Raw genomic sequence first — 57,671 nt, forward strand, 5'->3', positions numbered from 1 at the left:
GTTGTATGACCAATTACTGCGCATTTGGGCGTTGCGCGGGGTACAGGCTTGTGATTCTAGTACTCAATATGCAGACAAAATCAATGCAATTACCCACCAGGTACTTCATAATTTCACCCCCGGTACCGTAGGAGAGCATTACCACGAGCGGGCCTATCAAGAGTGGGAATGGCAAGGATATTTGCCCTGTACCTTAAATCCGGCGGGGTACAAAAACCGTTTTGATGCCTTTGCCCATGCTTTGTTTTTACTCTTGGATTTGGGTTCGCCTGATTTACAAAACGCCTTGGTGGGGTATATGAAAGAACAAGCCCACAAGTTACCGATGAAACTTTTACCTGCCTTTTGGCCCCCGGTAACCGAGGGAGAGTCCGATTGGCAATTACTGCGTAACAATTGCAAGTATGAATTTCGCAATTATCCATTTGAATTCCATAACGGCGGCAGTTGGCCTATGGTCAATGGGTTTTATGGAATGGTTTTGGCGCAACGGGGTGACCTTGGAGCAGCCGAAGCATTGCAATCGGCTCTGGATGCTGCCAATGCACGCGCGGATTTTGCCTTTTACGAAAATTTTAATTCCCAAACGGAAGCGCCCAATGGAGTGCCTAGGTGTACTTGGAGTGCAGCGGCTTCTGTTTTGGTTCACCACTATACTCATTCAACCACCCGTTTATTTGTTGCGGATTCCTTATGAAAACGACTACTTTAGATATTATTTGTGTTGGCGAATTACTGATTGATTTAATCGGTCATGAAGTCAATACGTCGATCAATCAAACCAAAGATTTCCACCGATTTTTAGGGGGTTCACCTACGAATGTAGCCGTCAATGCGGCGCGCTTGGGTTTACGGTCGGTATTGGTGGCTTCCTGTGGGCAAGATGGTTTTGGGGATTATGCCTTGCGAAAACTCAAAGCCAATCAAGTAGATACTTCATTTATACGGCGTTTGGAGCACACGCCCACCTCGGTGATTGTGGTTTCAAAATCGACCGATACCCCCGATTTTATTCCGTACCGTCAAGCCGATGGAGAAATTGAATTGGCGCAATTGCCCGATGCTTTGTTGGAGACGGCGCGTATTTTTCATACCACTTGTTTTGCTCTAAGTAAACAACCTGCTCGGGATACAATTTTGGACGGTGCCCAACGTGCGGCTGCCAAAGGGTTGCAATTGAGTATAGATTTGAATTTTTCTGAACGCATTTGGCCCAACCGCGAAGAAGCTATGATGGTCATTAAAGCCTATTTGTCGAATAATCCTTTGGTGAAAGTGAGCGAAGACGATTGCTATCGGTTGTTTGCGGCGTCTAAATCGGAGGATTACATTTTTGATTTTTTTCATGATTTTGGGGCGGAAACCGTGTGTTTGACCAAAGGAAAAAAAGGGGTAGTGCTTTCGGATTCGCAAGAAGGATTGATCACGCAAAAAGCCATGCCTTTAGAGGATATCAAAGATACCACTGGAGCGGGTGATGCCTTTTGGACCGGATTTTTGTATGCCGGATTGCAAGGTTTTGGATGGGAGCAACGTTTGACGGTAGCCCAGCGGTTGGCGGCGATCAAGTTGCAAAATGTGGGGCGCTTGCCCGAAGCGATTGACATCAAAGAATTGTTGGCGTAAGGTGGGTTCTTTTCCTTGAGAAACAAACAGAAAATGCTACTTTTGAAGCAGCGGTGTTTTTAATCACGCAAAATCAGTTTTTTATTAAAAAGAAAGGCGCATGAAACTTTGGACGGCATCAGCTTTGGCTTTGGAGGTCCCCACATGGACGTTTACAGATGAGGCAATCGAAAAAACATTTGAGTTTTCCGATTTCAAAAAAGCATTTAGTTTTATGACCGAAATCGCTTTTCACGCCGAAGTTCACGATCACCATCCCGAATGGACCAACTGTTACCATCGGGTACATATTAAATTATCAACCCATTCCCACTCAGGGGTTACAGAAAAAGATATTGCCTTGGCCAAGATTATTGATCGGGTTGCGGGTAAAGATTAGCGGAGAAACCGATATAATAACGGTTTAGCTTTTTCGAAAAAAGAATGTAGACAAAAAACATTGGCGGATAGATTAAATTAATAAAAAAAGCCCTCACATTGCTGTGAAGGCTTTTCTAAAGTTGCTCCCCCTGGGCTTCCCGATAGTGATCGGGATAAACTTCTCGCCATAAGGCTCGAACCAATCCCGATAGCTATCGGGGCTCTGATTCACAGTCAGACGTTGTATTTTGAAAGAAGTTTATGCTTTATTTCGGGATACTTAACAAGATTTTGAATATAGGTTTTGCTTTTCATTGCTTTAATATGCTTTTCAATTTCTATGGCTTGTTCTTTAGATTTGCACTCTAAAGTGAAATGAAGAATCCAATCATCAGCATTATATGTGAATTTTCTAGATTGCGTATCGTTGTGATGAAAATCTAATCGTTGGTTAAGATTAGACGTGAAACCGATGTAATAACGGTTTAGCTTTTTCGAAAAAAGAATGTAGACAAAAAACATAGGCGGATAGATTTAAATTAATAAAAAAAGCCCTCACATTGCTGTGAAGGCTTTTCTAAAGTTGCTCCCCCTGGGCTTCCCGATAGTGATCGGGATAAACTTCTCGCCATAAGGCTCGAACCAACCCCGATAGCTATCGGGGCTCTGATTCACAGTCAGACGTTGTATTTTGAAAGAAGTTTATGCTTTATTTCGGGATACTTAACAAGATTTTGAATATAGGTTTTGCTTTTCATTGCCTTAATATGCTTTTCAATAGCCATGGCTTGTTCTTTAGATTTGCACTCTAAAGTAAAATGAAGAATCCAATCCTCAGCCTTGTAAGTGAATTTTCTAGATTGCGTATCGTTGTGATGAAAATCTAATCGTTGGCTAAGATTAGACGTGAAACCAATATAATAACGGTTTAGCTTTTTCGAAAAAAGAATGTAGACAAAAAACATAGGCGGATAGATTTAAATTAATAAAAAAAGCCCTCACATTGCTGTGAAGGCTTTTCTAAAGTTGCTCCCCCTCTTGGGCTCGAACCAAGGAATGTAAAGTCAGTAGTAGAGTGACTCAACAAAAGGAGCCTTTTTATGGTGTCAAATTTTATCTCTAATAATAGGCCTTTCGACTATAATATTCCTTCATTTGTAAAACTATAGTAACCTTCTTTTGTTATGATTAAATGGTCAAGTAAACTGATGTCTAATAAACCACATGCTTGTTTTAATCTTTTAGTAATTGTTTTATCATTATCACTAGGTGTTAATTTTCCACTCGGATGATTATGAACCATAATAATACTTGAGGCATTACATTTTAGAGCAACCCCTAAAATAATTCTAACATCAACTACTGTTCCTGAGATACCGCCTTTTGACATTTCAAATATACCAAGTACAATGTTAGCTCTGTTAAGCAATATGATTTTGACTTCTTCTTGATACTCAATTATATCAAGATTCCAATGATTCATAATTAAGTTGTATATTATTTGACAATTTGTCGCTTCTACTTTTATATTATTCCTATTGGAATAAGAAACTTTTATTTCTGGCAATTTCATTAGCAAAATTTTTAATCTTTATAGTTTTAAATAATTGAATTTCAACTGTTTCATTCAATAAAAAATGACAAAATGTCAGAAGTTGTTTTATTTGTATATGTTGTCATAATTTTTGTAAATCTGGAACGATTTTTGTAAATTTTTAACAATATTCGCGTCACATGGGAAAGGTTTTTAAAATATTATCAATAGATGGAGGAGGGATAAAAGGCTTGTATTCTGCAAGTATTTTAAAAAAATTTGAAGATAAATTTCAATGCAAGACTAGTAATCACTTTGATATGATTTGTGGAACATCTACAGGTGGATTAATCGCTTTAGCCCTATCCTTGAAAATTTCTGCTAAAGATATATGTGAGTTTTACGAAAAAAAAGGAGAACATATATTTCCTCGTCATAAGAAAATAAATATTCCCTTTATTCGAACATTTGATTATGGGCTTTACAAACAGATTATCAAAGGAGGAAAGTATTCTGATGTAGGTTTAAAAGAGTCTTTATCTGAAATATTTGGGGATAAAAAAATTAGAGACTGTCATAATTTATTATGTATTCCAAGTTATTCAATAACAGAAGCAAAGCCAAAAGTCTTTAAATACGATCATATTCAAGGGGATTTATCAAGAGACAATATGGCTCCAATCGTAGGAATCGCATTGGCAACATCTGCAGCTCCAACATACTTTCCGTTAGCTGAATTAGAATATTTCAATAATGAGCAATTCATTGATGGGGGAGTTTGGGCTAACAATCCTACATTAGTTGGACTTTTAGAGGCCCTAAATTATTTTGTTGGAAAACAGAAAGAATACGATTCGATTGAAATACTATCATTAAGCAGTCTTTCAATTACTGGTGGTAAAAAATCAGGGTTAAAAAGAGAACGTTCATTTAAAGACTGGGGAGCTGATTTATTTGAAACATCAATGAATGGTCAAAGTTTTTTTACAGACTTTTTTTTATCAAAAATTACTGAAATATATGATGTTAAAATAAAATACATTAGAATTCCAAGTGTAGCAATTGCCAAGGAACAAGAAAGCTTAATTCAACTAGATGTCGCAACAAAAGAAGCCTTTGACCTCATGAAAATTAAAGCAAATGACCAAGCACTACAATTTGAGAAAAATGAGGACATAAAAAAAATATTTACAACCAAAAAAACATATAAAATAAAAAAACATGGCAAACTGTAATGAACTTTTTAAAACTTTCAATTCAACAATTAGATTGAACGAAGAAAGTAGAGAAATTCTAAAATCTGTTAGAAATTCTTTAAGAGAAAAAATGAATTCAAGGTTTAAACAAATTAAAGACATTGATAATCATACGCTTGAATTTCAAAGCCAAGGGTCATTTATTATGGACACAATTATAAAACCAAAAGATGATGATTATGATTTAGACGATGGAGTTTATTTTATAGGTTCTTTAACTCAAGAAAAGAGACCAACAACTCAACAGTTTCATGATGCTGTTATTATAGCGGTTGGGACTGATGAGAATTATGCAACAATTACTGACAAAGAAACATGTGTCAGGGTAAGTTATGAAAAAGAAAAATTCCATATTGACCTTCCTATCTACTATGCAAATAAAATTAACCCTGAGTTAGCTCACACAAAAGAAGATTGGATTTTAAGTAACCCTATTAAATTTATAGCTTGGTTTGAAAAAATAGCAGAATCAAGTTTTAGAGAAGAGCTAATCTTAGAAAAGAATTTGTTTTCTGAGGAATATAAGACTTGGTTAGATGATATTAGAAAAAAAGATGTTCAATTAAGAAGAATCGTAAGATATTTGAAAGCATGGGGAGATGATTTAAGAGGAGAGATGCCACCTGGTATAGTTATGACAATACTTGCTGCCGAGAATTATGTTAAAAACGATAGAGATGATATTGCATTAAAGGAAACTTTAATTAAAATAAGACAATACTTAAAGAGTAATAATTGTAAGTGCTTGAGACCAACAGTCCCTGTGGGAGAAGATTTATTTAAAAATTATTCTCAAACAAAAAAACAATATTTTTTGGATAGACTAGATACATTTATAGAATCAGCTGAGCAAGCAGTTAATCATCCTAATCAGAAAGATGCTTGTTATAAATGGCAAAAACACTTAGGACCTAGATTTCCTTGTTCAATTGCAAAAGATACTATTGATGGAGCTAACACATACGAAAGACCTGCAATTATTGGTTCAACAGCAAAAAGTGCATAGATGGATCAATTTGAAGAGGCAAGGTTAAAGGCATTTGACTTTATAAAGTCTTTTGAATCAGTTGACAAATTTAATGCTGAACAATTAAGATATTATAAACTTGATCGTTTTGTTGAAGCTTGGAAACTTAAGATTGATATTCTCGATAAGAATAATCAAATTATAGAAGTCACAATACATTTATGTTTCAAGTTTGATTTCCCTTTATCTGTTCCAATTCTTTTCCTTTCCTCTGCAGATTATGAAAAATTGAAATATATACCACATATCGACACAAATAGATTAATATGCACATTTGATTCAGAAGTTACAAAAACTGACGTTTCTCAACCTGCTAAAGTTGTATTAGAATGTATCAAAAGAGCTAAAAAGATAATTAGTGAAGGAATAAAAAAAGAGAATTTTGAAGAATTTGAAGAGGAGTTTATATCTTATTGGGAATGTAACTATTCTAAGAGTGATTTGGTTTTAAATAATTTTTTGAGTTTGATAAATCCACATGAAAGCATAAGCTCTCCATTATTAATAAATTTAAAAACACAAATCGTTGGTTTTAAATACATTATTCATAATAATAATAAAATTTCTGAAAAGTTTAAAAGTTATTTAAATCAACAGAAAATAGATTACACTGAGCAAAATGTTTTTTATTTTGAATTAGAGAATAAAAACTTTATCCCACCATTTGATTTCAATAATGAAGAGGTTCTTGTATTATTAAATTCAATAGACAGTAATCTAATAAGGCTATATGAATCATACCTAAATAACCCAAAAACTGAAACAGGGTTAGTACTGGTAAATTTTAAAACAAAAGATAATAAAGTTTTGATTGGTTGGGTGAATAGTCCTTTAACATTTAATAATAAAAAAGGATTTCGTCCAAATATAATGAAGCCATTTGAAGCCATTTCTAAATATCAACGAAAAGATAAAGTTATTAGAGTTCTTCCAGAAACTTATACACAGAGAAGATTGAGCATTAGAACTTCGGGTTTAGTAACTCAACCTGAATATAAATTTTCAATAGCTGGTGTTGGTAGCGTCGGATCTCATTTGATAAGTTTTTTAAATTCACTAAATATGCCTGAATTTAGATTAGTTGATAATGACATATTAGCTGTTGAAAATATTGGCAGACACCTTTTAGGGTTCAATAGTTTAAAAAAATACAAAACTAAGGGGATGAAAGATTATCTAAATCAATTAAATCCTATACAAGAAATCAAAACAATTGAAAAATCAATAATAGATGTAGTTGTTAATGAAATTTCATTTATAAATGAAACTGATTATATATTTGTGGCAACAGGAAAAGATAACATAGATGAATGGTTATTTAATTCTTTAAAAAAAGGTGAGATACTTAAACCTATGTTTATCATTTGGGTTGAACCATATCTTGCAGGTGGGCACATTATATATTTAAATCCTAAAAATTTGATAGATTACGAAAATTTATTTAAAGACAACAACTATAAATATAACATTATTGACAATAAGTACTATAACTCACCAGAAAACACTATAGCTCTAAAAGAGGCAGGATGTCAAACGACTTATATACCTTACTCATCTCAAAATCTAATGCTTTTTTTGGCAAGTGTATTTCCATTTATTACATCAACAATTATAAATTCAAAACTTGATAGTAAAGTTTTCACTTGGATAGGTGATTTAGATTTTTTGATATCAAATAATATTGACATATCTGATTTTGCTAGTACAAGTTCTTTTGGAAAAATTATTGAAAATAATGATTAATATAGAAGTTGGAGTTTATAATATCTTTTTTTCAAAAAAAGTATTAAATGATATCAAGATTTATAAACAAGATACAAAAGAGAAAAACGAATCTGGCGGCATATTACTTGGGCAAGTTTTAAATCAAAATATTTATGTCTTGAAATATTCAGACCCATGTAAGTCTGATAAATCAACTAGATATTCATTTGAAAGGGATAAAAAAAATGCTCAAAAAATAATCAATCATGAATTTGCGGAAAGTAGTGGAAAAACTATTTATCTGGGTGAATGGCATACACATCCTGAAAAGTTACCAACTCCATCAAATCAAGATTTAAAAATGATAAAAGAACAGTACAAGAAAAACAAATTAAATGAAAAATTCCTAATCCTATTTATTCTTGGAACTCAAGATTTTTATATCGGTATTTATACTGGTAAAGAGATTATTTCAAAAACATTGCCTCTAAAATAATTACATTTTGACAATAAAAGAATTCATAATAGATTAACTAATTTTGATTAAATAAAAAATTAATTTATGAACTTTAAATACTATAAAACTAGTAGTTTAGTAACATTTTTATTAATACTGCCAATATTAGTCAATCCTTTATCCAAATATCTTTTGACATTGATTTCAAAAAATGTTCTTTTAAGTCAAATCAATAATTATTTAGACACATTTTCAACTTTAGGATTAATAACTATAATTTTCTTGTTCATCAATTACATCGGATGGAAATTTATTGTTTTTAAATGGTTAATTAACATTCCTAACTTAAATGGAAGATATGAGGGAATATTAATTTCAAGTTTTGAAAATCCAGATGGAACAAAAGTGAGAAAGAAATGTGTAATGGAAATTAAACAAAATGCGTCTTCAATACACATCCATAGTTATTTTGGTGGTATTGAAAGTTCTGAAAACACTTCATCTTCTTATAGTTTATCTGAACACCTATGTGAAGAAAATGATGGTATTTTTAAGTTGTATTATATCTTTACAAATGAAACAGAAATACTTCAAACACAACTAAACAATCACATTGGAACTTCAAAATTCAGATATTATGAAGATATAAAAACTTTAAAAGGAGACTATTACAATCAAAGAAAAAATAATGGTACTATAGAAGTTGTGTTTCAACAGAAAAAACTACTTGGAAGGCTTTAATATGGAAAATAAAGAAATATTAAAACTACTTAAAAAACTACTTTCAGAAGTTAAATCAAAAAGTGATAATAATTTTGAAGGATTAGGATTAATTGTTTACAAAGATTTTGTGAATTTACCTATTATTCCTTTCAATGATGAAAAATGTATTAGACTTCCAATCAAAGACTTTAGTGTTATTGTTGACACGCTATTGAAAATTTCCAATTGTCATAATGAATTTCACGATGGATTCCATTTAATTTCAAAAGAATTTCAGTTAACACATATTTCAAATTATTTTTCAACTCCAATAATTGAAAAGATAAAAATTGAAAAAAAGTATGGGAGTAGATACAGAACGGCACTTTATGGGTCTTTTTTGCCAAATGTTCTTTTTACAGCTGTTTTAAGCAAAAATTATGGCCCGATTATTTTTGAAAAAGGAAGGGCGTTATCATATTAATATTACTAGTTTATTCCCATTTGAAACTAGGCGAAAAAATGTTTTTACATACCATTCTGATCTTGAAGAAAAGTTTGAAATGCAAGTACACATACTATTTTCAGAGCATCAGGAATTATTAGAAAGTTATTAATTGACAACAATTCATTACTTGATCAAGTTAATAGAGAATATAAAGAAAAGATTCTATTTAGGGTACAGCAGGACCATATATTTTGAGTGAGAGCGTAGATGATAATGGTAGCGTTTTAAAAAAATGGTTTGGTGCAACTTTTACTTATCCCGGCAAAGACAAGAAAAATACTGAGTTATTAAAGAAAGATGAATTTTAAAAAATATAAAATTTCAAGTTTTATAGAATATGATTTTTCTGTTTTAGAGGTAATCAAAATTTACGACAACAAATATGGCGGAATACATTTTAAGAAATTAAAGATGAACGTGAACAACTTCTTAATAGATTAAATTCAATTTTTTTCACTTTTAAATTTTGATAGTGTTTTTTATTCAATGAATGGAATAATGAGGGTTTGTCATGAAGCTTTAATGCCTTTGTCTAAGAGAATTGAATCAATATACATTAAGACATAATTGCAATTGCAACAAACTATTAAAGAATAGAATTAGAATAAAAGAGGCGGTTGTTACACCGCCCTTTTTTTAGGTGTATTTCCAAAGGAAACCACCAGAATGTTCTCTTTCTTCGCGACAGCATCTTGTAATACAGGATTTGGATATTCCTGTTTTTCTTGATGCCTCTGATGCCGAATCATAGCAAGCTATAAAATTGCCATCTAAAGAAATTTGATTAACTGTTTTTTTTCTCAAATCTAGAGTTGAACTTAACTCAAAAGTACTAGAATAACTCCATAAAAAGCCTTTACAAGTTTTATTATAAAGTAAACAGGCATTACTTATACTAGTTTTAGTTGCATTGACTGCATTAGCTGCACTAATTAAATCCTCATAGGAATTGATTAATTTTCCAGTTTCAATATTAAATTGATAAACTTTCTTTTTGAAACCACCTCCACAATCAGAATTATAACCATTTTCAACACTATTGTAGTTAATGATATATTTGGTTTCTTTTTGAGCTAACTCATCAATTGAATCAGCAGTATCAATCACAGACCAAACAAATGATTCAGGACCATAAGATTGGATTGCTTGATGAAAACATACATTAGAACCATTTTTTGTTTTTGTTAAATGGTCAATTTTTCGTTCAACTAATGTTTTAGTTGTAGCCCCAATATATACTTCACTCGTAAAAGTATTTTCAACCAAGTATACAATATAATTACTCATTGTTAACTCCATTAAAATGATAATTAATAGAGCGGTAATACCCTTTCTCAGAACCGTCAATTTTATTAGCCTTTGTTAGTTCAGACAAATAAGATTTAATTTGTCTGTCTTTTAAACCAGTTTTAGGTTTTAATTGATCTACAGCTTCTACATAAGAATATATTATCCCTGGATTAGAATCGAAAAAATCTTGAACTAATTCTCTTTTATCTAAAGCTCTTCTTCTGTCATTTCTTTGAAGAATTTCATCTTCATCGACTTCTCCAGAATAATCAAGCCATGCATTATGATTTATTTCAAATTCTTTTACAAATTCATCATCATCATTAGCATATCTAAAAAAGACATTTTTCATGTATCGATGTTTCTTTTCAGTTCTACTAATTCCAATTGCAAAATCGGATTCTTGAGCAAAAATGGAACTACCTTTAATGCTATCCATAGTAATAGCATTGCCATGTAGTTTTGGAGTGTGGTGTATTGCAAATAGAGTTATGTTCAATTCATTGGATAAATCTCTCAATCGTGACATAATTTCTTCTGCTGTTTTTCCATCTTCTAACTTTCCATGATTCATTCTGGTAATGCTATCTATAAAGACAACTTCAGCGCCAGAATTTGAAATGGTATCATAAAGAATATTCCAGTCATCTTTTTTGACGATAAATTTTGGAAATTCAATTTCTTGAACATCATAATTTTCATCCATTAAAGCTTGTTCTTGTTCTGAAAGTATTTCAAATTGAGAAATATTTCTATTTATTCGATTTTGAAAGGTTTCTTCCAATCCAATAAACAAAACTTTTTTAGGATTTCCATCTAAAGCATAACCAAAATAATTGTCTCTACCAATTGCTATTGATATAGCTAAGTTTTCACAGAAAATTGTTTTTCCGGACTTAGCTGGACCAAAAACTAAACCAAAAGATTTTTCTACTACACCGTTCCATAGCATTGTTTTTTCAGGCATACTCCTGTACATTTCTCTAGCAAGAGAAAATTTAATTGTTTGCATATAAAAATGAAACAACCATACCCAAATTGTATTTAAAAATTAAATTAAAGATAATAGGGTATGAACACTTAAATCAAAATATAAAAGAACTTGTGTTCTAAATCTTGAGTTTAAGTATTTATTATCCAATCGATTCGTTCATGGATAATTCTTATTTCTCAATTTAGAACTGTTTAAAAGTAATAAAAAATGTCAAAAAACAGAATTAATTGACTTGTTAATGTAATCAATGCAGATAGTGCAACTAAATAGAAAATACTTTTTTTGCTATTTTAATTTATTTTGAAATTATATCAAAAGTTTAAAATTTAAAATATAGTACATATCAATAGAGTTAAACAGTTATGTAATAATTTCAAAATAAAAATAATAATAAGCCTTACCTTCAATAATGAATACGGTTTTTAATTCTAAAGTTACCTTTACTTCTTCCACCCAAATTATTTTGCCTTTTTTATGAGTTCCTACTGCTTTAATAACCCTTACTTTGAACGGACAAATTACTTTTTTAAGTAAATTATTCCATGTAACTACATAAATAACCCTTGGAGAGCTATATTTTAGTAGTTCTGCTAATTGATTTTGATTCATTATTGATGGTATTTGGCTTATAAAATTTTACTATTCATACTATGAAAAAGCTATATATATTAAATGATAGTATACCAATCGTTGTTGCTAGAATTGATTGTTTTTGCTAGGTTTTTTATAAAGGCATACACATTTACATTTCGTTCGAGATTATTGTCTATATAGCTGCTTTTATTGGCCTCGGTGAATAAATTGTAAAGATTCCAAAGAGAAATAGATCCATCACTATTTTTTTTGAAGTTTGGACACTCAAAATAATCTTTAACTACATTGTTGATTTGTCCATCATTCAAAAGGATAGGGAAGTGTTGTTTTTGATTTTCTTTCCCCATGTGGTAATACATTCTAATTTTACCAATTAAATGCGCAAATTGAGTTTCTGAAATGAAATAATCATTAAACAACTCCATGTTTGAAAAATGCTCATCATGATTATAACTTTCAACAAGATGATGAAAATTTTCTGCGATTTCTCCAGATGAAGTAACTCGAATTTCATTTGTAAAACCATCACTTGAAATGCAAAGATTTGTACAAACTTTATTCTGGAATCCAATGAATAGCTTGAATTTTTCAACTGTTTTTTTACTGTACAGATTTTCTTGATTATAACTTCTTACCCCGCCAATACAAAGTGAAAGTTCATTATTGTTGATATTCCTTTTTATGGACTGGACTTTTATAATAAAAGCACATCGTTCATAATAAATGGTTTTTTCATCTTCTAGTAATTGATTAGCAGGTTTTCCTATTGCACTTGGTACTCTTCCTTTGATCATATGCGAAACTCTGATTTCAGGCGCTGCTATTGATTCATTAGGGAATAGTTCTTTTACTTTTGAAAAAGTTTCATTGATGAATTGGAAATGTGAAATAGTACTTTCATTATCTTTTGAAAATACAGGAATAATGCAATCATTTTTCAAGTGTTCTAAAGTTACATCAAAAGAGTTTCCTCCAATGAATGGAGAATTAGGCGATTGAATTATCTCTGTTTCATTGATTAATTGATTGTTTTGGAGTTGTACTAGCGTATTCATTTTTGTTCCGTTATATTTGATTCAACAATGCTCTCTGTGACTACATTTAAAAGGGCTTCAATTTGTGATTTTCTTTCAATAATTTTTGGATGAATTTTAGTCCTAACAGAAGGGTATTTATTATAAAGTTTACGAAGTTCATCAAGTGTATTTGCTTGATTAATTTCCTCTACAATATCACTCAATGCAATTCCTTGGTTGCACCATTCAATTAGTTTTTTACCTGTATTTGAATTAATAATAAATTCAGGTTTATCCATAAATAATCCTGTTCTATCTTTTGAAGCTCTCACTAAATGTTTGTCATTAATAAGTTCAAAATTCACTGTAAGTTCATATTCAAAACCTTCACGCGTAATTTCTTTAGTACCATGTTTTACTACTTTACTTTTGCCATTCATATCGGCGTCCATAGCATAGTCAATTTTACGTCTCACAGAAGTAATAATATGTGCGTTAGATTGTAAAATTTTATCAATGAAAGCTTGATGTCTGGGTGAAATTTTGGCCCAATCCTGAAATCTGCCCCCTAATTGTTCGTGCATTTCAAGACAACCTCCTTTTCCTGACCATTCATGGCTAATTGAATCCACAATAATTACTTCAACCATAGCTTGTTCACAAATTGCTATTGCTTCTATGTAACGTTCAGGAGTGAAAGGTTCCTCAAGATTGAGAACATTAAAGTCTCCAAGATGAGAATAAAGACTTGCGCTCCCATTTTCTGTGTCAATTAATGCAATTTTTGACCAATCGTTAGTAATTCCATAAGCTAGGATCAATGCGCTGTAAGTTTTTCCAAAGCCACTAGCTCCAGATAATCCAAGTCTTAATTTGACTTGATGTCTTTGTGCTTTTTGTAATTTCATAAAATATAAGTTTTTAAATTCTAATAATTAAAAAAAAGGAGCTACACATAGTAGCTCCCGTTCTGTATGGCGTATAATTAATACTTGATTACAATACAGTTTCCTCTGCTAGCGTATTCTGATGTAGAATAGCATCTTCTTCCGACATATACATGTATTGAAAATCACGAGAAATAATTTCTCCAGTTTCTTCAATAGTAAATTCATAAGGCTCAACTTGAACCTTTAACACTTTGCCAGGGATTTCAGACCCAATTAATGATTGACAAGTCTTTTCATCAAATGTGCAATTGAGTCTTGCAGTCCGGGTAGTCAGGTAAGTCCGACCACTAATTTTACTTCTTACTGCTTCAATTCCTCCTTCAACAATAAGTACACAGAAATCAACACCAAGTTCATTTTGATGTACTTTGTAATCTTTGATTTTAACCATAGTTCTAAAAATTAAATGATACAAAAAACCCTGTAAAAGAATTACAGGGCGGGGTATATCCCCATTACTTAAAGAGGGTGGGGGTTGAGTTTAGATTACAGTGCATTCACCTCAATAGATAAGCTTTAAAAAAAATAGAAAAATTTTTTTTACGAGAATATTATTGTGAATGATATAAGTATTGCAATTGTGATTACACTTCCTAAACAACCTGAATTTGATTTAGTATAGCCTAATTTGAATGCAGAATACTCTTCTTTCATAAAATGCTCTCTTGCTGTTATACCAATTAGCTCATACCATTGGTTAAAATTTAGTTTTTCATCAAAATGATAACTTTCAGTTCTACAAATTGTTTTTATGCCATTCATAGTGACAATTCGAAACCCATATCGATTAGAGTTGGTTCTATAAAGTTCATAATAATCATAACCTAATTTGCTACTAGCAAGTGGTACCATGTAGGAGCAAAGAGAATTTCCGTCCTTACCTAAACTTCCACCATAACCATCCGTAAATACACTAACTGCTTTTAAATAATTTATTTGTTCTGTACTAATCATTTTCTGTGGAATTAAAGTGTTTATTGCTTATGAATTCAATCACTTCATAGAACTTTTTGAATGTACCCATGTTTAATGAAATTCCCGTGTGATCATAGCTTCTTAGAGTAAATGTATTGAAGCCTACATTTTCATAAAGTACATAATGGAAGCAAAGTTTCATTTCAATATTTAATTGGAATATCCCAGCTACTCTTAAAAATGATTTTGCTTCATTTTCATAACTTATTTTTGAATAACTTAAAGAGTTGGTCGCATCAAATCCAATAAAATGAGGTTGAAGGGTTATTTTTCCAACAATTGTTCTAAAAGTATTATTTTCAATTTCAATGGGTTCACTTTGATATTTAATCTTTAGAAAATCTAAAATGAATAAATTGGTAATATTTGTTTTTGTATTGAATTTTACACGAACCATTTCAAAAGCAAATTTTGACTGATTCATTTCATCCTCTAAAATTTTAGGGAGAACTTTTGTTCCCACTTCTACCATAGCAGTATCCAAATCATCCAATTCTATTTTATCTTTTGATTTATTTTTTGTTTTATCCTTTTTCTTTTTTTTGACTTTCTTATGGAAAGGTTTAGAATTCAATTCTTCACTATCTTCCTTAATCTGGTTTTTTTTCTTGAATATTTTATCGATAGGACCAAATAATAAAATCAGTCCAACAATTAGCCAAAAGGTGTAGATGGCTTTCATTTCGCTATCCCCTGCTTCACCATCAATGAAAATGAGGACGCATCCAAAGACGGTTATACCACCGAAGAATCTTAAAAAACTTATCATATATTTTAGAATTATAGTTATTATTTTTTATGGCTCAGAATTTAAATTGAAAATCCAAAGGTATAAAATTCGACATATAAGTCGAGTTGATATTTACTTATTGAAATTCCCGTTTATTTTCTTTGCTTTATGCAGCAGAGAATAAATAACATAGAATCTGAAGTGATTGAAAGACTCTACAGGTTATTTATTCTCAGGTATCAAGGGAATAATTCAAAATTAGCCAAAGCATCAGATTGTTCAGAAACTACCATTAGAAGAGTATTTAGTGGCAAGCAAGGTGTGACCTTAAATTTGTTTTTGAGAATTTGTAATGCACTTGAAGTAACTCCTATCGAAGTGTTGAATGAGTCTTACCATTAGAGTTTTTTAGACAACTCATTTATCACAGAACTTATCTTTTTATCTGCTACTTCTGCATAATATTCTTGTGTAATACTTATTTTAGAATGGCCGAGCAATTTGGAAACTACCTCTATAGAAACATCGTTGTACAATAGTATTGTTGACGCAAATGTTTTGCGAGCTACGTGATGCGTAAGGTTTTTGTTAATTCCAATAATAAAAGCAATTTCTTTTAAGTAAGAATTGAACTTTTGATTCGAAATAAGATTAAAAACAAGTTCAGAGTTTTCATTCTGGTATTTTTCCATTATTTCAATTGCTTTAGGAAGCATAGGAATGGATAAGTTTCCTTGGGTTTTTTCTCTTTTAATTTTTATCCATAGGTTATTGTCAAAACTTACAGAAATATTTTCTTTTTTTAAGTTAGCCATTTCATTGTAAGGAAGTCCGGTGTAACAACAGAATATGAATAAATCTCGAATCTTTTCAAGACGCTCTTGATGGAATATGTGACTTTCTATTTTATTAAGCTCCTCATGTGAAAGATACACTATAGTTTTGTTTACTCTTTTTGCTTTGTGTCCTTGAAACATTAGAGAGTCAATGAATTTTTCATCATATGCTAATTTAAATATGCCTTTAAGACGTTGAATTACTTTGTTAATAGTAACTTGTGATTGTCTTTTTTCAGTCTTTAAAAAGTACTCAAAATCATCCAAAAAGAACTTGTCAACTTTGTTAAGTTCAATGTCTTTTTTTTGAAACTTCCATTCAATAAAACTTTTGACATCATTTAAAACATAATTAAACTTTTTCCAAGTTGAATCTTTGATTTCGATGTCTATTAACTTTTTTTTCTTTTCTAAATAGGATTCAAAATACGAGATTAATCCTTTTTCTTTTTTTGGAGTTTCTCCTTTGAAAATTAAGATGACATCTTCCAACGTAAATGACTTTTCTTGTACTTTAAGCAATAAAAAAGCCTGATTCAATTTGTTTTTGATCAGGCTTAATTCACTATTAATGAAATCATTTTCTTGATTGGGAGGATGTACATTTTGATTCTTGCGATTCCATGATTCTGGAATAATAAAAATTCCTGTGGAAAATTCTATTTTTTCATCATTATATCGTAATCGACATTTAATGACACATTTCCCATTTTTGTTCAATCTATAGAACATGGGAATGAAATTGATTTTTATTGGCTTGTAGTTCATAGATTTTGATTTAAATGAAAAAACCACCTTCGGGTGGTTTTGTATTGCAGTTATGACTTAATTATCTACTACCACCCGAAAGGATTGACTTCGTCGAATTTCATTTCGCGCGGGAGCTGGGCTCACCAAAAAGAAGTTCAAGGATTTTTTTAACAACAATATTGCAGCTCTATAAAGCAAAAGCCCGGACTTGCCGGGCTTCTGTTTTATTCAAATTGTAGTTCGTTAAAATGCTTCAAACATAATCGAAGCTCTTTTGCCTCTTTCAATAATTTCCGCTCTATTTCATTCTTTGGATTGTACTTGGCAAAATATTCAGCGTTCAAATTGATTTCCTCCTTACTTGCTTTTGCTATTACCAGCCGATTAAGCTGCTTTAAATGCAGCGATTTTGTTTTATCGTCATAGTCCGGCAATTTTCCATTCTGCAACACAAAAACAATGACCTCCAAATGGTCTTCTATGTTTTCGTAAGAAACAGAAACAACCCTATCTCTATCCTTAAATTCAACATCGTAAAAAGCATTTCCGTTAATAGTTTCATTTACTTTACTAAAACCAAATTCGGTTTCAAGAAAAGAGTAAAACAACTTTACGGCTTCTGTATATTCCTTTCGTTCTATCATGGTTTTATAACTTGAAATACGTTAGGATGAAGCTTTAAATAATTTCTCATCATATTTTGCTCCATCTGATAGAAGATACTCGGATTGGCTCTCGTAGCATCAAGTCCAATATCTAAAATTGGCCTACCACTTCTCATTTGCTGCAAAATCCATTGTCGGTTATAAGTCATCATTTGACTTGTAACTTGGTAAGCAGTGCCCGTAAATTTTGGCATATCATTTAAAATCACCGACCCCTCACGTTTAGCAGCTTCCATGCTAACACGCTTCATTCCTTCTCCAATAATTGTCTGTCCCCCCTTAGCGGCAACACTCACCACACCTGCAAAAACTTCATGATCCAGTCGTACCACTTTAGCTGAAAGAAATTGACTTAGCCCATCAGTAAGATCGGCTTTTTCCCAAAATGAATTTTCAATTCCATCATAAGTATAGACTTCTGAAATGCCACTATGATGATCTTGACCAAAAATGATTGGATTTGCCGAAACAGGTATGATGCTAACCTGAAAAAATGTTAATAGAATGATTAATATTCTCGCGATCAATTTGATCATTTCAAAGCTCATAATGACTATAAATTGTTTTACTCATATCTTCAAAGAAGTAAATTCGATTCCCTTCTATTTTATCAAGAAAAATCAAATCTTTTATTTTACTCAAATATTCCACTTCAAGTGTATTTGCATTTATCCTTGCCAACTTGAACCCCGTTCCTAAAAACTTTTTGACATGAGCTGGTACGTATACAAATTCATCTTTGCAAATAGCCGGGCCTCCATAACGACCTTCTACTATTTTTCCATTAATTGACAGACTTCCAACTTCTGGACCTCCTTGGGAAATTTCTATTAAATCGGAATATGCTATGTCAACATCTCCGATCTTCTTTTTTATAACAAATTGGATTGGATCTTCGAACCTACTCATCATCGGATTAGTTTAGAGGATTGATTAATTACACTTCTAGACGGAACAATAAATTGGAATGAACCACCAGGGTATCTCCATCCTTGTGGACCTATGATTCCGAACTTAATTGGTGTGCCTTTAGGAATTACACCGGTCGTATACTGAGTTAGGGGATTCCATGCTGGTTTTATAGCTCCAAATGTTCTGTTAGCAAACTGACTAGTCCCTATCCTTGCTCCCCAAAAATCAGGTTTTCCAAGGCTCATATTGCCGAATCTTTGCACTGGGATGTTGAAAGGTGTATTTACTGTAAACCCTCTAAATAAGAATCCATCAGCTGTGGTTACCCCCTTAGCTGCACCCCATCCTGTTAAAGACTCCCAAAACGCACCAATTCCTTTAAACAAAGCAGAACCAATAAATAGATTTGCAATGGTGTTATCGTCACTAATCGCTCCATTAACTAATGGATATGTTTTTGAATAATCTCCAGGATTAGAAGTATAGAACTTAGTACCCCCTAGTGTTTGGTAACCGAAAGATGTAGATTTAGATAAATCATCAAAATAAACTTTATGGTATCGAAAAAAATTACCATCAGAATCTGTTATTGTACCGTCACTATTTAGATTATAACAGTATCCATGAGTCTCATTGCTAACTGTAATGCTTATAGCAATTGATACAAATCCTTCAACTTCGCTTGTCACAATATCATAAATATTTTCAACATATGTATGACTTGTTACTCCATCAATTTTTCTTGTTAACCAACCTCCAACACTTCTAGGTTCACTGTTATTAGCGTTTGAAAATCCAATATTTACATTTCCTCTATCCGAAGAGGGTATGTAATTACCATACTCATCAAAGCGTTTACCCCAATGGGATTCAAATTCAGCATTTAAACTTTGACTATCCCCCCCACTCGGATCAGCCCAATAAACAGGGTTGTTGTCAAAGGCATTGTAAGGTGACAAACTTAAATGATCAACGGGGTCAATTACTGTCCAACGGGCTAGAGCTGGGTCGTATTGACGCAAATCCATCATGTAACTATTCAATCCCAATTCATCCTGGTACTCTTGTCCGTTAAAACGATACTTGTACGGCGTTGCCTTTGGTTTAATACTTACTCCTGTGCCCAAAGCATCAAAATACTCTTGGTCAAGATTGTAATTATTATGTTTTAAACCATAAGGATAGTAATGGTTTTCTTCAAGAATTGTCAAGGAACTTGTTTGTGCATTCCAAGCATAACTCAAACGGTTGTTCCCCAGATGGTCTTGATAATTAAAAACGTAATTGTAAACATTGGCATTATTGACCACAGTGTTACTTACATAGCCCTCAGCATGAGGGAAAAATTGCAACACTATGGCTCCTGCACTGCCTGTTTTTAAATACTGAAAACCATCCAAATAGTCGGTAGTAGTAACACTAGTTCCATTGGTGACCACCTTTTGTTGTTTAATGCCCGAAGCATCGTAAAGATACGTAATTTTTCGGTTGGTTCCTGTAAAGGTTATTTCAACGGGTAAATTTAAGTGGTTATACTTAATCAATGTGATGCCTTTATTCTCATCTTTTGTTTGATTACCATAACTATCATAACTAAAATCATCACTGGTATCATTAGTTCCATTACTATCATCTTTAAACCCACTCGATAAATTCGTAATATCGGTTACTTTCATTAATTTGTTTGAAATTCCATTGTCTTTGTAGATGTAGTTGAGCTGGTCTATTTTTATCACATTGATATCGTCATCCATTTCTCCATTACGCTCTAGACTCAAAATATTACCATTCTTGTCATAAGTTATCTTTTCATTATAACTATTTCTGATTTCGGGAGTAGTTCCTGGTCGTTGGTAAATAGCTTCATTCAAACGATTGATTGCATCATACTGATAACCATATTTTCGTATAGCGCCATCACCATCGGTTCTCCAGTAGACTTCAGAGATATTACCATTGAACAAAGGGGTTACTTTACCATTCACATTGTTTTCAACAGTATCGTAATTCAATTTAAAGGCAAACAAATCCCTTGGGTCGGTTCCCTTCGATAAATTAGTAATGTCATTAATTTGGGTTAACCAACCACGAATATTGTATTGATAATCGACAACCTGTAGGCCATTATTCATATCGGTACCCCCAACGCGCTTGGTCTTTACTTCACCAAGTTCATCATATTCATACTTCACCAACAATTGCGTTGGTTCATTATTGATTTTGTGCTTGTGGCGAAGTAAACGACTCTGTGGGGTATAATCAAAATCCTCACGAACAAGAATTTCGGCACTTGTGCTTAATCGTTTATGCTTCGTTTCAGAAAAAACAACTTTACCCGTAAAATCCAACTTTTGATCAACTTGGGTATACCCCCCTAAATGATTGGTTTTATAGTTACGCACCACACGACTATAACGGTCATACAACAAATAGGAAGTCAAATTTTTAACAGGAGCAGTAGTTGTAAGTTCATTCACCCTAGACCAAACTCCCGTGACCATTCCCTTAGGTTTAATCGTCGAATTGTTAAAATATACCGCTTGTGAGTTATCATTCAATACGGTTGTAAATGTTGTTGGCGCCCCAGGAAAACTATAATCATCATAATAATTGATAGTTAAAAGTTTAAAATTACTGGTTGGACTTACTACATTGGTATACCGAGCGGTAACATTATCAATTGTGGTGTTGGATGTGGTTTTACTTTCATTAATAACGGTTGCGCTATTTTGTGTGCTTTGGAGCGAAAAACGCGAATTACTATCCACGGTAGCTGCTGACCAAGCGGTATAAACAACACGATTCAATACATCATACTTTGAAACCATCCACCCATTGGAAGAACTATTATCACTAAAAGGAGATAAATGGGGTCCAGTTGCAACAACGCGATCAATTTTATCGTAAACAATATACTCCCAATGTTTACCGGGTAATTTCTTTTCAATGAGTCGGTTTCTGTAATCATATTTATACTGATAAGCAAGTTCTTGAAGCACCGAACCGCCTATTGTTCCCTCTGCCAATGGAGGAAGTACATAAGTCAAATTACCGTAATCATCATATACATAATAAGTGTCTAACGTGGTAACTGTAGGATTGGTGGGTGAGGTTTGATTAAACGATCGTTTTAAAATCAATCTACCTTCAAAGTCCTTGAACTCTATAATTGTATTTAAATTCCCAGAGGTCCAATGCTCGTTTTTAGTTACTGTCTTAAATAATGAGTTTTCAGGATAAAACTGAGTTCCTGTTTGACCAAATTGTGTATCAAAACTATGCGTTGAAGAACTAAAAAGGGTAGCTGTGAATCGTTTTACTTGATCATTGGCATTGTTTAGAAGTTGCTCCTTTTTAATTTCTTTACCGCTTCCCATGGCCCAAGTTGTTCCGGGTGCGGACTCTTTTATAAGCGTTCCTAGTGGAGATTCCTCAAGCAATTGCTCACTAAAGGCTACTTGTCCTACGTATTTACTAAATAGAGCTTGTTCAGAAATGGCATTGGGATTATAATTCAAGCTATTCCCTGAAGTGGCATAAGGTAGATAGGTTTTGGGATGGATTTTTGTTTCGTCATCATAAGCAATTGGTGTTACGATATCTTTTCCAGTCGCCGATTGGCGGTAATCAATTTTCTGTAACGTTCGACCTAATCCATCAAAAAATGATTTAGAAACAACCACATTATCCGATGTAACAGGAAGTGATGTTGTACTAGCAACTTTATAGGCTTTAGATAAAACTGCGTTTATAGCATTACCTTGATTTATTTCATAAGTGTTTTCGGCAATCAAATTATTATCCTTGTCGCGCGTTTCTATTAAACGATTAAATGTATCATATACAAAGGTAATTTTATCATTCTTTGGATCAGTCACAGTCAACATTCCTACCATCGGTTTGTAGGTATATGTAGTCACAAAGGCATTAACAAAGGTTGGATTCGTTCGCAAGTTATTTATGGCGGTTAAATTAGCCTCAGTAAGTGAATGCACATTGGAAACTCCAAGCGCACTAGCTACTTGTGCATTTGTTGCATTTACAATTTTTGCTATGGGTGAGGTTTTCTGATACCCCCAAAGATAAGTAGTCGTCATACCATTTTCCATTACGATTTCAGTAGGATTACTGAATTCATCATAGGCTGTAATTCGGTGACGATTTTCTAGGGCTAGAGTTGATTTTGAGGTTTGTAGAATATGGGGTAAAAAAGAAACATTTGCCGCACCCCAATTGTTAGAGTAAAGCAACTGGCTGGTTGAAAGTAAAGTGTTATTTCGGTACGATTCTACTTTTTCAATTTCGCTAATTCTATTTTGTGATAGGGAAGAATTCCCTGTGTGATAATAATATTTTGTTTTTAATGTAGCACTAGTGGAATCGGTAAGGTTCTGAATTACTTTTTCACTTACTTCACGATTTGTTTGATTGTAAGATGTTGTTTCTAATAATTCAATGAAGCGTTGAGTTCCATTTGACTCGTAAAAATAATTCTTTGTTGATGAAGCGGTTAAGGCTGGCCATACATTTGTAGTTTTACCTGAACCTAGTGGATAGTCTGTGTAATCACATTCATTCGAAACATCAAAGCCCCAAATGGTATTAAATAGCTGGTTACTCACTTGATAAAAAGTAAAGCTATTATTCACTTGACTTAAAATCCTATTGTTTTTATCATATGTTTTTGATGTTAAAAGCAGGCCATCTTTATAGCCCAAAATATTATTCCATGTCTGGGTAGTTTGATTATACTCCGCAGGATTTGGAAAGGCATATTCAACAACAACCTTGCCCAAATATGGGGTTTCAAATTCTGTAACCTCTCTATAGCCAACAGTCATTTGTCCACTAGTTGTGTAGGATTTAAAACCACTAGATTTATTGGGGGTAGTTGAAAACTGATAATTAAAATTCTTAACCGAAACAGGAGTTACAGTTGAGTACTGATTCAAATTATCAAAATAGTCTACGGATTGTTGCTCTTTAAAACTGGCGATTTTTCTTACCCTTACTCCACCGCCATACAACCACTGATTTATCTGAGGTTTCAACTGTTTTCGATAAATGTTTATGGTTCCATTAGCAGTGCCAGTGGTGGTTGAATACTCAATCCTATACGTTCCGGGCATTAACTTGACTAACTTGCCAAGACAAGATATTGTTAACGTGCTTTCAATATAAAAATTATTGAAATCAGCAATTACAAAATTATTCAAGTCAGGATTAGCATGTTTTAACTTGTAAGAAATGCCAGCGTTTGGAGGGTTATTCCCCGGGGGGGTTAATCCTGGGGGATAGGTTATAGGGTCACTAGTAAAACTAAAAAAGTATTCATCATAAGCAGTTACCGTAAATATAAAACTATTGGCACTTGTTGTAGCATTAAAGGAAGCGGACGCAAAAAGTGTATGGTTAATATTATCGACTTCATTTTTTTTATAGCATTCTGGTGTAACTTCAGAATTTGGATTTATATTTTGTAAACTAAATGTATTGGATTCAAAATTAAAAATTGAACAGCCTCCAGTTGGATAGGTTATCTTTTTCAACACATCATGTGTTACATAATTTGGGGTTACAGCTTCTTTTTCCCAATATGTAGCACCATTATAAACATCACAATTAAGGTGCATATTTAGAAAACCAAAAACATCCGTTCCAAAAACATAATCATTTATTGATAGGTTAGCTGGTATTTTGTTTTCGTATTCGAAACTATGATTTTGAGATTGGTTATCACTACTAAACTGCCTCACAACGGCGAGCATTCTTCTTTTTTTAAATATATTATCTGGCGTTTGGTGGCTAGGTATGATTGAAAATCCATACTCCATATTAAACCTAGAAATAAACTCGTTATTGTAGTTTTTAATCTCAACTTGATTCAATTGAAGTACGTCATTGTGCTTATACAAACTTGGAATAAGTTGATAACTAAATGTGGCAGAGCCTAACCCTGGTACTGTTACCTGATTAATTTTCTTAATACTATTATCATATTCGGTAGACAAATTAATATTAGTATTATAACTATTGTATGTGAATAAAGCTAAATCTTTACCGTTATTATCTGTAATCTTAGTTAAGTGATGTGAACTTCTATAGGAAATTGGTTGTGAATTTGTAGGATTCCCTGGAGAGGGATATGCCCTAGCAACATCAAACTTTTCAACAAACTCATCATAGATAGTGAAAAAATATTGATATCCTTTATCATCTGTAATTTTAAAGCTATCAACATCATAGCTCTGAGGATTAACGTTAGCCTCTACAATTACATTGGCATTGCTATTCATCATTTGTACTGTAAACCCACTATCATTAGTATTGGGTACAATTAAAAAATTACCCATTAAACCATTTACATTGAAATAGTAGACATCGTTAAATTGAGATCTAGGGTCAACATAAACTTGAGTGAGTATTGTTTTATACATTTCATCAGGTTGAAACACAATTGTTCTTGTTACAATACCTCCACAAAACAATGACCATCCAAGACCTACATCACTAGCTTTATCCAATAAATTAATATTCTGAGCATGATAGCTCAATCCAATCGGAATAGATAAATCTTTAGAACGAGTTGAAAAAGAGTAAATAGGTACAGAAACATTGGGTGTCCCAGTAAATTTATCAACTTTGATATCACCATACGTTATAAATGAGGCAGCACTTGGTGTTGAGCGAGTAAAATCTTTTGGTAAATCAATCTGTGCGTTTACAAAAGAAATAGAGAATATAAGGAGAGAAAGTATTTTTTTCATGGTATTAGTTGGCTTTGATTATTTTTACTCCGTTTGATTGTACATTAGTTTTAATATTTACAACATAAATTCCTTCAGGCAAACCACTTAAATCAATAGGTACTGTTCTTGATTGAATTTCAAATTGTTGAAGTTGTCGCCCAGTTAAATCAGCTACAGTGGCCGTTCCACGTTCAAATTCATACCCAACAATAATTGTAGTAAACTGTTTTGTTGGGTTAGGATAAGCCTCAATTTCAAGCGTAGGATTATCAGGCTTTTTGTTATCTTTTAGTTTAACTATCCAAAAATCATCTTGACCGATTCCGGTACTTTTATCTCCTGAAATTGATGAATTTGAATTTCCAGCCATAAGATACCCTCCATCACGTGTTTCAATAACTTTCTTCAAAATATCTTTCCCATCTCCATGCACAATTTTTGACCAAATAACATCGCCTTCAACATTGATTTTAAAGGCAAGAAAATCATCTTCCAATGGGGGTTTCTTATTTTTTCGAGTAGCTTGCTTTGATTTTGAAGCAAAATGGGAAGTGCCAATCACATAAGCTCCTATTAAAAACGTACCGTCTTGGTTTTCCACAATGGAAGTAAGAGTTTCATTTTCAGCATAATTATAGGTCTCTTGCCAAATTATCTCACCTTCAAAACTGAGTTTAAGCAACCATAAATCCGTTCCTTCTTTATTGCTCTTAATTTTATCATGACCAGTATTTGAATTTGAATGCGCTCCAATAAAAAGTTCATTTTTAGAAGTAACAATTAACGTTTGTATAACATCAGAACCTTCTGAACCGATAGCTTTCTGCCATTTTTCAACACCATCTTTATCTAAACTGATTAGCCAAATATCGTCCATTCCCCTGGCTCCGATAGTTTTTGTGCCATCATCATTAGAATTAGAAATACCTGCAAGTATGATATCTTCACCATGTAGAACCATACTTTTCAATTCATCTGCATAACTTCCACCGAAAGTTTTTTGCCACTCCATCTTTCCCTCAGAATTTACTTTTATTACCCAATAATCTAAGTTTCCATAGGATGGCTCCGTTTTGTAGATGTATTTTACTTTTTTATCCTTTTCCTCCGTAGGTATATCTATTACTGTCCCCTTTCCAGAGGTTCCAGCAATAACGTAACCGCCATCTCTAGTCTGCAATACTTTGGCATTTTTCTCTTGTCCAAACCCTCCAAGGGCAAGTTGCCATTCTTCAGCTCCATTTGGTGATAATTTGATAATCCAAAAATCATCTTTACCAATATTCAAGGAGTGCTTACTTTCTGATTTACTTGAATTTGAGGTGCCGGCAAGTAAAAAACCTCCTTCACGGGTGAGTAACACCGAGTTTAGCACTTCATTTTCTGAACCACCAAATGTTTTTTGCCACTCAGGTTCGCCTTTATCATTCATTTTCCAAATGAAATAATCATAATTTCCCAAATGATTAGCAGTCTTATTCCCTGACTTTACAGAAGCAGAAAATCCTGCCACTAAAAAACCATTATCAGGACAAGGCACAATATCAGATAACACCTCCGATTGTTTCCCTCCTAAACTTTTTTCCCATAAAATTTTTTGTGAATGTGCAGTCAACGAAAAGATATACTCAATGACTAAAAGTAAAAATAAAGCTACAATGCGCATAAAATATAGTTGTTAAGATATTACATATTACTTTAGGCGGATACCAATTACATCAACAACTACATCTATCCAGCGGCTAAGGTATACTTCTGCTTTAACTACTAGGTAAGCAAAAAGTGTACATTTTGTTAAATTTTCAATATTAAAACTTTGTTTAAAAGTCCATGTACTAATAATTGCTCTGAATTGTTAAAAACAAGTATTTTTTTCCAAAAATAAGTTTTGATTTTTTTTTGAACTAATTTTTTGAAAAGGAAAAAACCCATTTTTTAAGGGGAAAAATACCAATATGTTGCAGGAAAAATATTTTTTTGATAGGTGAAAAAATCCGTAAATAATTTTTTTGCAAAATGCGCACCAAAAAATAAAACATGCGCACCATTTTGTAGCCAGAAAAGTCTACACTTTTTCTGATTATAATAGCATTTAGGAATAATATAAATATTAAGATAGGTAATAATATAAAAAAAGCCACTCTTTCGAATGGCTTCTCTAAAGTTGCTCCCCCTCTTGGGCTCGAACCAAGGACCCTCTGATTAACAGTCAGATGCTCTAACCAACTGAGCTAAGGAGGAAGATGTTATATCTTTTAAGCGGTTGCAAAGATAAAACGGAATTTTACAAATGCAAACATTTTAGGCAAAAATTTTCAAAAAAATACTATTTGAAAATCGCCTTATATAGGTCGTTTCCATTGGCAAAAACCAACAACGCAATAAGAATCACAAAACCAACCATTTGGGCTCGTTCCAAGAATTTATCGCTAGGTTTACGACCCGAAATCATTTCATACAATAAAAACATCACATGACCACCGTCAAGGGCTGGAATAGGCAACAAATTCATAACGCCCAACATGATTGATAAAAACGCCGTGATTCCCCAAAACACTTGCCAGCTCCAAGCAGACGGAAACACGTTGAAAATAGCACCAAAACCACCCACGGCTTTGTATGCGCCGGTGTCGGGATTGAAAATAGCTTTCAACTGTTTGCCATAACTCGTCAGTTGGTCAATCCCCATTTGAATTCCAATAGGAATCGATTCCCAAAGACTGAATTCCTCCGATTTAACGCTGTACAATCCTAGTTTTTCTAAATTATCAAGCGGCAACATGGGAGCATAAGCTACGCCTAATTTCCCCTCTTTGTTCACGTTCAATTGAACAGGCACTTCTTTTCCGTCGCGTTCAACAACCGCAGCTACGGTTTTTCCTTTCAGGGTAGTTAACTGCGCAAACAACTCGTCTGCGTAGGTTATAGGTTGTCCATTAAACCCTTTTAAAATATCTTTTTTCTTGAGCTGTTTTGCATTGTGTGAACCGGCAGGAATATCCGAAACTATAAACGGAATCCGAAGGGTTATCAATGCCTTACGGTCTGTTTTTAGAAGTTGATCAATAAAATTAACAGGAAGTTTGATTACCGTGTCTTGCCCTTTTCGATTCACTTCCACTTCTTTGGCTAATGCCAATTGTGGTTGTATGTCGTTGAAACGCTCGATCTTGGTTTGGTCAATGCGCACAATTTTGTCTCCATTTTGAAGTCCCGCTTTTTCCAATACCGGATTGATCACCCAAACGCCATCTTTCACATCACTGTTGGCAATGTATTGCTGGCCATAATAAAAGGTCATACCAATGTAAATGAGGAAAGCAAGAATAAAATTGACCAATACTCCTCCCAGCATGATGATTAAACGTTGCCAAGCGGGTTTCGATCGGAATTCCCACGGTTGGGGTTCGCCTTGCATCTGCTCTGTGTCCATCGACTCGTCAATCATCCCCGCGATTTTCACATAGCCTCCCAACGGAAGCCATCCGATACCATAGACCGTTTCGCCTACTTTCTTTTTGAAAAGGGAAAATTTAACGTCAAAAAACAAATAGAATTTTTCTACTCGTGTTTTAAACAACTTAGCCGGTATAAAGTGGCCAAGTTCGTGAAGGACAATCAATATTGAGAGACTCAGTAAAAACTGACTCAGTTTAATTACAAATTCCATGGATGCGTTACCTAAAAATTCAATGCGCCACAAAAATAGCACATTTTGATTCGGAGAATGTCCCTTTAAAAATTAATTCCCGTTTTTTATCATTTTTTTATGAAAAACGCCTTCCGAAGTGCGAATACGAACGGTATAGCTTCCCGTGGCCAATCCAGAAATATTCATATCAACCGATGCGTAAGTCGCCACTTTTTGTCCCAAAGGATTGTACACGTCAATGGCGATTAGGGTTTGGGTATTGGGCATTTGAAGGTGAACCAATTCTTTGGCTGGATTAGGATACAACGCCAAAACCGTATCGGGCGTAAAGCTGTCGTTCCCTAATTGAGCCGTGTTATTGCGTGAAATGATTTCCCGTTTGGGATCGAATTGAACTCCTGTTACCAAAAAAGGTACCGGTACTATAAATTCTTCTCCGTCAAAGGTGTGTTCCAAAACTACGTCATGCGTTTGTCCCCCAGCACCTGTTAAACGCACCATCACGGGCATTTCAAAAAAGGAAACACTAGAATGCGATTGCGACTGGTTGAGGGTAATTTTAGCCTGACCGCCACCCCAATTTTGCGCAATAACGCTGTAGGTTGGATACCCTTGATTGTACACCCAATCGTTGAAAAATTCGGTCAAATCACTACCATGAACGGCTTCCAAATGGCTTTTGAATTGCGCTGTTACGGCATAATTAAAGGCCAATGCTGGGTCGGCCAAATAGTTGCGCAACGCCTGAAAATAATTGGTATCTCCCATTCGCCAACGCAACATGTGCAACACCATTGCGGCTTTGTTGTAACTCAATCGACTGCTGAAAATACGACTCGAGTTGGTCGCTTCACTATCAGTAAGGTAAACAGCTCCTCCCGTTTGCGAGGTGATGTTGTTGATTAATTGTGTTTTGTTGGCAATAAAAGCAGTTTCACCATCAAATTGTTCGATGACCAAGGATGACAAATACGTGGCAAATCCTTCATTCAACCAAATGTCTTTCCACGACCCACAGGTTACTTTGTTGCCAAACCATTGGTGCGCCAACTCGTGTGCAATAAGTCCACGACTGAAATTATTCATAAAGGACATTGTTGTATGTTCCATTCCACCACCCCAACCAAATTGAGCATGGCCGTATTGCTCATTTCGATACGGATAAGGTTCAAACAACGTTTCAAAGTAGTCCATGATGCTTAAGGTTTCTTCCATTTGGGCTTGAACCGTAGCATTGAAACTTTCGGGATAAACATAGTTAATCACCGGAAACGTGTTGGGTGCCGTACCCGCAGTTTGGGTGTAAACGGTGTAATTGGTAACGGCAAAACAAATCAAATAGGCAGGAATGGGGTACCCGTGATGAAAATGGGTCGTTTTGCTGCTTCCATTGACAGTTTCCGATTGTTTCACGCCATTGGCCACAGAAACATATTGCGAAGGGGCTGTGATAAAAATATCAACACTGTTGATTTTGTCATTTAAATCTTGTTTACAAGGCCACCAATCGCGCGCACCAAAGGGTTGCGATAACGTCCACATTACGGGAACTCCCGCATGCGTACTCGCTTCAAAAGAATCAAAACCACTCACCGGTGGGGTGCCTGCATAGGTAATTTCAACGGTTGCACTCGTCCCAGCGATCACTTGAGCGGGTAAGGTAATGACCAACTCCTCATTGGCATTTTGTGTGAAAGCCAAATTCTGCGCATTCATTTTTACCGAGGATACCGTCAATTCATTCATTAAATCGAAGGTAACGGTCGTCATGTTTTGCAAAGCAGTAAACGTAGTAGTTACTTTTCCATTGACATTGGCCACGGCGGGATTAACAGTGAGTTCTATTTTATGATACGTAACATCGTAATTGGTTGTGTTGGCATTAACGGTCACGGTCATCGTAGACTCCGCCGCTTTTCGTTCGGCTTGGCTTATCGATTCAAGTTCGTCAGCATTTTGTTGTGCATGACCCAAAAGTGCCATTCCTAACAAGGAGAGAAGGTAGATTTTATTCATGGGAATTGTTGAAATTTTTGCGAATGTAAAAAAAATTACGGCATTTTGTTGATAATCAATTGCTAAATTGTGTTTTAAGTAAAAGATTTCCAATAGGCTGTATACGGGCATTTTGCCGGAAAGGCATGAAGAAATATCGAAAGCATTTTGCTACCTTTGTCCACTGAATTTTAACACCCTACACCCATGTTACAGATTGCGGTTATTCGCGAAAATCCCGAACGAATTATTACAGCTCTACAGCGCAAACATTTTGATGCTCGAGCAATAGTGATGGAGATTGTTGAATTGGATGAAAAACGACGTAGTTCGCAAGCCGCGTTGGATAATGTATTGGCCGAATCGAATAAGCTTTCCAAGGATATTGGAATGTTGATGAAAAATGGGGAAAAAGCAAAAGCCGAACTCTTAAAGCAGAAAACTACGAATCTTCGTGACGAAAGCAAACTTTTGTCGGAACAATTGGAGGTTTTTGCCTCACAATTGACCGAAAAACTCTACCTGTTACCCAACCTTCCCGCCGCGATTGTACCCGATGGCAAAACGCCCGATGAAAATGTAAATGTATTTCAAGAAGGCGCTATTCCCGTGTTGCATGAAGGCGCCCTTCCGCATTGGGAATTGGTCAAAAAATACGATATCATCGACTTCGAGTTGGGCGTAAAAATCACCGGAGCTGGTTTCCCCGTTTACAAAGGGAAAGGGGCTCGATTGCAACGCGCCTTGATTTCCTATTTTCTGGATAAAAATACACAGGCGGGCTATCAAGAATACCAAGTGCCGCATTTGGTGAATGAGGCTTCGGGGTTTGGTACCGGACAATTGCCTGACAAGGAAGGACAAATGTACCATGTAGGGTTGGATGACCTTTATTTGATTCCCACCGCTGAAGTACCGGTAACCAACTTGTTCCGCGATGAATTGTTGAGTGAAAATGACTTGCCGATTTTATGTACTGGCTATACTCCTTGTTTCCGTCGTGAGGCAGGTTCGTATGGGGCACATGTTCGTGGCTTGAATCGTTTGCACCAATTTGATAAAGTCGAAATTGTTCGTATTGAACATCCCGAGCAGTCGTATGATGCGTTGGAAGGGATGGTTGAACATGTGAAAAATATCATGCGGGAATTGAAATTACCTTACCGAATTCTTCGCTTGTGCGGAGGCGATATGAGTTTTGCTTCGGCGCTAACCTATGATTTTGAAGTGTTTTCAACAGCGCAAGACCGTTGGTTGGAAATTTCTTCGGTGTCCAATTTCGAAACCTTCCAAGCCAATCGCTTAAAATTGCGTTTTAAAGGTAAAGATGGAAAAACACAATTGGCACACACCTTAAACGGTAGTTCATTGGCCTTACCTCGTGTCATGGCTGGAATCTTGGAAAATTATCAAACGCCCGAAGGAATTGTGATCCCAGAAGTTTTACGTCCGTACACCGGATTTGATATCATCAATTAACATACGTTAAGAAACCCTAAACAATTGTACTAAATAACCGCCTTTTGTGTTATTTTAGTACATTGTTTTTTTATTATGAAGCGATTACTCTTTTTACTTTTCTTCTGCATCGGAATTCATGCTGTAGCTCAAAACGAGCAATTGGCACAGAATTACTTTGACCGTGGAGAATTTGAGAAAGCCTTGGTGAGCTATGAAGAATTGCTTAAATCGCAACCCCATAATTTTAATTTTTTCCAGCGAACGGTTGAATGCTACCAGCAATTGCAACAATTTGACAAGTCCGAAAAACTCATTCAAAATCGCTTAGACCAATACAAACAAGGCAGTTATTTGGTTGAGTTAGGGTACAATTTCCAATTACAAAAAGAGGCTGACAAAGCCAAAAAGTATTACGAACAAGCCCTGGATAAAATTCGCAAAAACCATAACGAAGTCTATCAAATTGCCTATGGTTTTGATAAAAAAGGGCTTACGGATTACGCTATTCAAGCCTATGAATTGGCAGTGAGTATCGAACCCAAATACAACTTCAATTACCAAATGGCGTTGCTCTACGGGCAAAAAGGGGACATGGATAATATGATCGAGAAGTTCTTGACCGAGTCTTACAACAATCCCCAAAGCTTAGTGATGATTCAAAACCAATTGTCGCGTTTTATGAGCGAAGATGCTTCGGTAACCTTCAACGATGCCTTGCGCAAAGCCTTGTTGGGTCGCATTCAAAAAACTCAAGATTTGTTTTGGAATGACTATCTGAGCTGGTATTACGTGCAACAAAAAGAGTACGGCAAGGCCTTTATACAGCAAAAAGCAATTTATAAACGCAGCCCCGAGTCGTTTTCCAATATTGTCAATTTGGCCCAATTGGCTATGAGTGAAAACGACGAAGATGCCGCCACCGAAATTCTGAACTTTATTCTTGAAAATACCCGCGATTTGGACCTCCAAATCAAAGCCCACACCTATTTGATTGAACTGCAAATCAAGAAAGCGCAACCTGCAGGGTATCCCGCTATTGCAGCCGAATTGGACACGCGTATCAAACAGTTTGGAGTGAGTCCCTATTCGTTATCCTTATTGCAATTGAAAGCGAAGTTTTCGGCTTTTCAGCAAAAAGATACCGAAACCGCCAAAGTCATTTTAAAAAATGCACTCGAAATGCCCTTGAAACGCGAGGAAATTGCTGAGGTAAAAATGGATTTAGCTGCCATATTGTTGTTGGAAGAAAAGTTCAACCAAGCCTTAATCTATTTCGCGCAAGTTGAAAATGAGGGCGGGAATAATCCGTTGGGACAAGAAGCAAGTTTGCGGGTGGCAAAAACGAGTTATTACAAAGGCGATTTCAAATGGGCCGAACACCAATTGGGCGTCTTGAAGTCAGCTTCTACCCAATTAATCGCCAACGACGCGATGGATTTATATTTGCTTATCAGCGACAATACCGTAGCCGATTCGACACAAACGGCTTTGAAAAAGTTTGCCCGGGCTGATTATTTGTTATACCAAAATAAAAAAGCCGAAGCCTTACAAGCTTTTCAGACCATTTTAAAAGAACACAAGGGGCAGGAAATCGAACCCGTAACGCTCTTGCGCATTGGTAAATTGTGGGAAGAACAAAACAATTTTCCCGAAGCCATTGCGAGTTACCGCCAAATCATTGACCAACACAAAGAATGTATCTATGTGGATGAGACGACCTATTTTGCGGCCGAATTATACCAAAAAACAGGAGAAGTCGATAAGGCCAAATCCCTGTATGAAGATATCATTCTCCACCGAGAAGACAGTATTTTTTATGTCGATGCGCAAAAGAAATTTCGTCGATTGCGCGGGGATAAAGAACTATAGGGAGCTATTTAAATATTGAATTATAAATTATAAATGGAAATTTCCATTTAAAAATTGAAGCGGGTATATGATACTATATAATGTTACCATCAATATTCACGAAAGCGTTCACGATCAATGGATGCGTTGGATGCAAACCAAGCATATAAACGATGTCTTGGCTACCGGTAAGTTTTGTTCTGCCCGATTGGTAAAGGTCTTAGTCGAGGAGGAAATGGGAGGAGTAACTTATGCCGTGCAGTATACCACCGATAGCTTGGAAACGTTACAACGCTATTACGATGAAGACGCCTCCCGGTTACGCGAAGAGGGCTATCAATTGTTTGGGGATAAAATGTTGGCGTTTCGAACGGAATTGCAATTAATTTCAGAACATTATCAAAATAATTGATGCCATGGAAGTTCGTTTTACCACCAAAGAAGAAAGCAATGCTCGTCGACAAGCGGATTTTTTGAAGCTTTCCAAAACGGAGCGCGTACTAGCATTTTTTGCCTTGTGTAGACGAATGAAATCCTTCCCCGTAAAATAAAATTCCTCCCCAAAAAAGGACAACTTTTTTAATCATAATTTCTTCTCATGAACCAAGTTAGAGCCAAAAAACATTTAGGGCAACATTTTTTAACCGACGAAACGATTGCCCGTCGTATTGGCGATACCTTGACGTTGGAAGGCTATGATACGGTACTAGAAATCGGACCTGGAATGGGGGTGTTGACCAAGTATTTGTTGGAAAAAGATATCGATACCCATGTGGTCGAAATTGATACCGAATCTGTAGCGTATTTGGAACAACATTATCCCAAATTGCATGGAAAAATTCTATCCAAAGACTTTTTAAAGCACGATTTTTATACCGAGTTTGAAGGAAAGCCTTTTGCCATAACGGGCAATTTCCCCTACAATATTTCGACACAAATTGTTTTTAAAATGCTCGAAATGCGCGATCGAGTGCCTGAATTCTCAGGGATGTTTCAAAAAGAAGTGGCCGAACGGATTTGTGAAAAAAAAGGGAGTAAAACCTATGGTATTCTCTCGGTTTTGGTTCAAGCGTTTTATGAGGCCGAATACTTATTTACCGTTGGTGAACACGTGTTCAATCCGCCGCCCAAAGTCAAATCGGGGGTCTTGCGTTTGGTACGAAAATCCGATTATCGTCTAGCCTGTAATGAGAAAATGCTCTTCAATGTGGTAAAAACTGCCTTTAATCAACGCAGAAAAACGCTACGAAACAGTTTAAAATCCTTAAATTTGCCCGATCCTTTACGGGAAGATGCGGTATTTGATCTTCGTCCAGAACAATTGTCCACCGAAGATTTTATTGCATTGACCCAAAAAATCGAGGCATATGCAGTTTAAAATCAGTAAAGAGTTACTGGATCAAATCAATAATTTGATTCTGCACAATAAGGAGCGTGAGTTACACGACCTCCTTAGCGAACTGCATTATGCCGATATCGCCGAGATCATGGAAGAACTCGACGATACCCAAGCATCCTACATCTTTAGCATTCTCGATTCTGAAAAAACAGCCGATGTGCTGATGGAAATCGATGAAGAACTTCGCGAAAAGATTCTCAAACGCATGTCGGCGAAAGAAATTGCCGAAGAAATTGACGAACTCGATACCGATGATGCGGCCGATATTATTGCCGAACTTCCGCAAAGCAAAAAAGAGGAGGTAATCTCTGAGCTTGAAGACGTTGAACATGCCAAAGACATTGTCGATTTGTTGCGCTACGACGAAGATACGGCCGGAGGTTTGATGGGGAAAGAGTTGGTTAAAGTCAATGAAAATTGGAACGTACTGACCTGCGTCAAAGAAATGCGCTTACAAGCCGAAAACGTCACCCGCGTTCATTCGATTTATGTGGTCGATGATGACAATCGGTTGAAAGGACGCTTATCGTTGAAAGATTTATTGACTACCTCTACGAAAACGCCCATCAGTGAGGTATACATCAAAAAAGTAGATTACGTTCGTGTGAACACTTCCAATACCGAGGTGGCCCGAATCATGCAGAAATACGACTTGGAAGCCATTCCCGTTGTGGATGAAATGGGACGCTTGGTAGGGCGTATCACCATTGATGATATCGTCGACGTGATTAAAGAAGAAGCTGATAAAGATTACCAGTTGGCGGCGGGGATCTCGCAAGACGTCGAGGCAGATGACAGCATTCTGGATTTGACCCGCGCGCGCTTACCTTGGTTAGTTTTGGCTTTGTTCGGCGGTTTTATCTCTGTAGAAATGCTGAGTTTGTTTGAAGGCGCCATGAAAGAACATTACAAATTATTCTTTTTTACCCCCTTGATTGCAGCGATGGCGGGAAATGTAGGCGTACAATCTTCGGCGATTATCGTTCAAGGTTTGGCCAATCAATCCATCAGTGGTTCTATTTTAAATCGCCTCCTTAAAGAAATTTCCCTCAGTTTGCTCAACGGCATAATCCTAGCGTCGATTTTGTTTTTGGGCAGTCATTTTCTTTTGGGCGTTGAGGTGAAAATTGGGGTAATTGTTACCATCGCGTTAGTTTCAGTGATTATCACTGCTTCGCTTATTGGAACCTCTATTCCGTTAATTTTGGATAAGTTTGGGATCGACCCAGCGTTAGCAACGGGCCCGTTTATCACCACGAGCAATGATATTTGCGGGATTTTGATTTACTTTTCCATTGCCCGAATGATTTTGGGCTTCTAGTTCGGTTTCCCTTTTCATATCTTTGTTTCTCACCAATCGCATTTGTTTTGAAGACCAACGCCATTCGCATCCTTCATTTAGATACCAACCATCCGTTGCTTTGGGCGCAATTGGAGGCTGCTGGATTTACCAACGAAGCCGATTATACTTCCGATAAAGCTGCCGTTGAGGCCAAGATTAATCAGTATCATGGGATTGTCATCCGTAGTCGGTTTAACATTGATGTGCAGTTTCTCGAGGCGGCTACCCAGTTGCAGTTTATTGCGCGTGTAGGGGCAGGTTTGGAGAGTATTGATGTTGAATATGCCACACAAAAAGGAGTGCAATTAATCGCAGCCCCCGAAGGCAATCGCAACGCAGTAGGCGAACAAGCCCTAGGCATGCTGTTGTCGCTCATGAATAAGTTAAATCGTGCCGATCGTATGGTCCGTCAAGGCCAATGGGTGCGCGAGGGTAATCGAGGGTATGAGTTGGAAGGAAAAACCGTAGGAATCATAGGCTACGGTAATATGGGAAAATCTTTCGCTCAAAAATTACGCGGCTTTGAAGTGAATGTCCTTTGCTATGATATTCAAGAAAATGTGGGTGATGCTTGCGCACGACAGGTTGATTTAGCGACACTGCAAGCCGAGGCCGATGTAGTAAGCTTACACATCCCCTGGACACCTGAGACCCACAAAATGGTCAACCGCGAATTTATACAAGCCTTTACCAAACCCTTTTGGTTGATCAATACCTCCAGAGGAAAAAATGTGGATACGGCCGATTTGGTTGAAGCCTTGCAAGAAGGAAAAGTGTTAGGCGCTGGATTGGATGTATTGGAATATGAAAAATTATCCTTTGAAAGCTTGTTTACCGACCACCGACCCGAAGCGTTGCAGTATTTATTGGATTCCGAAAATGTGTTGTTAACCCCACATATTGCAGGATGGACGTATGAAAGTCATGAGAAATTAGCCCAAACCATTGTCGATAAAATCAAGCAGCAGTACGGTCTATTCATCCCCCATAAAAGTGCGCCCAATAAAGAGGCCAGTGTAACGGGTATAGGAGGGATATTTTTTAAATCAAAAGACCCAAAAGCGCTGAAATCCTGGTATGCCACGCATTTAGGGATTCCAGTAGACGACTATGGGTGGTCGTTTTGGTGGAAAGATGCTCAAGGAAACGATGCCATGACCCAATGGGCTCCATTTGAGGCAAGCACCCGTTATTTTGAACCCAGTGATAAAGAATTTATGCTCAATTTTCGCGTGCATCACTTGAAGCCATTACTCACCGAATTAGCCGCACAAGGCGTTACTATTATTGGGAATCCAGAAACCTATGACTATGGAACCTTTGCCTGGATTTTGGATCCCGAGGGGCATAAGATTGAACTTTGGGAGCCAATCGATGCGGCATTTCAAGAAAAATAGTTATTTTTAAAACCTATAATTCAAAATCTAATCAACAAAAAAACAAAAATTATGGATTCACAAAAAGTAGACATGTTCATGATGGCCAATTCAAAATTCTTTGAAGCCCATCACTTACCCGCCATTCGCGAGCGTTTGTTAAGTTTGGATGAAACTAAATGGGGAATGGTGCAAACCACACAATATAAAGATCCAACCACCAGTTTAATTATTTCATTGTTGGCAGGTGGATTAGGAATCGACCGCTTTTATGTAGGCGATACGGGATTAGGGATTGCAAAATTACTTACCTGTGGTGGGTTAGGTATTTGGAATATCGTAGACTGGTTTTTGATCATGGGAGTCACTCGTGAGAAAAACATGGAAAATTTCCAAAACGCGATTTACTAATACGTACTGAAAAGTTATGACCCGAAACCGGCTATACACTTGGGTGTTACTGCTCTCCGTTTCGGGTTTTTTGTATCTAGTTTACGCACTTTTTGGCCCTTCGGATGCCCCAATTCATGTTTGTATTTTTAAAAACATAACTGGCTATCCGTGCCCCTCTTGTGGGACTACGCGGTCACTAATTGCGCTGTTTCACGGTAATTTTGCGGAAGCGATTTACAAAAATCCCTTGGGCTATGTGATGGCTTTGGTTATTCTTACCGTTCCTCTTTGGGTGCTCCGTGATGTGCTCACTCAAAAAGCTGATTTTTTTATTTTTTATGGCAAAATTGAAGCTTTTTTTACCCAGCGTATTCCTATGCTCCTGGGAATTGGCTTAATTTTTGCCTTGTGGATGTGGAATATTTATAAAGCATTATGATACAAACCGTTCAATTTCCCTACAAACCTTCTGAGCACGAGGCTGAAAAGGCTTCCAACAGTTATTTGATGTCTCTGGTTGCTTTGGTCGCCGGACTACCGCTGCCCATCATCAATTTAATTGCCACATTTTTCTTTTACATTGCCAATCGAAAAGGCACTTATTATGTGCGTTGGCATTGCACGCAGGCGTTATTTTCGCAAGCGGCGTTATTGTGTATGAATAGTTTTGGATTCTGGTGGACCATCGACATTATTTTTTATAATCATCCGGTGAGTAGTACCTATTTTGCCTATTTATTTACGGTAATTATTTTCAATATCACCGAGTTTATTTCAACCATTTACTTGGCGGTCAACACCCGAAAAGGAAAGCATATCGAATTGTGGTTTTTTGGCCCTTTAACCAATTTAATCTGTAAACCCGATGGCACAAAATAAAGTTATTTTACAAGGCGTTGTTTTACTCGCACTCTTTTTTGGTCTCTTTTTTGGCTTGCGTCAAATCGATTTTGTCAAGGTTTTTCATATTCGACAAACGCAATTGAATACCGCATCAAAGTTGGGCGACTTACTTTGGGAACAGGTCGAAGAAACCGAAGTTATCATTCATAACGATACGCTTCAAAAGACCTTGGATTCATTGATGCAACCCCTATTGGAAGCCAATGATATTCCGAAGGATTCCATTCGTTTGCATTTGATTGAAAACGATGCTGTAAATGCATTTGCCATGCCCAACAACCATTTGGTGGTGTATACGGGTTTAATTAAAGCCTGTACCAAACAAGAGTCGGTGCAAGGCGTATTGGCGCACGAAGTAGCGCACATTCGTAAGAATCATGTGATGCAAAAGTTGTCAAAAGAAATCGGATTGAGTGTGTTGCTAGGTGCCACGGGAAATAATGGCGCACTCATTCGTGAAATCATCAAAACCTTATCCTCTACGGCCTATGATCGCGCTCTGGAAAAAGAAGCCGATTTGACCGCCGTAGATTATATGATGAAGGCAAAGATTAATCCGCAACCTTTGGCTGATTTTATGTACCAGTTAGCCCAAGAACGCTCTCTTCCCGACGGTTTTGGTTGGATTTCAACCCACCCCGAGTCGGAAGATCGTGCCGCTTACATCCTCGATTATGTGAAAGGAAAAAAACTAGGCAATCGCCAGGTGCTTAAACCCAACGATTGGGAAGCATTCAAACGACAAATCGAAGAAAATCATTAAAAAAAATACCTGACTTTTTGGTCAGGTATTTTTGTATTTAAGGCGCGGGATTCGGATGCCGTTCTTGAATTTTTTCAATTTCACCGCATAGTTCTTTCGACAACACCACCGAAAAAGCCGCGAGGTTTTCTTCCAACTGACGGACACTTGTCGCACCGATAATGGTTGAGGTTACAAACTGTTGTTGATGCGTAAAAGCAAGTGCCATTTGTGTGAGTGTTAACCCCTGTTTTTCGGCCAATTCTTTATACAAACGCGTAGCTGTAAAACAGTTTTCGTTGGTATATCGTGTAAAATTGGGGAACAATTTCATCCGCGATTGGTCGGGATAACCGTTAAGGTATTTGCCCGTTAGAAATCCAAAGGCCAAGGGTGAATACGCCAACAAGCCGACTCCTTCACGGTAGCATAATTCGCTCAACCCCACTTCATACAGGCGATTAAGTAACGAATAGGGATTTTGAATGGTGACAATGCGCGGCAATCCATGGCGCTCACTTTCTTGCAAAAAGCGAACGACGCCAAAAGGATTTTCATTCGAAACACCAATATGTTTGATTTTACCATCTTTAATCAGACCGTCAAAAACCTGTAGAACTTCTAGCGTACTGTCGTGCCATTGGGTATCAAATTCGGTCAATCCCCGTTTGCCAAACATATTCATAATCCGCTCAGGCCAATGCAATTGATACAGGTCAATGTAGTCGGTTTGTAGGTTCTTCAAACTTAAATCAACCGCTTCATGCAGACTCTTTTTGGAAAAATCTAAGGGTTGCCGAATGTATTCCATCCCGCGATTGGGTCCGGCGATTTTGGTGGCAAGGACCAACTTTTCCCGTTCACTCGCTCCAATTTTCTTAATCCATGTCCCAATAAAGCGTTCCGTACTGCCAAAAATTTGCGCATTTCCACCAATAGGATACATTTCGGCTGTATCAATAAAGTTAATTCCATTGGCGATAGCACAATCCAACTGACTGTGGGCTTCCGCTTCTGTATTTTGATTGCCAAAAGTCATGGTGCCGAGGCAAACGGTGCTCACCTCAAGCTCAGTATGGGGTAGATGGGTGTAGGTCATCATGGTTATTATAATTCTTCCAACATTTTGGAGATTTCATCCAATTTTGGGGTCAGGATGATTTCAATACGTCGGTTTTTCGCTTTTCCTTCAGCGGTGGTATTGGGTTGCAAAGGCGCGTATTCCCCACGTCCTGCAGCGGTTAAGTTTTGACGGTTAATGTCCTTATTTTCCGAAAGAATATTGACAATCGCGGTGGCACGTTTGGTCGATAAGTCCCAATTACTTTCGATGCCGCCGCCAATGTTTCCTAAGATTTTATCATCATCGGTATGTCCTTCAATTAATACCGAAATTTCAGGGTTTTGGGCCAAAACTTTACCCAATTCGACTACGGCTTTTTTTCCTTCAACACCGACAGCCCAGCTTCCGGTTTGGAACAATAATTTGTTTTCCATCGAAACGTATACTTTTCCGTTTTTCTGTTCAATGGTCAATCCTTTTCCTTCAAAAGCATTTAAGGCACGAGAAAGGTTGTCTTTCAAACGTTTCATATTGGCATCTTTAGCCGCAATGTAAGCTTCCAATTCGTTGAGTCGTTTGGAGCTGGCTTCCAATTCGCCCCGTAATTTATTCAAACGTTCTTGCTCAGCAGCCATGGCTTTTTCTTTGGCTTCCAATTGCGCCAACAGCTCACGATTTTTGTTGATGTTGTTGCTCAAAGCTTCATTGCTGTCTTTTTCCAAGGCCGAATAAGCCGCTTGTAAATTCTTTAGGCTTTTTTCAGAAGCGCTGAGTTCGGTTTGAAGTTTATCGCGATCTGCTTTCAGTTTGTCATACTCTGCTTTCAGTTTGGCCGCATCGGTTTCTAACTGTCCCTTCGCTTTTTGTAACTTTTCATTTTCATCTGAAATCTGACGATTTTCTTTTTTCAAATCGGCGTATTTGCTCTCCAACTCGTTATAAATTTTCTTAGAGACACATGAGGTAGTTAAGGCCACCAAGGTAAAACCTAAAAACACTTTTTTTATCATAATCATTTATTTATGGGGTTTGTTTGTGTTCAATTTCGACAACAATAGGACAGTGGTCTGAATGTTTCGCTTCGGGTAAAATTACAGCCCGTTGTAAGCGGTCACGCAACGATTCACTGACCAAGTTGTAATCAATGCGCCACCCTTTATTGTTATTGCGGGCATTGGCGCGGTAACTCCACCAACTATATTGATGCGGTTCTTTGTTAAAATGACGGAAACTATCGATAAATCCCGACTTCATAAAGGCATCCAACCAAGCGCGTTCTTCGGGCAAAAATCCAGAAACCGTGGCATTGCGAATCGGATCATGGATATCGATGGCTTGGTGACAAATGTTGTAATCCCCACCAATCACCAAGTTGGGAACGGTTTGTTTGAGCGTATTGATATAGGCTTGGAAATCGTCCATGTATTTGAACTTATGGTCCAAGCGTTCGCTATTGGTTCCCGAAGGAAGATACAAACTCATTATCGAAAGATCACCAAAATCGGCACGAAGGTTACGTCCTTCAAAATCCATGTGCGCAATACCTGTCCCATACACGACATTGTCGGGTTTACTTTTGGATAAAATCGCTACTCCGCTGTAGCCCTTTTTTTGTGCTGGAAAATAGTATTGATAGGGATAACCTGCCGCTGTAATGGCATCGGTTGGAATTTGATCCTCAGTAGCTTTAATCTCCTGAAGGCAAATTACATCAGGGTTGGCGTGTTGCAACCAATCAAGAAATCCTTTGGTGATAGCCGCTCGAATTCCATTGACATTGTAAGAGATAATTTTCATGAATGGGTCAAAAATCGTTTAGGAAAGGCGTTCCTTTTGTACGTTGTTCAAAAATAGGTAATTCAAGGAAACTCTTTGAGCGATGTGGAAAAATTATAATAAATGTTTAACCTTTTTGGGGAAAAGGGGATTTTTTAAAATGGGGATTACGAAGAATTGTTATCTTTGTTTTTTTACAAAACAGATACAATAAAACAACTCCATGGGTTTAGTTACAGCGAAAGAAGTAGCCAAAGCAATTAATGCCGACAAATACGGAGTATTGGGGACATTTGCAGGATGGTTGTTGATGAAAGTTTTGAAAATTTCTACACTGAATAAAATCTACGATCGCAATAAACATCTCAGTGAACTTGATTTTTTGAATGCGATTTTGGATGAGTTTGAAATCAAATTCGAAATTCCCGAAGAAGATTTAAAGCGATTGCCCAAAGACGGCGCTTATATTACGATTTCCAACCATCCATTAGGCGGAATTGACGGGATATTGTTGTTGAAACTGATGCTGGAGCGGGAACCCAATTTCAAAATCATAGCCAACTTTTTATTGCACCGTATCGAACCGATGAAACCGTATATCATGCCGGTTAATCCGTTTGAGAATCACAAAGATGCCAAGTCGAGCGTGGTGGGAATTAAAGAAACATTACGTCATTTAAGCGATGGCAAACCTTTAGGAATGTTCCCCGCAGGTGAAGTTTCAACTTACAAAGACGGGAAATTAGTGGTTGATAAAGAATGGGAAGAAGGCGCGATTAAAGTCATCCGAAAAGCCCAAGTCCCTGTTGTTCCTATTTATTTTCACGCTCAAAATAGTAAGCTTTTCTATTTGCTTTCCAAAATTAGCGACACCTTGCGAACGGCCAAATTGCCTTCGGAACTGCTAACGCAAAAAGGGCGAGTGATTAAAGTGCGTATCGGAAAACCTATTCCTGTAGCCGAACAAAACGAACACGGAAGCTTAGAGGAATACTCCGAATTTTTACGGCGAAAAACCTATATGTTGGCCAATTCCTTTGACGACGAAAGTAAGTTTCAATCCTTGCATGCGTTGAAGCCTTCCAAAAACGTCAAACAGATTGCACATCCTGCCAATCACGATAAAATACTCGAAGATATTGCTGAAGTCCGCAAAGGCGATTACCGCTTGCTGCAAAGTAAAAACTATGAAGTCTTTTTGGTCTCGGCCGATAAGATTCCCAATATTCTTCATGAAATTGGTCGCCTTCGGGAAATTACGTTTCGGGAAGTAGGAGAGGGCACGAATGAATCCTTAGACCTCGATAAATTTGACAAGTACTACCAGCATATGTTCTTGTGGGATGAAGAAACCCAACGCATAGCTGGAGCGTATCGTATGGGATTGGGAAGTGAAATTTTTCCGCAATACGGTATCGATGGGTTTTACCTCAACGATTTGTTTCGCTTTGAACCCGAATTGTATCCCATGATGGCGCAATCCATCGAAATGGGTCGCGCGTTTATTATCAAAGAATACCAACAAAAACCCATGCCGTTATTTTTGTTGTGGAAAGGGATTGTGCATACCACTTTGCGTCACCCCGAACACAAGTATTTGATTGGCGGTGTCAGTATCAGCAATCAGTTTACCGAATTCTCAAAGTCGTTGATGATTGAGTTTATGAAGTCGCATTACTATGATCCGTATGTGGCGCAGTACATTCATCCCAAGATGGAGTATAAGGTAAAATTGAAAGATGCCGACAAGGATTTTGTTTTTAATGAAGCCGAAGCCGATTTGAACAAATTTGATAAAATTATTGATGAAATCGAACCGGGGAATCTGCGTTTACCCGTTTTAATTAAAAAGTATATTAAACAAAATGCACGCGTGATTGCGTTTAATGTTGACCCATTGTTTAATAACGCTGTCGATGGGTTGATGTATATCCGCATCGCCGATTTACCAGAAAGTACGGTGAAACCCGTAATGGAGGAATTCCAAGCGGAACTTGAACGAAAAATGGGGGAGCGATAATCCTCAAAGAGAATAAAAAAAGCCCTTTCATTAAAGGGCTTTTTGATTTTTATTCGCGAATGATTTTCTCCGTATACCGTAGGCCGTCTTTTTCTATTTGCAAGAAATAGAGCCCAGGCGTTAAACGGCTCATGTCGATGGTTTGCAACGTGCTTTGCTCCGGTTGAATCGTTTGTATAATTTTCCCAGAAACATCCAAAAGCGTCAAGGTTTGCAAAGCATAATGTTTGGGATTATTCAAGACAACCGTTCCTCGAGAGGGATTGGGAGCCACAGAGATCCCTAGAGCGGCAAATGTCTGTGAACCCAATGAGGTGTCGATGATGCGGAACAACGACGATCCTCCCGTAATGTACAATTCGCCATTCACATCTTCACCAAAAGAAGTAAAGAAGTTGTTCCCATTAAAATAGGGGGTATAGGTAATCGCCCCCGTTGTGATATTGAGAATCCCCATGCGGTTTTGGCAATAGTCGGCAAAATAGTACTTGTTTAACATATTGGGGTATAAGGTGCCCGTATACACAAAGCCACCAGTAATCGAACAGCCTCCTGTAGCCGCGTGGGTATACTCGGCAAAAGGCGCAATCATCCCCGCAGTATTGCTGCAGGCACTGTATACTACGGAACCTTCAAAACATTTCCATCCAAAATTTAATCCCGTATTGGGAAGCGGCGAGGGAATACGATTGATTTCTTCTACTTCATTTTGACCCACATCGGCAATCCATAAATCGCCGTTCAATCGATTAAAAGAGAACTTCCACGGATTGCGTAATCCCAACGCCCATATTTCTTGTTTTCCATTTTCATTCACAAAAGGATTCGTCGGAGGATACCCATAATTCAAAGAACCCGCTGTGGTATTGACATCCAAGCGCAACATTTTACCTAAATATACTCGCGAAGGCGCGGTGAGGTTCACTTGAAGATTTTGTGCAAAATTTTGCGGATCGCCACCACTACCGCCATCACCCATACCGATGTATAAGTAGCCATCAGGACCAAATTTTAACGTACCGCCATTGTGGTTGGAAAAGGGTTGATCAATGGTCATTAGTATCGTTCCTGTTGGATTGGCCACATTAGGGTCGGTGCTGCTCACAGTATATCGAGCAATAACTGTATCGCCAACGGTGTTTGTGTAGTTGATAAAAAATTGACCGTTGGTCGCGTAATTCGGATGAAATGCTAAGCCCAACAACCCTTGTTCCCCACTGCTCACAGTAAGCGAGGAAACATTCAAGAAAGGCGTCGCTAACACGGCATTATTTTGAACAATACGAATCAATCCGCCTTTTTGAACAATAAACAAGCGTGAATCGCCACAATGGGTAATTTCAACAGCATTACTAAGTCCCGTGACCACGGTTTGTAAGGCAATAGTCTGTGCTGAGGTGATGCATCCCCAGCCCATCAGTAGTGAAAATAGTATTTTTTTCATTGCGTACTTTAATTTGTCGAAAGATACAAAAAAATGATAAGGGTTTGATTGTCAATAAAAAATCCCGAGTTTCCCCGGGATTCTTGGCATAAAAATGTGTGTTTAGGTTAGGCTTATAAATTGTCGATGATTTTGTCTTTGGGATAGCGCACCTTATAACTGATCCGTATTTTTTTGGATTCGTTGGGCGCCAATTTGAGATCCCAAGTCATGAAACCTGTTTCTGGGTTGACCGATGCTTTGCCGTCTTCCAGTAATTCTATGGTAATGTCTTTATCCGAACTCAACGGGTGCTGGTCTTTTAAAGTCAGATTAATTTCTTCTTTTTTATTATTGCGTATGGTGATGTCATACGTAAATGTTTGCTCTTTGTAGGAAGACAAAAACTTGGTACCCGATTTATCGACCACTTTCTCGCGTTTGATGGAAATCTTTTTATCCCGACCCATGCTCAAACTCAAAGTGTCTCCCGTTTGCTCCGGATTGATGAAGGTTTTGCCCACATTCATTTCTTCAAAAACTATATTGGCCTCGCCTGGTAACAAATTGTACTGGCCGTAGTTGTCAATTTTAGCCAGCAAATACGCTTCTTTCTCCAATCGTGGCGCACTGTAGAATTTGTAAGTGGCCGGAATCTGGATTTCTTTTAATGATACACTGTGCATTTTTCCATTGGACAACACATCATACGGAATGTCAATGTCGAAGGTTACATTCAGTTGGGATTCGGAGATTTGGGTATAATCGTCGATTGTACCATCTTGATCTCCATTTCGGAAATTAGTTGTATCGTTTTCAAAATTCTTTTTCAATTCCTCATTTTTTTTAGCACGAGTATACATATTACTTTGAGGTATATTTGAAAAAAACCCTACGCCTGCTCCAGATCCACTTCCAGATTCCTGATACCTCAAAAACCACGCTTGTTGCAACGGAGCTTCGTTACTTTGGTTGGGGTTGCCGCTCGACAAACTCATTTTGATTTTTTTCCAATCGATGCCGGTCGATTGCCAAACTTGGGCTTTGTACAGCAATTGAATGGGGTCTTTAATGCTGTTGGCACGTAAGTCATACATGGGTTTCCAACCCGCACTGTTGGTGATGTACGAAAAATTCAAGGTGACAGTACCCGCGATTTCGTTTAGGACTTGTACCACCAATTTCCCTTTCGACATTTTTTCTTCCTTGGCGGTATTCAATTGCAAACGCGCATTTAAGTTGGCCAAGGTCTTATTCCACTTGGTTTCTTTTTCTTTGAAGACTTCAATTTGGTTGTCGAGTTCGATGCGTTTCGCTTTATAATACTCCACCATTTTCATCAACTCGGCGGTATTCAAACCCGAATTGGCGCCGCCCACTTGTTGGTTGTTGTCGAGGAGTCCGATGGTTTGTTGGTGGGTGTAGATTTGAATTTGGACTTTCTTAATTTCTTTCTTAACGATTTCAATACTGTCGCGCACTTTTTTAATCGCGGGATTGCTTTCGTCAATTTCGTATTCGGAGATGTAATTTTTAGTAAACTGCACCGACATTACGGTTACCGACTTCGGAGCTTTGATTTGCAACGTATTCTCGTTGATGTAATCGGCTACATTTTTTATTACGATTTCGCTATTCCCAACAGGCAAATTGAGTTGGGCGGAATGCTGCAGTTCTGCGCCGTTAAAGTATACCGTGGCACCTTGTGTTTTGGCGGTGGTAAACAAGGGTTTTTGGGCCAAGATACTCACAGGAAGGAGCAACAGCCAAAGAATATTTTTCATGTTTGGTTTTCGGTTGGTTAAGGGTATTAACGTCGGTTTCATGATTTCTATTGTTTTGAAATTATAATTTTCCAATCGATTTGTTTTTATCGTAACGAACGGTATAGCTAAACCGCACCTTTTTGGTTTCGTTGGGTTGCAATGCGATATTCCACCGTAAAAAGCCTTTATCTGTGTTGACTGAAGCTTTTCCGTCGTTGGTGAGTTCGATCAAAATACTGGAATCATTGCTCAACGGATATTGATCGCGAAGGTCAACCGTAACCGCTTCCTTTTTGTTGTTTCGAAGGGTGATTTCATACGTAAATTGCTGTTCTTTTTGAGACGACAAGAACTTAGTCGCTGATTTTGCTTTCACTTTTTCGCGTAGCACGTTGATTTTTTTATCCCGACCCAAACACACACGCAACGAATCTTGGGTTTCATTCGGATTGAGTTGGGTAGTCCCCACAACAGTATCGTCAAAATACAATTGGGTGGTTCCTGGCAGCAGATTATATTTTCCGAAATCAGTGATCTCCGCCATTAAAAACACATCCTTATTCATTTTTGGTACGGAATAAAATTGGTAGTTGGCCGGAATCTCAAGATTTTTGATTTCGATACCGTGTTTCTTTCCATTGGATAAAATAGCATACGGCAAATCAATGTCAAACGAAACGTTGAGTTCCCGTTCTACTACTTCGGTATAATCGGAAACGTTTTGTTTGGTAGTGATAATAATTACTCCGTTAGTACCTCGATTGCCATAAATTGCTACTGCACTTGCATCTTTTAACATTTCCACACTTTTTACAGCTTGAGGCGGAAGACTCCTGAAATCTTCTGCACTGGTTGGCTTTCCATCGATGATGTACAAAGGATCCGTGTTTCCACTAATGGTACTTGCTCCCCGAATTATCACTGCACTTTTTGCACCAGGATTTCCAGTTGCCCCTGTGATATTCACACCGGCTAGTTGTCCTTGTAAAGTTTGTGTCAAATTGGCATTCGGTTGCATCGTAATTTTTTCTTTCTTTCCATACGGATTGCGGTAAACCAACGTCCACGCTTGTTGTAACGGCGCTTCATGTTGGGTAGCCGGATTCCCGTTGGAGAGGGTAAGTTTGATTTTGTTCCAATCAATGCCTGTGGTTTGCCACAACTGACTTTTCATCGTCAATGCCAAAGGTTGGGTGAGAGAAGTCGCTTTGAGGTCGTACGTAGGTTCCCAACCTGCTAAGTTTGTCGTGTAGGATATTTGAATCGGATACGTTCCCGCTTGTGTCGTGTTGAGATACAACACCAACTGTCCTTTCGATTTAACGGATGAATTGGGTTTGGGGGTTAATTGCTGGTTCCAAAAATCCAATTGCTTTTGGTACTTGATTTGCTTTTCACCCAAAATATAGGCATCCCAAGACAGTTCGTAGAGTTTGGATTGATAATACAACGAATAATTTGCCAATTGTTGGGTCACAATCCCCATATTGTCACCACTCAGCTTAGTGTTAGCGTTCAACAAGGCAATTGTTTTTTCTACAGCTCCTTTTTGAATGATTATGGATTGGAGTTTGGATTGGAAAAAGCGAATGCTGTCGTGGACTTTGGCGAGTTCGGGACGTTCGTATTCGGGGTCAAATTCGGTGGCGTAGTGTTGCGTAAATTGAGTGGCTAAAACAGTTACCGACTTCGGAGCACTAATGCGTAAAGAAGACTCATCTAATTCGTTGGCTATGTTTGAAATCACCAATTCGATAGTTCCTTCAGGCAACGTTACGGTTGTTTTATGATGAAGTTCGGCGCCCGCGAAGTAAACAGTAGCTGATTGTAGTTCGGCTTGCGCAAAAACGGGACGCTGTGCCCATAATGAATAGGAACAAAAAATAAGGAGTAGTAGGGTTTTCATGGCTAATTTTTTAACTGGAAATAATATTCTTTTCGGTGGTACCAACTCGATTGATTACCGTTCGGATAACTATGTACATAGCGTAAACAGATACGATTATCGCGTAAGGAAAACACCACCCATTTGCCATTATAAGGGGCGCCGCGTGCTTCTGAAAGTAAGTTGACCATGAGCGGATTGTCACTGTAAATTAGCGCCGCTTGATGGGGTGATTTTGTGAAATCCAAAAGGGTTTGCCCCACTAGAGTGTTGCCGGGTGTGCCTACATAAACCTCTGAAATATTTATTCGGTGGTTGGGACTGTGTTCGTGCCAACCGGAATGATAGTAATAAAGCAGTTCCCATTGGCTTTGGGGTGTAATTTTTTCGTCCTTCTCTTTTTTGGGATTGGAGTTCCATACCGCAATTGTCGCCAAATCCCGTTTGATGATATCAGGATCGGTAATACGGGTTAAGTATTTCTCCAAAGGAGTATCGCTTTGGGTAAAACTCCAAAGGATAAGACACAACGGAAGGAAAACTAGTTTTTTCATACAATGGCTTTTTTACAAAGAGGAGCCATTGAAGTAAAAGGTTGGAATGTTGTTATTTTTCTTTTTCCAACGAAATTCCAAGTGCAATTATATTGGGAAAATACGGAAATTCAAACGTGTTTTTTAGGGTAAAGGTATACGTGCCGGCTTCCATTTTTTTTCCTGTAAACAAGGTTTGCTTCACATCGCAAACATCCCCAGTACAATCGCCCAATTCTTCCCCTTTCTCATTTTTTAGCGCGAGCGAAAGGGTGCCATTTTCACTCTGGGGGGTTCCCGTAAGTTCCCAGGTTATAGGCAAACTTGGAAATTGTGACCCATAAACGATACTTCCTTCCACAAATGCACGGTACGTTCCGCCTTCTTTGAGGGTTAGGGTTATCTTTTTAGGGTCATTTTGCGCCCATTGACGGCTTTCAGGAAAATCAATCATTTCCCGCGCCCCCGTATGTTGTTGGCAAGCGGCAGTGATTAAAAGCAAAAACGTGAGGAGTCCAAAAGTTGTTTTCATCGTGAAGTAGTTTAGTATACTCATAACGCAAACGAACTTGGAATCGTATAGTTTAGAATTCAAATTCATCCAACCGTAGACTGTCGAGAACCACCGTATCACGTATTTTGGATTGAAGGCGTTCTCTGGCGGGACCTGTAATTTTAAGCGGTTGACCGTAGCCTAGCGTGTCGTTTGGGGTTATCAGTTGACGGCGCAACATTAATCGAGTGAGAAAATCAAATTGTTGTTGGGCAAACGTTTTGGGTTGTTGTGTCCCATCAAAGCGATACATAAATCCTTTGGGCTTGGGAATAATGGTCGCCAAAAACAAGCATTCTTTAAACGTCAATTCTGACGGTTTTTTTTGAAAATAATACTGCGCGGCTTCGCCAATGCCATATACATCAGGGCCCCACTCAATGATGTTGAAATAGACTTCCAGCATCCGTTCTTTCGTGGCGATGCGTTGGTTTTCTAAAATATACACCAAAAGAATTTCTTCCAATTTACGTGAAAGCGTTTTCTCTCGCGTGAGGAACACATTTTTCACCAATTGCATGCTAATGGTACTTGCCCCACGTGCAAATTTCTTGGTGCGAATATTTTTGGCAATCGATTGTTTAAACGCTTCGTTGATAAATCCACGGTGCCGCATAAACGACGGGTCTTCACTGGTCAATACGCATTTTTGCAGGAAAGGGGAAATCTCAGTAAGGGGGGTGTACAATGGATTGCTGCTTCCAATGAGAATTGGGCGTTGCGGAATCCCTTTTTCAATAGCCCTATATACGAATTCGCTGTTTATTTTTCCCAAATCGGCCGCGCCATAGTGGGTGATTTGTAACTTTTCGGGTTGCAGCTTGCTTTCAAAAACAAGGGCATTCGGATTTTTATCATGGTAGCTAAAATCCAATTGATACTTGAAATTTCCCGTTGCTGTCATGCCTTCAAAATGCGAAAACAAGCCTTTGGGTAAGGCATCGATAAAATCTTGTGCTTTGGTTTTCGGGATTTGTAGTTTTAGCGCATAGGTTTTCCCGTCTTCTTTTTCATAAAAAAGATAGGGGCGGCATTGTAACTTGCCTAAGGTGAGAAGCGAACTTGAATCCAAGGCAATGCTGCGTTCCCCAATAATCCAATGAAAATCGACACGAGCTTGTGCAATTTCAACATCTTTGGAGGCAATTTTGGGATGATTGAGCACCAATTGCTGAATAGAAGCAAATCCGTCGGTGTGAAAATCGCCGCTGTCCATTCCCATATTATCCAAATGAAAGCGCGCGGATTGGAAGGCGGTTTTCAAATGAAATTTATGTTGCAAATAAGGTAAAATTAGCGTGTCGTTCTTTTTGTTTTTAAAAATCAAATCGGCTTTTCGGTTGCGTGGATCGGCAAAACCCGAGAGTTGCCATTGCTGATGTATTTCGCCTTCGGTTAGTCGTATTGCTGTCGTGAGTTGCTGTTGTTGCAACATGAATTGGGTAAAATCGAGTTGCACTTTATGGCCCAGGTCGTTGATTTTTAACGCAAATCCTTTGATGTTCATTTGCGTTGGAATCAAGTTGAGAAATCGAGCGGTCAACCGATTGGCGAGCTCGGCATAATCTACGGTTGTAAAGGTGTCTTCTTTTTCTTTTTTTTGAAGAAAGGCGTCAAAATTGGAACCGTTTTTGGTTTTTACCCATTGTACATATCCGCCGTTGATTTCTAAATCGGTAATTTGTAGCGTTCCTGTGAGTAATTTCCAGAAGTTAAATCCTGTTCGAACAGGTCCCATTTGCACCAGGGTGTCGGCCTGATGCGGGGTGAGACTCATGCCGTCGATGGCAATGTGTTCGAGTCCCTCAAAATGCGGATTTTTTACGACCAATTCGCATTGGTACTCGGATTTCATTTTTACAACCGCTTTGGCGATAATTTGTTCTAAAATAGATTGACGAAAGGCAAACCCCATACCGATACCCACGACCAAGAGTCCCAAGATCCAGTATCCAATGGTTTTGATTTTTTTACGAGAAAAGTTCAATCGTTTCATCCAAATAATTCACTAACAACTTCTTCAATTTTGGAGACCAAAACGACGCGTATTTTGAGATTCGGTAAGGTTACTTTGTTGTATTTGGACACAAAAATAGTGGTAAAACCTAACTTTTCAGCTTCTTGAATGCGTTGTTCAATACGGTTCACGGGACGAATTTCTCCCGATAACCCCACTTCTCCCGCAAAACAAACTTCTTTCCCCACAGCAATGTCCTCGTTGGAAGAGAGAATGGCACCTACCACCGCCAAATCAATGGCAGGATCGTCTACCGAAATACCTCCTGTGACGTTTAAAAACACATCTTTGGTCCCCAAACGGAATCCAGCTCGTTTTTCTAAAACCGCCAAAATCATGTTTAATCGTTTGGCATTATACCCGGTAGTACTGCGTTGCGGTGTTCCATAAACAGCGGTGGAAACCAGGGCTTGAATTTCAATCATCAACGGGCGCATCCCTTCCAGTGTTGAAGCAATGGCCGTGCCGGAGAGTTCTTCTTCGCGGTGGGAAATCAATATTTCAGACGGGTTGGTCACTTCACGTAGTCCCGAACCTTGCATTTCATAAATGCCCAATTCGGCCGTCGACCCAAAGCGGTTTTTTAAGGCGCGTAAAATGCGGTACACATGATTCCGGTCGCCTTCAAATTGCAATACCGTATCTACCATATGCTCAAGAATCTTCGGGCCAGCGATATTTCCGTCTTTGGTAATGTGGCCAATTAAAATGACGGGAACATTAGTTTCTTTGGCAAATTTGATCAACTCAGCGGTGCATTCTCGAATTTGTGAAATGCTTCCTGCGGTGGATTCGATGTAGTCGGTATGGAGTGTTTGGATCGAATCAATAATCAGGATTTCGGGATCGACTTCCTGAATTTGACGAAAAATATTTTGCGTTTTGGTTTCCGTAAGTACAAAACAACTTTCGTTATTCGGGTTGATGCGCTCGGCACGCATTTTTATTTGCTTCTGACTCTCCTCTCCCGACACATAAAGCGTTTTGTAAGGGAGCATCAGTGAAAGTTGCAATAAAAGCGTACTTTTTCCGATGCCCGGTTCGCCGCCCAATAAAATCACCGAACCTGGAACGATACCGCCTCCCAAGACCCGATTGAGTTCGCCGTCACCGGTGTTCAAACGAATTTCTTGCGCGGAATCAATTTCTCTAATCTTTAAAGGTTTTGGCGCTTTTTTGACTTCAACAGTACCTTTCCAGGCAACTTTTTCTTCTTTTTGAATGATTTCTTCTACAATGGTATTCCATTCTTTGCAAGCATTGCATTGGCCTTGCCATTTGGCATATTGAGCGCCACAATTTTGACAGAAAAAAGTTGTTTTTAGTTTCGCCATTTGGGGTAAAAGAGGTTATTTTTTCTTGACTTGAGGTTTGAGTTCTTCCATTTTATCCATCATCATTTCCTTGGTTAAGTCGCCAATTTCTTGCAATTGGAAAGCATTTTGATAATGTTTCAACGCCATTTTTAAGTCGCCATTATTTTCATAAAAACGCGCCATGTGGTAATCGGCCAACATGGATTTTGGATACGCTTTTCGGGATAATTGGGCGAGTTGTTCAAATTCGTTAAAGGCTTTGTTTTTGATAATGGCTGCTTCGATAGCTTTGAAATCATTGAGACGAATATTCATTTTCATGCCCAAGGCTTTTTCAACCATATCGTACTTGTTTTTCAAGTATTCGACATAACCCGATTGAAGGACCACAATTTTTTCTTGAAATTCATTGGATGAAATGGGTTGGTATACCGAAAAAAACTGGTACAAAGCACTGGGAATAGCAAAGGGAACCAAAGAATAATGGGAACACCCTTTGAATTCATCATATCGGTAGTTTACTTTGGCTAAGTTGGCCGCTTTCATTTGGGTGTCCAAGGCAACTACTTTATCTTTTATCGATTTGATATCGCCATCCGCGGAGGCAACATAATAAAACATATTGGTTTGAAATGTCGCCATACGCTCGGGAATTCGCGTTTCCATGTCCAAAGGCATCACGGGGCTTAGCGATATGTACGCATTAAAAACGGGATTGTCTTTGTATAAATAAAAATTCATAAACCCAGCGGTAACATCGTGTCCAGCGACAATTTTGAACGGGGCGATACGCAAGTTTTTTTGCAAATACGGAAGGAGTTCACCGCCAATAAATTCAAAAAACGATTCCCCAATGCCTTCTGGAAGTCCCGTCGTTTCATCGACTTTACACTCTTCATCACGTTCGGTATCGGTGGTATGGTTTAATCCGACTAAAATAACTTCAGGCAAGTCATCCCAGTAATAAGCGTATTTTAGCGTTCCTTGTATAGGGTCAAACAAATAATCTCCATCCAAAGCCAAGAGAAGGGGATAGGCACGTTTTGCGTCTTTTCCGTAGGAGGGAGGTAATGAAATGGAAAGGTAGCGGTATTTGTCCAAGCGATTGGAAAAAATACTGTCTTTAATGACCTGTCCAAATCCGTTTAGACTCAGGGCAAGTACTAAAAGCAGGATTGTTTTTTTCATGTTTTATATTGGGTTAGGTTGCAGTAAGCGACCACCAATATAGGAATTATTTTCGATTTAATAGGGGTAATAAAAGATAGGATAACAAACCTAAAAATAGGGTAAGAAGCGTTTGAGAAGTCCAAACCAACCAACCAAATGCAGTGGCAGTTTCGTTTGGGATGCCATACAATCCGAAGATTAAGGCAATTGAAAAGGGATAAGCCCCGATACCTCCGTTGGTAAATCCGATGGCTAAACTACCAAAAATAAAGCCCATAATGATTACGTCAAAACCTATTTGATGCGTTTCTTTTAGGGCAAAAATGGGAATGTAAAACATGACCAGATAGCATCCCCAAATCAGAAAAGAATGCCCTATGTAGTGCCATTTTTTTTCCATTTTATAGACGCTCAACAAGCCTTCGGTAAGTCCTGAAAATTTAAGTTTAAGCTTTTGAATAATAGGCCATTCAGCATAAATCCAAATAAAAATAAAAAGCACCATAAGTGCCAAAAAACCGATGCTGAGGTAAACGATAGATTGAAGGCCAATGTTTTTGGTTTGTAAAAAGCCGTATAAGGTGTCAAATTGTAGCGCAAATCCAATGATGACAAAGAGAAAGAATAGGGCTAAGTCCACAATCCGTTCGGCAACGATGGTGCCAAAAGCCTTGTCAAAGGGAACGTCCTCGTATTTTTTAAGCAATACGGCACGCGTTACCTCTCCCGATCGTGGAATGGTCAAATTGACCAAATACGAGACACAAACGGTCAAAAAGTTGTTTTGTGTTTTTGGATAGTAGCCCAAGTGATTCAAAGCATATTTCCAGCGGTAGGCGCGCAACCAATGCCCTAAGGTGGCTACCAAAAGCGAGAGTGCCACGTAGAAATAATCCGCTTTCAACAAGCTGGTTTTTATATTTTGAAGGGCTTCAGGAGTGAGCGATTGGTATTGATAATAAATTAGTCCACAACCGAGAAGTAATGGAAGAACGAGTAACAATACATTTTTGACTTGCTTGTTCACGAAATTTATTTCAACAAGTTGGTCGTTTCATCGGGGAACACTAACCAAGGGGTGAAGGATTTAGCCGCCTCAAATTCGAGGGTGGCATACGCAATAATGATGATGATATCGCCCGGTTGAACTTTCCGTGCTGCGGGACCGTTTAAGGTGATTTCACCCGATTGCCGCGCTCCTTTAATTACGTAAGTTTCAAAGCGCTCGCCATTGTTGATGTTTACAATGGATACTTTTTCACCTTCAATAATGTTGGAGGCTTCCATCAACGCTTCGTCGATGGTGATACTACCGATGTAATTCAAATCGGCACCGGTTACTTTTACACGGTGAATCTTGGATTTAACTACTTGAATTTGCATGGGGCAAAGGTAAATTAATT

Annotated in this window: 54 protein-coding genes, 1 tRNA gene and 1 pseudogene (2 of these 56 running past the window's edge); 22 read left to right on the forward strand and 34 right to left on the reverse strand. The window is 37.4% G+C overall.

Annotated features, from left to right (window positions below):
• The 3 genes from BUC17_RS01055 to BUC17_RS01065 all read left to right on the forward strand — a co-directional run.
• Positions 1 to 697: the 3' portion of a glycoside hydrolase 100 family protein gene (locus BUC17_RS01055; protein WP_073360572.1), read on the forward strand. The gene continues 494 nt to the left of window position 1, outside the view; the window shows 697 of its 1,191 coding nt (coding positions 495–1,191); the start codon falls outside the window, past its left edge; the stop codon is at positions 695 to 697.
• On the forward strand, positions 694 to 1,626 hold the full coding sequence (locus BUC17_RS01060; protein WP_073360575.1) for a carbohydrate kinase family protein: 933 nt from the start codon (positions 694 to 696) through the stop codon (positions 1,624 to 1,626). The genes BUC17_RS01055 and BUC17_RS01060 overlap by 4 nt, the downstream gene beginning before the upstream one ends.
• Before the next feature lie 100 nt (positions 1,627 to 1,726).
• On the forward strand, positions 1,727 to 2,005 hold the full coding sequence (locus BUC17_RS01065; RefSeq protein ID WP_073360577.1) for a 4a-hydroxytetrahydrobiopterin dehydratase: 279 nt from the start codon (positions 1,727 to 1,729) through the stop codon (positions 2,003 to 2,005).
• A 215-nt stretch (positions 2,006 to 2,220) separates the two neighbouring features.
• On the opposite strand, the gene BUC17_RS01070 is transcribed toward BUC17_RS01065, so the two are convergent.
• From BUC17_RS01070 to BUC17_RS01080, 3 genes are all read right to left on the reverse strand, one after another.
• A complete protein-coding gene (locus BUC17_RS01070) occupies positions 2,221 to 2,508 on the reverse strand; it encodes a GIY-YIG nuclease family protein (protein ID WP_073360580.1) in 288 nt (95 codons plus the stop codon).
• 155 nt (positions 2,509 to 2,663) lie between these two features.
• Positions 2,664 to 2,951 carry a GIY-YIG nuclease family protein gene (locus tag BUC17_RS01075; RefSeq protein WP_073360583.1) on the reverse strand — a complete coding sequence of 96 codons (288 nt, stop codon included), beginning with the start codon at positions 2,949 to 2,951 and terminating at the stop codon, positions 2,664 to 2,666.
• Between the two features lie 173 nt (positions 2,952 to 3,124).
• Positions 3,125 to 3,559, reverse strand: coding sequence for a JAB domain-containing protein (locus BUC17_RS01080; RefSeq protein ID WP_073360586.1), 435 nt, complete (start codon positions 3,557 to 3,559; stop codon positions 3,125 to 3,127).
• A gap of 161 nt (positions 3,560 to 3,720) precedes the next feature.
• On the opposite strand from BUC17_RS01080, the gene BUC17_RS01085 reads away from it, so the two are divergent.
• The 6 genes from BUC17_RS01085 (at position 3,721) to BUC17_RS01110 (ending at position 9,150) form a co-directional block, all read left to right on the forward strand.
• Positions 3,721 to 4,755, forward strand: coding sequence for a CBASS cGAMP-activated phospholipase (locus tag BUC17_RS01085; RefSeq protein ID WP_073360590.1), 1,035 nt, complete (start codon positions 3,721 to 3,723; stop codon positions 4,753 to 4,755).
• Positions 4,742 to 5,782, forward strand: coding sequence for a CBASS cGAMP synthase (locus tag BUC17_RS01090; RefSeq protein ID WP_073360593.1), 1,041 nt, complete (start codon positions 4,742 to 4,744; stop codon positions 5,780 to 5,782). Before BUC17_RS01085 ends, BUC17_RS01090 begins: the two co-directional genes overlap by 14 nt.
• Complete coding sequence (locus BUC17_RS01095; RefSeq protein ID WP_073360596.1) at positions 5,783 to 7,546, forward strand: E2/UBC family protein; 1,764 nt, start codon at positions 5,783 to 5,785, stop codon at positions 7,544 to 7,546.
• A complete protein-coding gene (locus BUC17_RS01100; protein ID WP_073360599.1) occupies positions 7,539 to 8,003 on the forward strand; it encodes a Mov34/MPN/PAD-1 family protein in 465 nt (154 codons plus the stop codon). Before BUC17_RS01095 ends, BUC17_RS01100 begins: the two co-directional genes overlap by 8 nt.
• Positions 8,004 to 8,069: 66 nt before the next feature.
• Positions 8,070 to 8,705 carry a Cap15 family cyclic dinucleotide receptor domain-containing protein gene (locus tag BUC17_RS01105; protein ID WP_073360602.1) on the forward strand — a complete coding sequence of 212 codons (636 nt, stop codon included), beginning with the start codon at positions 8,070 to 8,072 and terminating at the stop codon, positions 8,703 to 8,705.
• Between the two features lies 1 nt (position 8,706).
• The gene (locus BUC17_RS01110) at positions 8,707 to 9,150 is read left to right on the forward strand and encodes a hypothetical protein (protein WP_073360605.1); all 444 of its coding nucleotides are present in this window, start codon (positions 8,707 to 8,709) and stop codon (positions 9,148 to 9,150) included.
• 660 nt (positions 9,151 to 9,810) lie between these two features.
• Here the strand turns inward: BUC17_RS01110 and BUC17_RS01115 are convergent.
• The 8 genes from BUC17_RS01115 to BUC17_RS01150 form a co-directional block, all read right to left on the reverse strand.
• Positions 9,811 to 10,473, reverse strand: a complete 663-nt coding sequence (locus BUC17_RS01115) for an NUMOD1 domain-containing DNA-binding protein (RefSeq protein ID WP_234977665.1) — start codon at positions 10,471 to 10,473, stop codon at positions 9,811 to 9,813.
• Positions 10,454 to 11,476: an AAA family ATPase gene (locus tag BUC17_RS01120; RefSeq protein WP_073360616.1), complete on the reverse strand. Its 1,023-nt coding sequence runs from the start codon at positions 11,474 to 11,476 to the stop codon at positions 10,454 to 10,456. Before BUC17_RS01120 ends, BUC17_RS01115 begins: the two co-directional genes overlap by 20 nt.
• 342 nt (positions 11,477 to 11,818) lie before the next feature.
• On the reverse strand, positions 11,819 to 12,067 hold the full coding sequence (locus BUC17_RS01125; protein WP_200798309.1) for a hypothetical protein: 249 nt from the start codon (positions 12,065 to 12,067) through the stop codon (positions 11,819 to 11,821).
• A gap of 59 nt (positions 12,068 to 12,126) precedes the next feature.
• Positions 12,127 to 13,107, reverse strand: a complete 981-nt coding sequence (locus tag BUC17_RS01130) for a DUF3871 family protein (RefSeq protein WP_073360619.1) — start codon at positions 13,105 to 13,107, stop codon at positions 12,127 to 12,129.
• Complete coding sequence (locus tag BUC17_RS01135; protein WP_073360622.1) at positions 13,104 to 13,976, reverse strand: AAA family ATPase; 873 nt, start codon at positions 13,974 to 13,976, stop codon at positions 13,104 to 13,106. The genes BUC17_RS01130 and BUC17_RS01135 overlap by 4 nt, the downstream gene beginning before the upstream one ends.
• 88 nt (positions 13,977 to 14,064) lie before the next feature.
• Positions 14,065 to 14,409: a hypothetical protein gene (locus BUC17_RS01140; RefSeq protein WP_073360625.1), complete on the reverse strand. Its 345-nt coding sequence runs from the start codon at positions 14,407 to 14,409 to the stop codon at positions 14,065 to 14,067.
• A 149-nt stretch (positions 14,410 to 14,558) separates the two neighbouring features.
• The gene (locus BUC17_RS01145; protein WP_073360627.1) at positions 14,559 to 14,972 is read right to left on the reverse strand and encodes a hypothetical protein; all 414 of its coding nucleotides are present in this window, start codon (positions 14,970 to 14,972) and stop codon (positions 14,559 to 14,561) included.
• Positions 14,965 to 15,762: a hypothetical protein gene (locus BUC17_RS01150; protein ID WP_073360630.1), complete on the reverse strand. Its 798-nt coding sequence runs from the start codon at positions 15,760 to 15,762 to the stop codon at positions 14,965 to 14,967. Before BUC17_RS01150 ends, BUC17_RS01145 begins: the two co-directional genes overlap by 8 nt.
• Positions 15,763 to 15,891: 129 nt before the next feature.
• Here BUC17_RS01150 and BUC17_RS14305 point away from each other — a divergent pair, with 129 nt between their 5' ends.
• Positions 15,892 to 16,125, forward strand: coding sequence for a helix-turn-helix domain-containing protein (locus BUC17_RS14305; protein WP_073360632.1), 234 nt, complete (start codon positions 15,892 to 15,894; stop codon positions 16,123 to 16,125).
• On the opposite strand, the gene BUC17_RS01160 is transcribed toward BUC17_RS14305, so the two are convergent.
• The 9 genes from BUC17_RS01160 to BUC17_RS01200 form a co-directional block, all read right to left on the reverse strand.
• The gene (locus tag BUC17_RS01160) at positions 16,122 to 17,327 is read right to left on the reverse strand and encodes a site-specific integrase (protein ID WP_073360635.1); all 1,206 of its coding nucleotides are present in this window, start codon (positions 17,325 to 17,327) and stop codon (positions 16,122 to 16,124) included. The two genes, BUC17_RS14305 and BUC17_RS01160, sit on opposite strands and share 4 nt — an antisense overlap.
• A gap of 206 nt (positions 17,328 to 17,533) precedes the next feature.
• Entirely contained in the window at positions 17,534 to 17,953 is a 420-nt protein-coding gene (locus BUC17_RS01165) for a hypothetical protein (protein WP_073360638.1), read from the reverse strand.
• Positions 17,950 to 18,522, reverse strand: coding sequence for a hypothetical protein (locus BUC17_RS01170; protein WP_073360641.1), 573 nt, complete (start codon positions 18,520 to 18,522; stop codon positions 17,950 to 17,952). The genes BUC17_RS01165 and BUC17_RS01170 overlap by 4 nt, the downstream gene beginning before the upstream one ends.
• Entirely contained in the window at positions 18,512 to 18,883 is a 372-nt protein-coding gene (locus BUC17_RS01175) for a hypothetical protein (RefSeq protein WP_073361177.1), read from the reverse strand. Before BUC17_RS01175 ends, BUC17_RS01170 begins: the two co-directional genes overlap by 11 nt.
• Positions 18,883 to 25,653: a DUF6443 domain-containing protein gene (locus tag BUC17_RS01180; RefSeq protein ID WP_083544697.1), complete on the reverse strand. Its 6,771-nt coding sequence runs from the start codon at positions 25,651 to 25,653 to the stop codon at positions 18,883 to 18,885. Before BUC17_RS01180 ends, BUC17_RS01175 begins: the two co-directional genes overlap by 1 nt.
• A gap of 4 nt (positions 25,654 to 25,657) precedes the next feature.
• A complete protein-coding gene (locus tag BUC17_RS01185) occupies positions 25,658 to 27,301 on the reverse strand; it encodes a T9SS type A sorting domain-containing protein (protein ID WP_073360643.1) in 1,644 nt (547 codons plus the stop codon).
• 501 nt (positions 27,302 to 27,802) lie between these two features.
• Positions 27,803 to 27,876 (reverse strand) — tRNA-Asn (locus BUC17_RS01190).
• Between the two features lie 85 nt (positions 27,877 to 27,961).
• Positions 27,962 to 29,305: an RIP metalloprotease RseP gene (gene rseP, locus BUC17_RS01195; protein ID WP_073360644.1), complete on the reverse strand. Its 1,344-nt coding sequence runs from the start codon at positions 29,303 to 29,305 to the stop codon at positions 27,962 to 27,964.
• Positions 29,306 to 29,377: 72 nt separating this feature from the next.
• A complete protein-coding gene (locus BUC17_RS01200; RefSeq protein ID WP_073361179.1) occupies positions 29,378 to 31,303 on the reverse strand; it encodes a M1 family metallopeptidase in 1,926 nt (641 codons plus the stop codon).
• 186 nt (positions 31,304 to 31,489) lie between these two features.
• Here BUC17_RS01200 and serS point away from each other — a divergent pair, with 186 nt between their 5' ends.
• From serS to BUC17_RS01250, 11 genes and pseudogenes are all read left to right on the forward strand, one after another.
• Complete coding sequence (serS, locus tag BUC17_RS01205) at positions 31,490 to 32,761, forward strand: serine--tRNA ligase (RefSeq protein WP_073360646.1); 1,272 nt, start codon at positions 31,490 to 31,492, stop codon at positions 32,759 to 32,761.
• Between the two features lie 75 nt (positions 32,762 to 32,836).
• On the forward strand, positions 32,837 to 34,612 hold the full coding sequence (locus BUC17_RS01210; RefSeq protein ID WP_073360647.1) for a tetratricopeptide repeat protein: 1,776 nt from the start codon (positions 32,837 to 32,839) through the stop codon (positions 34,610 to 34,612).
• A 67-nt stretch (positions 34,613 to 34,679) separates the two neighbouring features.
• Positions 34,680 to 35,003 (forward strand): DUF4286 family protein, encoded by a 324-nt coding sequence (locus BUC17_RS01215; protein ID WP_073360648.1) that lies wholly within the window; start codon positions 34,680 to 34,682, stop codon positions 35,001 to 35,003.
• 186 nt (positions 35,004 to 35,189) lie between these two features.
• Complete coding sequence (rsmA, locus tag BUC17_RS01220) at positions 35,190 to 35,969, forward strand: 16S rRNA (adenine(1518)-N(6)/adenine(1519)-N(6))-dimethyltransferase RsmA (protein ID WP_073360649.1); 780 nt, start codon at positions 35,190 to 35,192, stop codon at positions 35,967 to 35,969.
• Positions 35,959 to 37,311 (forward strand): magnesium transporter, encoded by a 1,353-nt coding sequence (gene mgtE / locus BUC17_RS01225; protein WP_073360651.1) that lies wholly within the window; start codon positions 35,959 to 35,961, stop codon positions 37,309 to 37,311. Before rsmA ends, mgtE begins: the two co-directional genes overlap by 11 nt.
• Positions 37,312 to 37,358: 47 nt before the next feature.
• A pseudogene (locus tag BUC17_RS01230) lies at positions 37,359 to 38,303 on the forward strand (2-hydroxyacid dehydrogenase); the annotation flags it as partial.
• 63 nt (positions 38,304 to 38,366) lie between these two features.
• Entirely contained in the window at positions 38,367 to 38,729 is a 363-nt protein-coding gene (locus tag BUC17_RS14310; protein WP_394334041.1) for a VOC family protein, read from the forward strand.
• Positions 38,730 to 38,780: 51 nt separating this feature from the next.
• On the forward strand, positions 38,781 to 39,119 hold the full coding sequence (locus tag BUC17_RS01235) for a TM2 domain-containing protein (protein WP_073360652.1): 339 nt from the start codon (positions 38,781 to 38,783) through the stop codon (positions 39,117 to 39,119).
• 16 nt (positions 39,120 to 39,135) lie between these two features.
• Complete coding sequence (locus tag BUC17_RS01240) at positions 39,136 to 39,540, forward strand: DUF2752 domain-containing protein (RefSeq protein ID WP_073360653.1); 405 nt, start codon at positions 39,136 to 39,138, stop codon at positions 39,538 to 39,540.
• Entirely contained in the window at positions 39,537 to 39,980 is a 444-nt protein-coding gene (locus tag BUC17_RS01245) for a hypothetical protein (protein ID WP_073360654.1), read from the forward strand. The genes BUC17_RS01240 and BUC17_RS01245 overlap by 4 nt, the downstream gene beginning before the upstream one ends.
• On the forward strand, positions 39,967 to 40,767 hold the full coding sequence (locus tag BUC17_RS01250; RefSeq protein ID WP_073360656.1) for a M48 family metallopeptidase: 801 nt from the start codon (positions 39,967 to 39,969) through the stop codon (positions 40,765 to 40,767). Before BUC17_RS01245 ends, BUC17_RS01250 begins: the two co-directional genes overlap by 14 nt.
• A 37-nt stretch (positions 40,768 to 40,804) precedes the next feature.
• Here BUC17_RS01250 and BUC17_RS01255 read toward each other — a convergent pair whose 3' ends face one another.
• The 3 genes from BUC17_RS01255 to BUC17_RS01265 are packed head-to-tail and all read right to left on the reverse strand — an operon-like array spanning position 40,805 to position 43,606.
• Positions 40,805 to 41,845, reverse strand: a complete 1,041-nt coding sequence (locus BUC17_RS01255; RefSeq protein ID WP_073360658.1) for an aldo/keto reductase — start codon at positions 41,843 to 41,845, stop codon at positions 40,805 to 40,807.
• Between the two features lie 8 nt (positions 41,846 to 41,853).
• A complete protein-coding gene (locus BUC17_RS01260) occupies positions 41,854 to 42,819 on the reverse strand; it encodes an OmpA/MotB family protein (RefSeq protein WP_073361181.1) in 966 nt (321 codons plus the stop codon).
• A 10-nt stretch (positions 42,820 to 42,829) separates the two neighbouring features.
• Positions 42,830 to 43,606: an exodeoxyribonuclease III gene (locus tag BUC17_RS01265; protein WP_073360661.1), complete on the reverse strand. Its 777-nt coding sequence runs from the start codon at positions 43,604 to 43,606 to the stop codon at positions 42,830 to 42,832.
• A 202-nt stretch (positions 43,607 to 43,808) separates the two neighbouring features.
• Here BUC17_RS01265 and BUC17_RS01270 point away from each other — a divergent pair, with 202 nt between their 5' ends.
• Positions 43,809 to 45,605: a GNAT family N-acyltransferase gene (locus BUC17_RS01270; RefSeq protein WP_073360663.1), complete on the forward strand. Its 1,797-nt coding sequence runs from the start codon at positions 43,809 to 43,811 to the stop codon at positions 45,603 to 45,605.
• Positions 45,606 to 45,654: 49 nt separating this feature from the next.
• On the opposite strand, the gene BUC17_RS01275 is transcribed toward BUC17_RS01270, so the two are convergent.
• The 11 genes from BUC17_RS01275 to panC form a co-directional block, all read right to left on the reverse strand.
• The gene (locus BUC17_RS01275; protein ID WP_073360664.1) at positions 45,655 to 47,049 is read right to left on the reverse strand and encodes a PQQ-dependent sugar dehydrogenase; all 1,395 of its coding nucleotides are present in this window, start codon (positions 47,047 to 47,049) and stop codon (positions 45,655 to 45,657) included.
• A gap of 113 nt (positions 47,050 to 47,162) precedes the next feature.
• The gene (locus tag BUC17_RS01280; protein WP_234977666.1) at positions 47,163 to 48,854 is read right to left on the reverse strand and encodes a DUF4139 domain-containing protein; all 1,692 of its coding nucleotides are present in this window, start codon (positions 48,852 to 48,854) and stop codon (positions 47,163 to 47,165) included.
• 19 nt (positions 48,855 to 48,873) lie between these two features.
• A complete protein-coding gene (locus BUC17_RS01285) occupies positions 48,874 to 50,700 on the reverse strand; it encodes a DUF4139 domain-containing protein (RefSeq protein WP_073360665.1) in 1,827 nt (608 codons plus the stop codon).
• A gap of 2 nt (positions 50,701 to 50,702) precedes the next feature.
• A complete protein-coding gene (locus BUC17_RS01290) occupies positions 50,703 to 51,233 on the reverse strand; it encodes a hypothetical protein (protein WP_073360667.1) in 531 nt (176 codons plus the stop codon).
• 52 nt (positions 51,234 to 51,285) lie between these two features.
• The gene (locus BUC17_RS01295; RefSeq protein ID WP_073360670.1) at positions 51,286 to 51,744 is read right to left on the reverse strand and encodes a hypothetical protein; all 459 of its coding nucleotides are present in this window, start codon (positions 51,742 to 51,744) and stop codon (positions 51,286 to 51,288) included.
• Between the two features lie 52 nt (positions 51,745 to 51,796).
• Entirely contained in the window at positions 51,797 to 53,761 is a 1,965-nt protein-coding gene (locus tag BUC17_RS01300) for a transglycosylase domain-containing protein (protein ID WP_234977667.1), read from the reverse strand.
• Complete coding sequence (gene radA, locus BUC17_RS01305; protein WP_073360673.1) at positions 53,758 to 55,116, reverse strand: DNA repair protein RadA; 1,359 nt, start codon at positions 55,114 to 55,116, stop codon at positions 53,758 to 53,760. Before radA ends, BUC17_RS01300 begins: the two co-directional genes overlap by 4 nt.
• Positions 55,117 to 55,131: 15 nt before the next feature.
• Positions 55,132 to 56,286 carry an alpha/beta hydrolase gene (locus BUC17_RS01310; protein ID WP_073360675.1) on the reverse strand — a complete coding sequence of 385 codons (1,155 nt, stop codon included), beginning with the start codon at positions 56,284 to 56,286 and terminating at the stop codon, positions 55,132 to 55,134.
• Between the two features lie 46 nt (positions 56,287 to 56,332).
• On the reverse strand, positions 56,333 to 57,295 hold the full coding sequence (locus BUC17_RS01315; protein ID WP_073360686.1) for a lysylphosphatidylglycerol synthase transmembrane domain-containing protein: 963 nt from the start codon (positions 57,293 to 57,295) through the stop codon (positions 56,333 to 56,335).
• Between the two features lie 5 nt (positions 57,296 to 57,300).
• On the reverse strand, positions 57,301 to 57,651 hold the full coding sequence (gene panD, locus BUC17_RS01320; protein ID WP_073360687.1) for an aspartate 1-decarboxylase: 351 nt from the start codon (positions 57,649 to 57,651) through the stop codon (positions 57,301 to 57,303).
• 14 nt (positions 57,652 to 57,665) lie between these two features.
• Positions 57,666 to 57,671: the final stretch of a pantoate--beta-alanine ligase gene (panC, locus tag BUC17_RS01325; protein WP_073360688.1), read on the reverse strand. The gene runs 843 nt beyond the window's last position; only the last 6 of its 849 coding nucleotides appear in the window; its start codon lies off the right edge, out of view; it ends in the stop codon at positions 57,666 to 57,668.

It is taken from the genome of Flavobacterium fontis (assembly GCF_900129405.1).
Lineage (GTDB): Bacteria > Bacteroidota > Bacteroidia > Flavobacteriales > Flavobacteriaceae > Flavobacterium > Flavobacterium fontis.

Coding starts and splice junctions, on each gene's coding strand:
- BUC17_RS01080 (WP_073360586.1), bottom strand. CDS start 3,559: ATGAAATTGCCAGAAATAAAAGTTTCTTATTCCAATAGGAATAATATA.
- BUC17_RS01310 (WP_073360675.1), bottom strand. CDS start 56,286: ATGAAAAAAACAATCCTGCTTTTAGTACTTGCCCTGAGTCTAAACGGA.
- rsmA (WP_073360649.1), top strand. CDS start 35,190: ATGAACCAAGTTAGAGCCAAAAAACATTTAGGGCAACATTTTTTAACC.
- BUC17_RS01150 (WP_073360630.1), bottom strand. CDS start 15,762: ATGATAAGTTTTTTAAGATTCTTCGGTGGTATAACCGTCTTTGGATGC.
- BUC17_RS01270 (WP_073360663.1), top strand. CDS start 43,809: ATGGGTTTAGTTACAGCGAAAGAAGTAGCCAAAGCAATTAATGCCGAC.
- rseP (WP_073360644.1), bottom strand. CDS start 29,305: ATGGAATTTGTAATTAAACTGAGTCAGTTTTTACTGAGTCTCTCAATA.
- BUC17_RS01170 (WP_073360641.1), bottom strand. CDS start 18,522: ATGAGCTTTGAAATGATCAAATTGATCGCGAGAATATTAATCATTCTA.
- BUC17_RS01135 (WP_073360622.1), bottom strand. CDS start 13,976: ATGAAATTACAAAAAGCACAAAGACATCAAGTCAAATTAAGACTTGGA.
- BUC17_RS01070 (WP_073360580.1), bottom strand. CDS start 2,508: ATGTTTTTTGTCTACATTCTTTTTTCGAAAAAGCTAAACCGTTATTAC.
- BUC17_RS01115 (WP_234977665.1), bottom strand. CDS start 10,473: ATGGAGTTAACAATGAGTAATTATATTGTATACTTGGTTGAAAATACT.
- BUC17_RS01100 (WP_073360599.1), top strand. CDS start 7,539: ATGATTAATATAGAAGTTGGAGTTTATAATATCTTTTTTTCAAAAAAA.
- BUC17_RS01235 (WP_073360652.1), top strand. CDS start 38,781: ATGGATTCACAAAAAGTAGACATGTTCATGATGGCCAATTCAAAATTC.
- BUC17_RS01185 (WP_073360643.1), bottom strand. CDS start 27,301: ATGCGCATTGTAGCTTTATTTTTACTTTTAGTCATTGAGTATATCTTT.
- BUC17_RS01125 (WP_200798309.1), bottom strand. CDS start 12,067: ATGAATCAAAATCAATTAGCAGAACTACTAAAATATAGCTCTCCAAGG.
- BUC17_RS01265 (WP_073360661.1), bottom strand. CDS start 43,606: ATGAAAATTATCTCTTACAATGTCAATGGAATTCGAGCGGCTATCACC.
- BUC17_RS01075 (WP_073360583.1), bottom strand. CDS start 2,951: ATGTTTTTTGTCTACATTCTTTTTTCGAAAAAGCTAAACCGTTATTAT.
- BUC17_RS01095 (WP_073360596.1), top strand. CDS start 5,783: ATGGATCAATTTGAAGAGGCAAGGTTAAAGGCATTTGACTTTATAAAG.
- BUC17_RS01145 (WP_073360627.1), bottom strand. CDS start 14,972: ATGATTAGTACAGAACAAATAAATTATTTAAAAGCAGTTAGTGTATTT.
- BUC17_RS01180 (WP_083544697.1), bottom strand. CDS start 25,653: ATGAAAAAAATACTTTCTCTCCTTATATTCTCTATTTCTTTTGTAAAC.
- BUC17_RS01210 (WP_073360647.1), top strand. CDS start 32,837: ATGAAGCGATTACTCTTTTTACTTTTCTTCTGCATCGGAATTCATGCT.
- BUC17_RS01285 (WP_073360665.1), bottom strand. CDS start 50,700: ATGAAAACCCTACTACTCCTTATTTTTTGTTCCTATTCATTATGGGCA.
- BUC17_RS01165 (WP_073360638.1), bottom strand. CDS start 17,953: ATGATAGAACGAAAGGAATATACAGAAGCCGTAAAGTTGTTTTACTCT.
- BUC17_RS01295 (WP_073360670.1), bottom strand. CDS start 51,744: ATGAAAACAACTTTTGGACTCCTCACGTTTTTGCTTTTAATCACTGCC.
- BUC17_RS01200 (WP_073361179.1), bottom strand. CDS start 31,303: ATGAATAAAATCTACCTTCTCTCCTTGTTAGGAATGGCACTTTTGGGT.
- BUC17_RS01105 (WP_073360602.1), top strand. CDS start 8,070: ATGAACTTTAAATACTATAAAACTAGTAGTTTAGTAACATTTTTATTA.
- BUC17_RS01260 (WP_073361181.1), bottom strand. CDS start 42,819: ATGATAAAAAAAGTGTTTTTAGGTTTTACCTTGGTGGCCTTAACTACC.
- panD (WP_073360687.1), bottom strand. CDS start 57,651: ATGCAAATTCAAGTAGTTAAATCCAAGATTCACCGTGTAAAAGTAACC.
- BUC17_RS01120 (WP_073360616.1), bottom strand. CDS start 11,476: ATGCAAACAATTAAATTTTCTCTTGCTAGAGAAATGTACAGGAGTATG.
- BUC17_RS01090 (WP_073360593.1), top strand. CDS start 4,742: ATGGCAAACTGTAATGAACTTTTTAAAACTTTCAATTCAACAATTAGA.
- BUC17_RS01215 (WP_073360648.1), top strand. CDS start 34,680: ATGATACTATATAATGTTACCATCAATATTCACGAAAGCGTTCACGAT.
- BUC17_RS01175 (WP_073361177.1), bottom strand. CDS start 18,883: ATGAGTAGGTTCGAAGATCCAATCCAATTTGTTATAAAAAAGAAGATC.
- BUC17_RS01280 (WP_234977666.1), bottom strand. CDS start 48,854: ATGAAACCGACGTTAATACCCTTAACCAACCGAAAACCAAACATGAAA.
- BUC17_RS01240 (WP_073360653.1), top strand. CDS start 39,136: ATGACCCGAAACCGGCTATACACTTGGGTGTTACTGCTCTCCGTTTCG.
- BUC17_RS01245 (WP_073360654.1), top strand. CDS start 39,537: ATGATACAAACCGTTCAATTTCCCTACAAACCTTCTGAGCACGAGGCT.
- BUC17_RS01060 (WP_073360575.1), top strand. CDS start 694: ATGAAAACGACTACTTTAGATATTATTTGTGTTGGCGAATTACTGATT.
- mgtE (WP_073360651.1), top strand. CDS start 35,959: ATGCAGTTTAAAATCAGTAAAGAGTTACTGGATCAAATCAATAATTTG.
- BUC17_RS01250 (WP_073360656.1), top strand. CDS start 39,967: ATGGCACAAAATAAAGTTATTTTACAAGGCGTTGTTTTACTCGCACTC.
- BUC17_RS01290 (WP_073360667.1), bottom strand. CDS start 51,233: ATGAAAAAACTAGTTTTCCTTCCGTTGTGTCTTATCCTTTGGAGTTTT.
- radA (WP_073360673.1), bottom strand. CDS start 55,116: ATGGCGAAACTAAAAACAACTTTTTTCTGTCAAAATTGTGGCGCTCAA.
- BUC17_RS01085 (WP_073360590.1), top strand. CDS start 3,721: ATGGGAAAGGTTTTTAAAATATTATCAATAGATGGAGGAGGGATAAAA.
- BUC17_RS01065 (WP_073360577.1), top strand. CDS start 1,727: ATGAAACTTTGGACGGCATCAGCTTTGGCTTTGGAGGTCCCCACATGG.
- BUC17_RS01300 (WP_234977667.1), bottom strand. CDS start 53,761: ATGAAACGATTGAACTTTTCTCGTAAAAAAATCAAAACCATTGGATAC.
- serS (WP_073360646.1), top strand. CDS start 31,490: ATGTTACAGATTGCGGTTATTCGCGAAAATCCCGAACGAATTATTACA.
- BUC17_RS14305 (WP_073360632.1), top strand. CDS start 15,892: ATGCAGCAGAGAATAAATAACATAGAATCTGAAGTGATTGAAAGACTC.
- BUC17_RS01110 (WP_073360605.1), top strand. CDS start 8,707: ATGGAAAATAAAGAAATATTAAAACTACTTAAAAAACTACTTTCAGAA.
- BUC17_RS01140 (WP_073360625.1), bottom strand. CDS start 14,409: ATGGTTAAAATCAAAGATTACAAAGTACATCAAAATGAACTTGGTGTT.
- BUC17_RS01255 (WP_073360658.1), bottom strand. CDS start 41,845: ATGACCTACACCCATCTACCCCATACTGAGCTTGAGGTGAGCACCGTT.
- BUC17_RS01160 (WP_073360635.1), bottom strand. CDS start 17,327: ATGAACTACAAGCCAATAAAAATCAATTTCATTCCCATGTTCTATAGA.
- BUC17_RS01130 (WP_073360619.1), bottom strand. CDS start 13,107: ATGAATACGCTAGTACAACTCCAAAACAATCAATTAATCAATGAAACA.
- BUC17_RS01275 (WP_073360664.1), bottom strand. CDS start 47,049: ATGAAAAAAATACTATTTTCACTACTGATGGGCTGGGGATGCATCACC.